General features: G+C 59.2%; 59 protein-coding genes and 1 pseudogene (1 of these 60 running past the window's edge). 35 read left to right on the top strand and 25 right to left on the bottom strand.

Translation table 11 applies throughout. The features are described 5' to 3' along the window. A protein-coding gene (locus tag JJB74_RS24870; RefSeq protein WP_200596506.1) for a hypothetical protein crosses the window boundary here: on the bottom strand, positions 1–33 show its start. 438 nt of this gene lie to the left of the window's left edge; the window shows 33 of its 471 coding nt (coding positions 1–33); the start codon lies at positions 31–33; the stop codon falls past the left edge of the window. A 62-nt stretch (positions 34–95) separates the two neighbouring features. Further along, positions 96–575 (bottom strand): hypothetical protein, encoded by a 480-nt coding sequence (locus tag JJB74_RS24865; RefSeq protein WP_200596503.1) that lies wholly within the window; start codon positions 573–575, stop codon positions 96–98. A 742-nt stretch (positions 576–1,317) separates the two neighbouring features. On the opposite strand from JJB74_RS24865, the gene JJB74_RS24860 reads away from it, so the two are divergent. Together JJB74_RS24860 and JJB74_RS24855 are read left to right on the top strand one after the other, a co-directional pair. Beyond that, positions 1,318–2,358: a tyrosine-type recombinase/integrase gene (locus tag JJB74_RS24860; RefSeq protein ID WP_234484845.1), complete on the top strand. Its 1,041-nt coding sequence runs from the start codon at positions 1,318–1,320 to the stop codon at positions 2,356–2,358. Between the two features lie 65 nt (positions 2,359–2,423). Then, positions 2,424–2,675: a hypothetical protein gene (locus JJB74_RS24855; protein WP_200596497.1), complete on the top strand. Its 252-nt coding sequence runs from the start codon at positions 2,424–2,426 to the stop codon at positions 2,673–2,675. Between the two features lie 24 nt (positions 2,676–2,699). On the opposite strand, the gene JJB74_RS33730 is transcribed toward JJB74_RS24855, so the two are convergent. The 3 genes from JJB74_RS33730 to JJB74_RS24845 form a co-directional block, all read right to left on the bottom strand. Then, a complete protein-coding gene (locus JJB74_RS33730) occupies positions 2,700–2,825 on the bottom strand; it encodes a hypothetical protein (RefSeq protein WP_267913190.1) in 126 nt (41 codons plus the stop codon). A gap of 88 nt (positions 2,826–2,913) precedes the next feature. Further along, positions 2,914–3,201, bottom strand: a complete 288-nt coding sequence (locus JJB74_RS24850; protein ID WP_200596494.1) for a hypothetical protein — start codon at positions 3,199–3,201, stop codon at positions 2,914–2,916. Between the two features lie 131 nt (positions 3,202–3,332). Then, positions 3,333–4,385 carry a DNA-binding protein gene (locus tag JJB74_RS24845; protein WP_200596492.1) on the bottom strand — a complete coding sequence of 351 codons (1,053 nt, stop codon included), beginning with the start codon at positions 4,383–4,385 and terminating at the stop codon, positions 3,333–3,335. 173 nt (positions 4,386–4,558) lie between these two features. Here JJB74_RS24845 and JJB74_RS24840 point away from each other — a divergent pair, with 173 nt between their 5' ends. Beyond that, positions 4,559–5,599, top strand: coding sequence for a site-specific integrase (locus tag JJB74_RS24840; protein WP_234484836.1), 1,041 nt, complete (start codon positions 4,559–4,561; stop codon positions 5,597–5,599). 104 nt (positions 5,600–5,703) lie between these two features. On the opposite strand, the gene JJB74_RS24835 is transcribed toward JJB74_RS24840, so the two are convergent. From JJB74_RS24835 to JJB74_RS24815, 5 genes are all read right to left on the bottom strand, one after another. Continuing rightward, on the bottom strand, positions 5,704–6,657 hold the full coding sequence (locus JJB74_RS24835; RefSeq protein ID WP_200596489.1) for a cation diffusion facilitator family transporter: 954 nt from the start codon (positions 6,655–6,657) through the stop codon (positions 5,704–5,706). Positions 6,658–6,704: 47 nt separating this feature from the next. Next, positions 6,705–9,467 carry a magnesium-translocating P-type ATPase gene (mgtA, locus tag JJB74_RS24830; protein WP_200596486.1) on the bottom strand — a complete coding sequence of 921 codons (2,763 nt, stop codon included), beginning with the start codon at positions 9,465–9,467 and terminating at the stop codon, positions 6,705–6,707. Between the two features lie 12 nt (positions 9,468–9,479). After that, entirely contained in the window at positions 9,480–10,808 is a 1,329-nt protein-coding gene (locus JJB74_RS24825) for a carbohydrate porin (RefSeq protein ID WP_407672420.1), read from the bottom strand. Positions 10,809–11,012: 204 nt separating this feature from the next. Next, the gene (locus JJB74_RS24820) at positions 11,013–11,372 is read right to left on the bottom strand and encodes a hypothetical protein (protein WP_200596483.1); all 360 of its coding nucleotides are present in this window, start codon (positions 11,370–11,372) and stop codon (positions 11,013–11,015) included. Position 11,373: 1 nt separating this feature from the next. Next, positions 11,374–12,093 (bottom strand): MgtC/SapB family protein, encoded by a 720-nt coding sequence (locus tag JJB74_RS24815; protein ID WP_200596481.1) that lies wholly within the window; start codon positions 12,091–12,093, stop codon positions 11,374–11,376. Between the two features lie 395 nt (positions 12,094–12,488). On the opposite strand from JJB74_RS24815, the gene JJB74_RS24810 reads away from it, so the two are divergent. The 3 genes from JJB74_RS24810 (at position 12,489) to JJB74_RS24800 (ending at position 16,243) form a co-directional block, all read left to right on the top strand. Then, positions 12,489–12,758, top strand: a complete 270-nt coding sequence (locus JJB74_RS24810) for a metal-sensing transcriptional repressor (protein ID WP_200596479.1) — start codon at positions 12,489–12,491, stop codon at positions 12,756–12,758. Positions 12,759–12,842: 84 nt separating this feature from the next. Beyond that, entirely contained in the window at positions 12,843–13,103 is a 261-nt protein-coding gene (locus JJB74_RS24805) for a hypothetical protein (RefSeq protein WP_200596471.1), read from the top strand. Positions 13,104–13,270: 167 nt separating this feature from the next. Next, positions 13,271–16,243, top strand: a complete 2,973-nt coding sequence (locus JJB74_RS24800) for a Tn3 family transposase (protein WP_200596469.1) — start codon at positions 13,271–13,273, stop codon at positions 16,241–16,243. Between the two features lie 14 nt (positions 16,244–16,257). Here JJB74_RS24800 and JJB74_RS24795 read toward each other — a convergent pair whose 3' ends face one another. After that, the gene (locus JJB74_RS24795) at positions 16,258–16,395 is read right to left on the bottom strand and encodes a hypothetical protein (RefSeq protein WP_200596467.1); all 138 of its coding nucleotides are present in this window, start codon (positions 16,393–16,395) and stop codon (positions 16,258–16,260) included. 104 nt (positions 16,396–16,499) lie between these two features. Then, positions 16,500–16,850 (bottom strand): hypothetical protein, encoded by a 351-nt coding sequence (locus JJB74_RS24790; RefSeq protein WP_200596465.1) that lies wholly within the window; start codon positions 16,848–16,850, stop codon positions 16,500–16,502. Positions 16,851–17,066: 216 nt separating this feature from the next. On the opposite strand from JJB74_RS24790, the gene ligA reads away from it, so the two are divergent. Further along, positions 17,067–19,061 (top strand): NAD-dependent DNA ligase LigA, encoded by a 1,995-nt coding sequence (gene ligA / locus JJB74_RS24785; protein ID WP_407672419.1) that lies wholly within the window; start codon positions 17,067–17,069, stop codon positions 19,059–19,061. A gap of 38 nt (positions 19,062–19,099) precedes the next feature. Here the strand turns inward: ligA and JJB74_RS24780 are convergent, their stop codons facing one another. Further along, positions 19,100–19,546 (bottom strand): hypothetical protein, encoded by a 447-nt coding sequence (locus tag JJB74_RS24780; protein WP_200596463.1) that lies wholly within the window; start codon positions 19,544–19,546, stop codon positions 19,100–19,102. Between the two features lie 379 nt (positions 19,547–19,925). On the opposite strand from JJB74_RS24780, the gene JJB74_RS24775 reads away from it, so the two are divergent. Further along, positions 19,926–20,951, top strand: coding sequence for a toprim domain-containing protein (locus JJB74_RS24775; protein ID WP_234484834.1), 1,026 nt, complete (start codon positions 19,926–19,928; stop codon positions 20,949–20,951). A 204-nt stretch (positions 20,952–21,155) separates the two neighbouring features. Beyond that, on the top strand, positions 21,156–21,308 hold the full coding sequence (locus JJB74_RS24770) for a hypothetical protein (RefSeq protein WP_200596461.1): 153 nt from the start codon (positions 21,156–21,158) through the stop codon (positions 21,306–21,308). 203 nt (positions 21,309–21,511) lie between these two features. On the opposite strand, the gene JJB74_RS24765 is transcribed toward JJB74_RS24770, so the two are convergent. The 4 genes from JJB74_RS24765 to JJB74_RS24750 all read right to left on the bottom strand — a co-directional run bounded on the left by JJB74_RS24765 (position 21,512) and on the right by JJB74_RS24750 (position 25,626). Next, complete coding sequence (locus tag JJB74_RS24765; protein WP_200596459.1) at positions 21,512–21,799, bottom strand: hypothetical protein; 288 nt, start codon at positions 21,797–21,799, stop codon at positions 21,512–21,514. Between the two features lie 233 nt (positions 21,800–22,032). Further along, positions 22,033–22,929 (bottom strand): hypothetical protein, encoded by an 897-nt coding sequence (locus JJB74_RS33445; protein WP_234484833.1) that lies wholly within the window; start codon positions 22,927–22,929, stop codon positions 22,033–22,035. Next, positions 22,922–24,685, bottom strand: coding sequence for a type IV secretory system conjugative DNA transfer family protein (locus JJB74_RS24755; protein ID WP_200596457.1), 1,764 nt, complete (start codon positions 24,683–24,685; stop codon positions 22,922–22,924). Before JJB74_RS24755 ends, JJB74_RS33445 begins: the two co-directional genes overlap by 8 nt. A 65-nt stretch (positions 24,686–24,750) precedes the next feature. Beyond that, a complete protein-coding gene (locus tag JJB74_RS24750; RefSeq protein WP_200596455.1) occupies positions 24,751–25,626 on the bottom strand; it encodes a hypothetical protein in 876 nt (291 codons plus the stop codon). 259 nt (positions 25,627–25,885) lie between these two features. Here JJB74_RS24750 and JJB74_RS24745 point away from each other — a divergent pair, with 259 nt between their 5' ends. The 17 genes from JJB74_RS24745 to JJB74_RS24665 all read left to right on the top strand — a co-directional run bounded on the left by JJB74_RS24745 (position 25,886) and on the right by JJB74_RS24665 (position 41,561). After that, positions 25,886–26,551 carry an OmpA family protein gene (locus JJB74_RS24745; RefSeq protein WP_200596453.1) on the top strand — a complete coding sequence of 222 codons (666 nt, stop codon included), beginning with the start codon at positions 25,886–25,888 and terminating at the stop codon, positions 26,549–26,551. Then, positions 26,548–26,832 (top strand): type IV conjugative transfer system protein TraL, encoded by a 285-nt coding sequence (traL, locus tag JJB74_RS24740; protein WP_200596451.1) that lies wholly within the window; start codon positions 26,548–26,550, stop codon positions 26,830–26,832. Before JJB74_RS24745 ends, traL begins: the two co-directional genes overlap by 4 nt. Before the next feature lie 11 nt (positions 26,833–26,843). Further along, the gene (locus tag JJB74_RS24735; protein ID WP_234484832.1) at positions 26,844–27,476 is read left to right on the top strand and encodes a type IV conjugative transfer system protein TraE; all 633 of its coding nucleotides are present in this window, start codon (positions 26,844–26,846) and stop codon (positions 27,474–27,476) included. After that, complete coding sequence (locus tag JJB74_RS24730; RefSeq protein ID WP_200596447.1) at positions 27,473–28,324, top strand: TraK domain-containing protein; 852 nt, start codon at positions 27,473–27,475, stop codon at positions 28,322–28,324. Before JJB74_RS24735 ends, JJB74_RS24730 begins: the two co-directional genes overlap by 4 nt. Beyond that, positions 28,324–29,544 (top strand): TraB/VirB10 family protein, encoded by a 1,221-nt coding sequence (locus JJB74_RS24725; protein ID WP_200596445.1) that lies wholly within the window; start codon positions 28,324–28,326, stop codon positions 29,542–29,544. The genes JJB74_RS24730 and JJB74_RS24725 overlap by 1 nt, the downstream gene beginning before the upstream one ends. Then, a complete protein-coding gene (gene traV, locus JJB74_RS24720) occupies positions 29,541–30,203 on the top strand; it encodes a type IV conjugative transfer system lipoprotein TraV (protein WP_234484831.1) in 663 nt (220 codons plus the stop codon). Before JJB74_RS24725 ends, traV begins: the two co-directional genes overlap by 4 nt. 45 nt (positions 30,204–30,248) lie before the next feature. Further along, positions 30,249–30,587 (top strand): TraA family conjugative transfer protein, encoded by a 339-nt coding sequence (gene traA, locus JJB74_RS24715; protein ID WP_234484830.1) that lies wholly within the window; start codon positions 30,249–30,251, stop codon positions 30,585–30,587. Positions 30,588–30,662: 75 nt separating this feature from the next. Next, a complete protein-coding gene (traC, locus tag JJB74_RS24710) occupies positions 30,663–33,107 on the top strand; it encodes a type IV secretion system protein TraC (protein WP_200596443.1) in 2,445 nt (814 codons plus the stop codon). 35 nt (positions 33,108–33,142) lie between these two features. Then, on the top strand, positions 33,143–33,556 hold the full coding sequence (locus JJB74_RS24705; protein ID WP_200596441.1) for a hypothetical protein: 414 nt from the start codon (positions 33,143–33,145) through the stop codon (positions 33,554–33,556). After that, positions 33,553–34,119 carry a S26 family signal peptidase gene (locus JJB74_RS24700; RefSeq protein WP_200596440.1) on the top strand — a complete coding sequence of 189 codons (567 nt, stop codon included), beginning with the start codon at positions 33,553–33,555 and terminating at the stop codon, positions 34,117–34,119. The genes JJB74_RS24705 and JJB74_RS24700 overlap by 4 nt, the downstream gene beginning before the upstream one ends. Before the next feature lie 102 nt (positions 34,120–34,221). Continuing rightward, complete coding sequence (traF, locus tag JJB74_RS24695; protein ID WP_200596438.1) at positions 34,222–35,157, top strand: conjugal transfer protein TraF; 936 nt, start codon at positions 34,222–34,224, stop codon at positions 35,155–35,157. A gap of 21 nt (positions 35,158–35,178) precedes the next feature. Beyond that, positions 35,179–36,624, top strand: coding sequence for a conjugal transfer protein TraH (locus JJB74_RS24690; RefSeq protein ID WP_200596436.1), 1,446 nt, complete (start codon positions 35,179–35,181; stop codon positions 36,622–36,624). Between the two features lie 9 nt (positions 36,625–36,633). Beyond that, entirely contained in the window at positions 36,634–40,008 is a 3,375-nt protein-coding gene (locus JJB74_RS24685) for a conjugal transfer protein TraG N-terminal domain-containing protein (RefSeq protein ID WP_200596434.1), read from the top strand. A 162-nt stretch (positions 40,009–40,170) separates the two neighbouring features. Further along, on the top strand, positions 40,171–40,563 hold the full coding sequence (locus tag JJB74_RS24680; RefSeq protein ID WP_200596432.1) for a hypothetical protein: 393 nt from the start codon (positions 40,171–40,173) through the stop codon (positions 40,561–40,563). Positions 40,564–40,580: 17 nt separating this feature from the next. After that, positions 40,581–41,066 (top strand): hypothetical protein, encoded by a 486-nt coding sequence (locus JJB74_RS24675; RefSeq protein ID WP_200596431.1) that lies wholly within the window; start codon positions 40,581–40,583, stop codon positions 41,064–41,066. 49 nt (positions 41,067–41,115) lie between these two features. Further along, the gene (locus tag JJB74_RS24670) at positions 41,116–41,349 is read left to right on the top strand and encodes a hypothetical protein (RefSeq protein WP_200596429.1); all 234 of its coding nucleotides are present in this window, start codon (positions 41,116–41,118) and stop codon (positions 41,347–41,349) included. Then, positions 41,346–41,561 (top strand): hypothetical protein, encoded by a 216-nt coding sequence (locus JJB74_RS24665; protein ID WP_200596428.1) that lies wholly within the window; start codon positions 41,346–41,348, stop codon positions 41,559–41,561. Before JJB74_RS24670 ends, JJB74_RS24665 begins: the two co-directional genes overlap by 4 nt. Positions 41,562–41,599: 38 nt before the next feature. On the opposite strand, the gene JJB74_RS24660 is transcribed toward JJB74_RS24665, so the two are convergent. From JJB74_RS24660 to JJB74_RS24650, 4 genes are read right to left on the bottom strand one after another with little or no spacing between them, the layout of a single operon-like run. Further along, complete coding sequence (locus JJB74_RS24660; protein WP_325170170.1) at positions 41,600–42,082, bottom strand: thioredoxin domain-containing protein; 483 nt, start codon at positions 42,080–42,082, stop codon at positions 41,600–41,602. 10 nt (positions 42,083–42,092) lie between these two features. Then, positions 42,093–43,760, bottom strand: coding sequence for a GspE/PulE family protein (locus JJB74_RS33440; RefSeq protein ID WP_234484828.1), 1,668 nt, complete (start codon positions 43,758–43,760; stop codon positions 42,093–42,095). A 3-nt stretch (positions 43,761–43,763) separates the two neighbouring features. Next, positions 43,764–44,033 (bottom strand): hypothetical protein, encoded by a 270-nt coding sequence (locus tag JJB74_RS24655; RefSeq protein WP_200596424.1) that lies wholly within the window; start codon positions 44,031–44,033, stop codon positions 43,764–43,766. Continuing rightward, complete coding sequence (locus JJB74_RS24650; RefSeq protein WP_200596422.1) at positions 44,030–44,410, bottom strand: lytic transglycosylase domain-containing protein; 381 nt, start codon at positions 44,408–44,410, stop codon at positions 44,030–44,032. Before JJB74_RS24650 ends, JJB74_RS24655 begins: the two co-directional genes overlap by 4 nt. Between JJB74_RS24650 and JJB74_RS24645 the strand changes: the two genes are divergently transcribed. Then, positions 44,399–45,400 carry a tetratricopeptide repeat protein gene (locus tag JJB74_RS24645; protein ID WP_200596420.1) on the top strand — a complete coding sequence of 334 codons (1,002 nt, stop codon included), beginning with the start codon at positions 44,399–44,401 and terminating at the stop codon, positions 45,398–45,400. The genes JJB74_RS24650 and JJB74_RS24645 overlap by 12 nt on opposite strands. A 64-nt stretch (positions 45,401–45,464) precedes the next feature. Here JJB74_RS24645 and JJB74_RS24640 read toward each other — a convergent pair whose 3' ends face one another. From JJB74_RS24640 to JJB74_RS24630, 3 genes are read right to left on the bottom strand one after another with little or no spacing between them, the layout of a single operon-like run. Further along, complete coding sequence (locus JJB74_RS24640; RefSeq protein ID WP_200596418.1) at positions 45,465–47,141, bottom strand: conjugal transfer protein TraN; 1,677 nt, start codon at positions 47,139–47,141, stop codon at positions 45,465–45,467. Further along, positions 47,138–48,331, bottom strand: a complete 1,194-nt coding sequence (locus JJB74_RS24635) for a hypothetical protein (protein WP_200596416.1) — start codon at positions 48,329–48,331, stop codon at positions 47,138–47,140. Before JJB74_RS24635 ends, JJB74_RS24640 begins: the two co-directional genes overlap by 4 nt. Next, positions 48,328–48,747 carry a hypothetical protein gene (locus tag JJB74_RS24630; RefSeq protein WP_200596415.1) on the bottom strand — a complete coding sequence of 140 codons (420 nt, stop codon included), beginning with the start codon at positions 48,745–48,747 and terminating at the stop codon, positions 48,328–48,330. The genes JJB74_RS24635 and JJB74_RS24630 overlap by 4 nt, the downstream gene beginning before the upstream one ends. Before the next feature lie 87 nt (positions 48,748–48,834). Here JJB74_RS24630 and JJB74_RS24625 point away from each other — a divergent pair, with 87 nt between their 5' ends. The 8 genes from JJB74_RS24625 to JJB74_RS24590 all read left to right on the top strand — a co-directional run bounded on the left by JJB74_RS24625 (position 48,835) and on the right by JJB74_RS24590 (position 54,523). Continuing rightward, positions 48,835–49,245, top strand: coding sequence for a metal-dependent hydrolase (locus JJB74_RS24625; protein ID WP_234484827.1), 411 nt, complete (start codon positions 48,835–48,837; stop codon positions 49,243–49,245). Between the two features lie 2 nt (positions 49,246–49,247). Continuing rightward, positions 49,248–49,754, top strand: coding sequence for a hypothetical protein (locus tag JJB74_RS24620; RefSeq protein ID WP_200596414.1), 507 nt, complete (start codon positions 49,248–49,250; stop codon positions 49,752–49,754). Between the two features lie 120 nt (positions 49,755–49,874). After that, positions 49,875–50,171 carry a hypothetical protein gene (locus JJB74_RS24615; protein WP_200596412.1) on the top strand — a complete coding sequence of 99 codons (297 nt, stop codon included), beginning with the start codon at positions 49,875–49,877 and terminating at the stop codon, positions 50,169–50,171. A 158-nt stretch (positions 50,172–50,329) separates the two neighbouring features. Then, entirely contained in the window at positions 50,330–50,974 is a 645-nt protein-coding gene (locus tag JJB74_RS24610) for a hypothetical protein (RefSeq protein ID WP_200596410.1), read from the top strand. A gap of 151 nt (positions 50,975–51,125) precedes the next feature. Beyond that, the gene (locus JJB74_RS24605; RefSeq protein ID WP_200596408.1) at positions 51,126–51,545 is read left to right on the top strand and encodes a hypothetical protein; all 420 of its coding nucleotides are present in this window, start codon (positions 51,126–51,128) and stop codon (positions 51,543–51,545) included. Beyond that, entirely contained in the window at positions 51,431–53,587 is a 2,157-nt protein-coding gene (locus JJB74_RS24600) for a helicase-related protein (protein WP_325170169.1), read from the top strand. Before JJB74_RS24605 ends, JJB74_RS24600 begins: the two co-directional genes overlap by 115 nt. A 59-nt stretch (positions 53,588–53,646) precedes the next feature. Further along, positions 53,647–53,997 (top strand): hypothetical protein, encoded by a 351-nt coding sequence (locus JJB74_RS24595; protein ID WP_200596406.1) that lies wholly within the window; start codon positions 53,647–53,649, stop codon positions 53,995–53,997. A gap of 7 nt (positions 53,998–54,004) precedes the next feature. Beyond that, entirely contained in the window at positions 54,005–54,523 is a 519-nt protein-coding gene (locus tag JJB74_RS24590) for a plasmid fertility inhibition factor family protein (RefSeq protein WP_200596404.1), read from the top strand. A gap of 74 nt (positions 54,524–54,597) precedes the next feature. On the opposite strand, the pseudogene JJB74_RS24585 reads toward JJB74_RS24590, so the two are convergent. After that, a pseudogene (locus JJB74_RS24585) lies at positions 54,598–54,716 on the bottom strand (IS5/IS1182 family transposase); the annotation flags it as partial.

Below are 54,716 nucleotides of genomic sequence, written 5' to 3'. Positions count from 1 at the left end.
TTTCTCTTCGGTGTCGCTATTACAGGAATGCATCAGTACTGAGGAATGATTGACAGACGTTTCTTCTATGCCTTGCTCGGGACTTCAGTGCGCGGCTACCGCCGTCTTCCGCCCTCAAAGCTGCCAGGCAGACGGGCGGGCGAGTCCAGCATATCCAGATAGGGACGCCGTTTCGATTTCTTCTTGGGCGCAGAAGGCTCTGTGGGACGTTTCGGCGTTTGAACGACTCGGGCCGTGCCACGATGGCTTTTGATGTAGTGAGCTAATGTCTGATGAGCGGGGGCGGGCGAATCGGACTTTATGAACTTCAGAGCGCCGTCTACGAATTTGGGAGTGCGTCTAATGCGATCACAGGCGTATTGAAGCACCCCGTTATAGCAGGAGGACTCTTGGATGGCGCCAAGGAGATTGGAGATAAAAGTTGTATCGCGGTGAGCATCATAATGTTCGATTGCGCCTTCAAGGGCTTCCACGAAGGCGCGCGACACAGCAATCTTATCGAAATCGAGCAGCTCGCCGATATCGGGATCTGCCTTAAATCGCTGCAATTTCTCGATGTACTTTTGCGGATTCACTTGCCTGCTCGACTGTTCTATATCTACTTTTCTCGCTGCCTCATGCGAGATGTGATTGTTTCATATAAGGAATGCGATCTGCTAGTGGCAGCAAGTAATTACCGCAAACCCAGCGCGCATAATCTTTGGAAGTAAATGCAACAATCTATCCATCCCACCCACCACCCCATATCGCCCCTCCGACCACCTCCCGAGCGATCCGACCGCCGACCGCCACCTCCTTTTCCTCCCTTTTATCCTTTCCCCCTTTCTTTTCTTTCTGGCGCAAGCGCCAGCCCCGCATGCCACGCCACCGTCCGACCGCCCGCCGCTCCGGCTAGGTCCCTGCTGAGTTCTTTTTTTCCTTTTGATCCTCGCCACCTCGATCCCTGCCAGGTTGCCTCATACCCCGGCTTCGCCGACCTGCTGGCGCTTTGTCCTCGCTGCGTACCGACCGCCTGCCTCATGGCTACGGTCCTCTGCATCCCCTTTTTTCTTTTTATGTCCATTATGGCGTGGGCGCTGCGGGGAGGATGGCCGCACAAGGGGCTTTGAATGGTCGATAAGAGATAGCAAGATTCCATGCGGAGGAGGTCGATAGGGGTATGTTTGGGGTTGGTTGGGGTGATGGATAGATTGTTGCAATCTTGTCTCTACCTCCCCTGTTACTGTATGCTTGGACAGTAACGACAGATCAGGGAAGAAGCCATAAAGACAGGGCGGCTGCGCCGCCCGGCTTGCAAAGGAGGGCCATACATTGGATATGACAACGCGCGGTTTATATGACCACCCGGACGGCTGGCGCCGCGAGCCGATCATGGCCTTCGCCGAGTTCGTCGCCTCCAGCGAATATCTGGAGCACGGCCGCCGCCCACCAGCCAAAGACGCCGACCAGAAAAAGCGGCCGCTGCGCGATTCCACCCGCAAGAACCTCGTCCACATGTTTGGCAAGTTCGTGCGCTGGATGGCCGGCGAGAGCGTGAATCTGTTTTCCGTCACGCCGGAACACATCCTGCGTTTTCTCGACGCCCAGGTCACCGGCCGCGGCAAGGGCGACAAGGATATGGTCAGCACCATCCGCGAGCGCCATGTGCGCTTGCTCGAGCGCGTCTACCGCCATCTGGAGGTCATCCCGAATCCGGCGTCGATCGCCGTCCACGGCATCTATCGCGGCGAACAGAAGGACGCCGCCGGCGTCGACAAGCCGACCGTCGCGCTGACGACTGAACAGGAAGAAGCTTTCCTGCGCGCGCTGCCAGGCGAGCCGAGCGATCCGAAGCAGAACTGGAAGCGCCGTCGCGATCGCGCCATGCTGGCGCTGGCCATCGGCGCCGGCCTGAAAGTCTCCGAGATCGCCGGCCTGTATATCGAGAATATCGGCAAGCCCATGACCGACGGCTCCATCACCATCACCGTCAATCCGGCCGCGTCCGACGGCACCAGCCTGCCGCATGACACCATCCTGCGCAAAGCATACGTCGGCTTCCTGCAGCCGTGGTTGAAGGAACGCGCCGGCCTCGATGTGCCGGGCAAATTGCTTTTCCCTGCGGCGTTACGAAAGAACGAGAAGATCGACCGTGTCACGCTGTATCGCCATATCAAGGCGACGTTCGAGCGCGCCGGCATGGTGTCCGTCGACCACCAGGGCGGCCGCACGCTGCGCAATACCTTCGCCGTGCGTGAGCTGGCGCAGGGAACCACGCTGGAGCAGCTGTACGATCTGATGGGCCACCGCGATATCAAGACCACCGAGATCTTTGTCGGCCTGGTGAATAAATACCGCCCGGTGGCGCGACAGGCCTGACTCCCCGCATAATCGGCAGGGTCATACCATCCGCAGCGGCAAGCTGCTTCACCGATAAGGGCGTCATGGGACCGTACGAAAGAAAGCTGAACGAACTGGTGGCCGTCACCAATTCACTGCAAGGAACGGGCGGCAGCCGGGCGCTGAAGGCGATCATCAAGGATCTCAACGGCCACGGTCCGATTTCGGAACTGCTCTATACCTTGGACAGGGAAAATTTCGACAGGGTGATCGACCTGCTGGTGGAATTTCGCAACCGCGGCAGAGAGGAAGCGTTCAACGACCTGCACGAAGAGGCCGTCAAGCGGCTGAAATAGATTGCGCGTGTGCCGCGGCGAAGCTTACGCGGCCCATTCCGGCATGTGCCGGCGGCGATCCCGGGCGATCCGGAAAGAGACCGTCAGCGGACGGTGCTCTGCCTTGTGCAGCCGGACAGCGAGCATGACATCTGAGAGAAAGTTCAGCATGACCTACCTCCGCAAGTGATGTGCAATTGACAACACAATCCTATAGCCACGCGACAATACCCGCAAGCACATCGCATTTGAGACAGATCTAGAATTCCAGATGATCGAGGGTGCTCGTTTCCGCAGCGTCGATAGCAGCGAAGTGCGCCCGTTGCAGGCGCTCGATCTCGGCGGCGATCAAAGCGCCAGCGATCACGAGCTGGCGCATCCGGGTATTCCTTGCCAACAGGTCCTGCGGCCATTCTGCGGGCCATTGCTGGACAGGCTGGTCGATACCAGGCAGCGTGACCTTGGCGCTTCCCAGCGCAAAGCAGGCGGCCGCCGCTGCCAGTTCTCCGGCGGCGTGCTGATCGTCATGGCTGGCGTCATAGCCCATGGCGAGTTGGAGGGGCGGCCGGGATTCGTGTTTTTTTCGCCAAAGTTAAGTTAAGTCGATGATCTAAAAGGAGAATCCGGATTTTCGATTTCCACTCGGCGATATAAATCTCCGCACCAGCAACTCCCGTGTTACGACGGTTGCGTGGTGACTGAGCCGCTGAAGTCGCTCGCTTTCTGCCCGGACGCCTGCACGCGCTGCTCGAGGGCGCCGCGTTCTTGCAGCCAGGCCGCCTTTTCCTCGGCCAGTTGACTAGCGCGTTCATCGGCACGGCGCAGCTGCTCACCCAGCATTTCGTTCTCGCGCACCTTGCCGGCCATTTCGACGCGCACGTCCGCCAGCTGCTGCCGCATGGCGTCGAGCTGCGTAATCATGTGTTCTTTCGCGGCTGTCTCGTCTTCGAGGCGGCCGGCCAGCCGATCGCGTGCCGTGCTAGCCGCCGCCAACTCTGCCTGCGCGGCGCGCAATGCCTGCGCAGAGCGCTCCTGCTCGGCGGTCAGATGGGCGATCGTCGCCTGCTGCGCGGCGACGTGGCGCTGGGCGCCGGCTAGGTCCTGTTCCAGGCGCGCGATGCGCCGCTCGTATCCTTGACGCTCCTCGGCCCGTTGCGCCGCGGTCGCTTCATGGTAGTGCTCGAATTGAGCTCTCGCCTGCGACAGCAGGCGGTCGAGCGTGTCCACTTCTGCCGCGCGATCGGCGAGACGCTGCTGCAGGCCGGCGTTTTCCGCCTCGACCGTGGCCAGCGTTACGCTCTGCGCATGGTGGCGTTCCTGCAGTTGCGCCAGTGCTTGCCGCGTGTGCGCCAGATCCTCGGTCAGCGCTGCATTCGTCGTGCGTGCCGCCCCGCATTCGGTGCGCAGCTTCTCCTCGCGCTCGGCAGCCGCGCACAGTGCGTCGTCATGCGCCTGCCGCGCCTGTTTGAGGCGCTGTGCGAACTCGTCCTCCATGTGCTGGTACAGTCCCTTGACGGCGGCCAGGAGCGACGGCGGCAGACCTGCTTCGACTTGCTCAATCTCGCTTTGGTGCTCGGTCTTCCATCTCTTCAGCAGCGGCGTGATCGTGCTCTTGCTGCCGGTGCGGCCGAGCGCCTCGCGCACGCCGTCAACGGTCGGGTTCTTGCCGTCAGCGGCTAGTTGGGCGGCGGCTTTCGCAACGTCTGAATAGAGGATGCCAGCACGAGCCATGGTTGCGTCTCCATTAGATAAGATACCGTAATACGTACAATGTAATACTACGATATATAACGGAATTTAGAAATAAGTCTTCCATTACACATAACTGTCGATAAAATAATTTATCGTGGCTTAAACCTGAATTCCGCATTACACTGAATGTAATGCACCCAAAAAACCCGAAAATGAGCGACAAAATGAGCGTGGAAGAAAACAAGACGGAAAATGCTGTTTTGCCAGAAACCTTCGCAAAACGTACCGCCGGTACGCTCATTTCCGAGTCAGAAATGGCAGCGCGACACCAGCGCTTTATCTCGGCGGCCACTTCGGAAAACACCCGCCGTACCTACCGCTCAGCAATCCGGCATTTTCATACTTGGGGCGGCGTTTTACCATGCGATTCGGGAGCAGTACTGCGGTACTTGCTGACGTATTCCGATTCCCTGAATCCGCGCACGCTGGCGCTGCGCCTGACAGCACTGGCGCAATGGCATGCATTCCAGGGTTTTCCCGATCCGACCACCGATCCGAATGTCCGCAAGACGCTCAAAGGCATCACACGCACGCATGGCAAGCCGAAAAAGAAGGCCAAGGCGTTGCCGATCGAGGATATGGAGTTAATCGTAGCGAAGCTGGGACCGGACACTAGTCTGATTGCCATTCGAAATAACGCGCTGATACAGATCGGCTTCTTCGGCGCGCTGCGGCGCAGCGAGCTGGCCGCACTGACGGTGGACGAACTGACATGGGCCCCGGACGGCTTGGTGATCACGCTGTCGCGCTCGAAGACCGATCAGGAAGGGAGAGGTGTCACCAAGGCGATTCCCTACGGAAGCCCGGATGGAATCTGTTGTCCAGTGAAGGCTTTGAAGCGTTGGCTGGAAGCAGCGAATATCACTTCGGGGGCAGTGTTTCGTCGAATTACCCGCTGGGGTGTCCTTGGTACCGATCCATTGTACGGCGGCACCATCAACGCTATCTTGGAGGCGTGCGCCGAGGCGGCGGCATTGCCTTACGTCCCGGAACTTAGTAGCCACAGTTTGCGGCGCGGCTTGGCTACCAGCGCGCACCGGTCCGGAGCCGATTTCAAGGACATCAAACGGCAAGGCGGCTGGCGGCACGATGGCACGGTGCAGGGATATATTGACGAAGCCGACCGGTTCGAGGCCAATGCCGCATTGACGCTGCTTAGGCGAAAGGAGAAAAATGACACATCAAAGCCGTAGCGTACGATTTTTCCATTTTGTGAGCAGTCTCCACGATACGCACGCCGCAGTGCCTTGAATTCATCGATGCCGAAGAAAATTACGCGAGTTCGTCGTCCTCCGAATCAAATGCCGGCAATGATGGGTGAATGATTGCGCTCTGTCTTAAGTGCTGGATCGACATGCGTCATGAGATTCAATACCCGATGACGTTGCATAACCCGCTGCCGCGCCGCCACGGCGATGTTGTGGCCGGCCTCAACCGTCATCGATGCATCCACCTCAAGATGCGCATCGACAACAATCATGTCCCCCATCTTTCGCGTACGTAGGTCATGAACCCCGATTATCCCGGGTGTTTCCAGCAATGTCTGCCGGATGGATTGCACCTCTCGTTCGTCTGCCGAGCGATCCATCAAATCCTGCAATGCATCCCAGCCAAAGCCCCAACCCATCTTGCTGATCATTAATCCAACGATCAATGCTGCCACTGGGTCGAGAATGGGGTACCCCAGCAAATTACCTGCAATACCGAGTCCCACCACCAACGACGAAGCCGCATCCGACCGCGCGTGCCACGCATTCACTACGAGCATGCTCGACTTGACCCGTTTGGCGACACCCAGCATGTATCGGAAAAGAAGCTCCTTGGCGGCAAGAGCGCCGATCGCCACCCAAAGTGCAGCCGTATGAACCCGCGGAATGCCATTCGGATCTTCCAGCTTGCGTAGCGCGGACCATAGCATTCCCACTCCCACAATCAACAGGAGCACCCCAAGGAAAAGCGACGCCGCAGTTTCGAAGCGCTGGTGCCCGTACGGATGGTCTTCGTCCGCATCCTTTTTGCTGTGATGGCTTGCCAGAAGCACGACGAAATCCGCCACCAGATCGGATAGCGAATGCAGGCCATCCGCGATCAGGCCTTGGGAACGGGCGACTACACCGACCACGATCTGGGCGGCGCTCAGGGTCAGATTCACTGCGACGCTCACCCAGGTGCTGCGGTTGGCGGCACGGGCACGCGCAGCGACGAGCACTTCGCTGTCCTCGGCCGCGTCGTCGAACTCTTGAAATTCCATGGGACTTGCCTCCTTTCTTGTCGGAGCCGGTACTGTTGGTTGTTTTCCTACTGCCAGCCGTAGCGCCGCGAATACCACCCCTTCATCGCCTGGGTCAACCCGACATAGGACAGCAGGATCAGTGCAAGCCACGGGAAATAGGCCAGCGGTAGCGCCTGGAATTTGAAGTAGTCGGCTGTCGCCGACATCGGCAACAGAATGCCGACCGCCATGATGATCGCTGTCATGCCCAGCAGCGGCCACGCTGCGCGACTCTGGATGAACGGAATCTTGCGGGTGCGGATCATGTGCACGATCAGGGTTTGCGACAGCAGCCCTTCGACAAACCAGCCGGACTGGAACAGCGTTTGATGTTCCGGTGAGTTCGCGCCGAACACGAACCACATCAAGGCGAACGTCAGAATATCGAACACCGAGCTGATCGGCCCGAAAAATACCATGAAGCGTCCCAGGTCGTCCGGGTTCCAGCGTTGAGGCTTTTGCAGGAATTCCTGGTCCACGTGATCGAACGGGATCGCAATCTGCGAAATGTCGTACATCAGGTTCTGCACCAGCAATTGCATCGGCAACATCGGCAGGAATGGCAGGAAGGCGCTCGCCACCAATACCGAAAACACATTGCCGAAGTTCGAACTGGCCGTCATCTTGATGTACTTGAGCATGTTGGCAAAGGTTTTGCGGCCTTCCACCACGCCCTCTTCGAGCACCATTAGGCTCTTTTCCAGCAGGATGATGTCGGCGGCTTCCTTCGCGATATCGACCGCCGAATCGACGGAAATGCCGATGTCGGCCGCACGCAGTGCCGCGGCATCGTTGATGCCATCGCCCATGAATCCGACCACATGGCCGTTATCGTGCAGCACCCGCACGATGCGTTCCTTGTGCGCGGGGCTCAATTTGGCAAATACGTTGGCGGCCTCGACCTTGCCAGCCAATTCCTCATCGCTCATCCGCTCGATCTGCGAGCCGAGCAGCATGTCCGCCACCGGCAGTCCGACCTCGCGGCAGATCTTGGCGGTGACCAGTTCGTTATCGCCGGTCAATATTTTGACGGCCACGCCATGCTCCTTGAGCGCCTTCAACGCTGGTGCCGTGGATTCCTTTGGCGGGTCGAGGAAGGCGATATAACCGACCAGCGTCAGGTCCGATTCGTCGGCCAGCCCGTAGGTTTCCTTCGCCGGCGGCAATTCCTTGGCCGCCACCGCAACCACCCGCAAGCCTTCTTCGTTCAGATCGGCGGTCACGGTCCGGATTCGAGACAAAAGGTCGGACGTCAGTGGCTCGACCGCATCGCCGTGCTGCACACGCGTGCACACTGCCAGGATTTCCTCGACCGCGCCCTTGCAAATCAGCAGATGATGCTCATCGTGCTCGGCCACCACGACCGACATGCGCCGCCGCGTGAAATCGAACGGAATCTCGTCGACCTTGCGAAAGGCGGTCGCGACCTCCAGCTCGCGGTGCACCTCAGCATGCTCCAGCACCGCCACGTCCAGCAAGTTCTTCAAGCCGGTCTGGTAATAGCTGTTCAGGTATGCATATTCCAGTACCGAGTCGGATTCTTCTCCAAATACATCGGTATGGCGCGTCAGGAAGATCTTGTCCTGCGTCAGTGTTCCGGTCTTGTCGGTGCACAGTACATCCATCGCGCCAAAGTTCTGGATCGCATCGAGGCGCTTCACGATAACCTTTTGACGTGACAGGATGACGGCGCCCTTGGCCAGAGTCGACGTGACGATCACCGGCAGCATTTCAGGCGTCAGGCCGACGGCGATCGACAACGCGAACAGAAACGCCTCCAGCCAGTCCCCTTTGGTCACCCCATTAAGCAGCAAGACGATCGGCGTCATCACCAGCATGAAGCGGATCAGCACCCAGCTCACCTTGTTGACCCCGGCCTGGAAAGCGGTCGCTTCGCGGCTGGTCGCCGTCACCCGCGCGGCCAGAGCGCCGAAATAAGTGTGATTGCCGGTGCTGACCACCACTGCGGTGGCAGAGCCGCTCACCACGTTGGTCCCCATGAAGCAGAGATTGTCGACTTCCAGCGGGTTGGATGTTTTCTCTTTCTGGTCCGTGGCGAATTTCTCGACCGGCATCGATTCGCCGGTCATCGCCGCCTGGCTGACGAACAAGTCTTTCGCCGCCAGGATCCGTACATCCGCCGGGATCATGTCGCCGGCGGAAAGCAAGACGATATCGCCGGGCACCAGCTGTTTGATCGGAAGTTCGATGCGCCGACCGCCATTGGTCAGCCCCATGTCGGGATACCTGCGCGCCTCCCCATGCATCTCTGCCGGAACATCCCGCCGCAATACAGTCGCGGTATTGCTTACCATTTCCTTGAGCTTGTCCGCCGCCTTGTTGGAGCGCGATTCCTGCACAAAACGCAGGATGGTGGACAGCATGACCATCGATCCAATCACGGTCGTGGCCTTCATGTCTTCGGTCAGGTACGAAATGATGGCCAGTACCGTCAACAGCAAGTTGAAAGGATTCCGGTAGCAATTCCACAGATGGATCCACCACGGCAGCGGCTTCTCGTGCTCGACTTCATTGAGCCCGACCTTGTCGCGGATCGCCTCCGCCTCCGCCTCGGTCAACCCCTCCGGGCGGCTGCCCAGCCGGGCCAACAATGTGCCGGGTGGTGTGTCCGATGCGTCGATCAACGCCTGCGCCAGCGATGGCGGAAGCTCTTTCGCCGCCGGCGTGGCGCGGAACATGTCCAGGATCGCCAGGCGGCGAAAGTGGTGCTCCATGCCATGCGCGCGCACGAAGTTGGCGAAGGTTTCCTTAAGAAGGCTGAGATTCATGTTGAATCCTCCTTAAAATTCGGAATGCAGACGGATCCCGACAATCGACACCGGCCCGCGATCCCGGTTGTAGGCGGGGTTGACCACATGCTGATAGTTCAACGCCAGCGACAGATGCGGGTTGACCTGCAGCGAATAGTAGGTCTCCACGATCTTTTCGGGACCATAGTTCAGCCGCCCGTCGCCGATCAGGATTCCCATGCCTCCCGCAGCGAAATACTCGCGCGCGGCGTCCGACAACCCGTTGACGACGGCTGCGACCCCGACCGTATCGTCATGCCGCCCCCAGCGGTCGCCTTTCAGGGACAGCCCGGCAGACAGGGATTTGTTAATCTCCGTGAATTCATAGGCTTCCTTGCTGCCATCGTTGGCGCTGGCGCGCGCAAAGACGCCCAGATCGGAAGACAGCTCCTGTTCCAGGTTTATGACCAGGCCGGGGCGCGACTGGTAGCGACGCACGAGCGACACGTCCGGAACACCCGCCGTTTGGTTCGCCACTTGCAGCGCGTCGCGGTAATTCGCCATGTCCGCACGATTGACGAACGCCAGCAGCTTCACTTTTCCCGGATGCCCCTGCCATTCATGCCGTGTTTCCAGTTCCGTCACCAGCATATGCTGATGGAAATGAATGCCCGCGACCTTGGCATTGGGGACATCCGACATCTGGAAGACGCCGCCACGCAGCGTCCACCAGCCTTGCGTCCACTCGGCAGCCGCCCCGTAGGTCAATCCCCAGGAATCTGCGGCATAGTCGAATGCGCCGGCATCGATGACCGACCAGTTCAGGAAATCCGCACGCGGGTCGTGCGCATAACTGTTGGCGTCGAAGATATCGACCGCTGAAAACTTGCCGACGGTCAGAGTGAGATTGTCGGACGCCCGTGATCCCGCCAGCTGGTTGGCGCCCGGCTCGATCTTTTCTTCCGTTCCGCCAAGGGGGATCACATGCCGGATGAACGCCCGCGGCAGACGCAGGTACGGGGCATTGGAACCGACCTTGTACGCCTCGCCGCTCGGAAAGCCTGCCACGCCGAGTGTATTGTTCATTCCAAAACCTTGGTCGATTTCGGGGTTTGCCCAGAATTCGGTATTCCTTCCAAGCCGTAACCCCGCAAATAGCGTCAGGTCGGTCGTTTCTTCGTTGCGGCCGTTGGCGTCCAGGCTGTTGTCGCCGCTATAGGGAGACCGAAAGCGCGGATGCCCTTGCGTGACATTCGTGAACTGGCCATGGATAGCCCACGCTTCAGACGACGGCGCCTTGTCCGCCAGTGATTGCGTTGGCGCAGATGGCACTGTCACCGCGGTCGTCGGCTCCGGCTCGGAAACGGCAGCATGGGCCATCTGCGACATTCCATTCCCGAGCCCCCAGAGCACGAGTGGCGCTTTGAATCCTGGGCTAATCAAATTGCGCGCGCGGCAGGCTCGCTTGTTAGCAACGGTGGTTTTCATTCTATTTCTCCCTAATAATCGACAACATGGCTTCCCAAGGCCGGCTCACCCTATGTGCAATGCGAACATGTGGTTGCCGATCTCTTATAAACTGGCTCAATGCAATACGATTGACTCGGTCGGCGGCACGCTTTCCCATTTCACGCCGCGGACGCCAGGCAGTATTCCCGCTTGATGAACGAATCGCACCAGCGCCGCGCGTTGCGCGGGCGTGCAGGCGACCGTCGCGACAATCTTGATCCTGTGTGTCCTCTCGTTTTCCTCGTGCCGAATATCCCGCGGCACGACGGCAGCCGTCGCCAGCTCGGTCACAAATAAATCCACCAGATTATTCAGCTCGGATGACTGGGCAATGACCGTCAGACGATAGATTTGGCTGTCCGCCGAGGAGTCCCTTGGTTGCGCTGCATGTGGCGCGAAGCGAGTTTTCAGATTCTTCAGGTTCAATAGCCGCATCTCACACCTCCGCTCCTTCCATGGTCCGGCCGCTCAGCATTGCCCAGCGCACGACGGATACGCTGCGCTCCATGCTGACCCGGCTCACGAGTTGTTCAAGCAGCGCCTGATTGCCAGGCGCCGCCAGCACATCGGCCCGCACCTCGATCTTGCCGGCACTCGGCGCATCCTCGCTATGGAGCGATTGCAGGACCAGGGCCGGCATGCCATTGAGCATATGCAGCATCAGGCTGCGCACATGCACCTCTTCATCCGCGCTGCAGATGGCGGCGATGCGATAGGCCTGTTCGGCCTCGGTGGCGGCCGTCGCGCCTTGCACATTGATGCGTTGAGCCACGCCGCGCAGAATCACATTCGCGGCCAGTACGAATGCCGTGCCGATTGCCGCCTCGGGGACATGGCCCAGGCCGGACAACACGCCGACCGCGGCGGAACACCACAAGGTCGCCGCGGTATTGAGGCCGCGCACGTTCAGCCCCTCGCGCATGATGACACCGGCACCGAGAAAGCCGATCCCGGACACTACCTGCGCTGCGATACGCGCATGGCCCTGCGGGTCATCCGTGAATGCCGAGATCGTGACGAACAGTGCCGCGCCGGTTGCCACCAGCGCGTTGGTGCGCAGGCCCGCCATGCGCTGGCGCAGCTGACGCTCGGCGCCGATCAAGGCGCCAAAGGATAAGGCTGCGAGCACGCGCAGCGCGAAGTCGTACCAGACCATCTGATCCTCCTGTTTGGTAACAGGGAGTGCAGGTGGGACTTGAATACATGGCGCTAGCCAAGCCAGCGGCCATGCATGCGGTCAGTTGCCGCAAACGAAAAGGAAGTTATCGGGGAGGAAGTGCCGCAGACAGAACCGCAGCGGATATCCACACCTTACCGTTGGCAAGATGTGGCAGAGAGGATGGTCTCGCGTGATCTTGCCAAGTTATTCGACGTTTCGTTGCCGACAACTGTCACCAGAACAAGTACTCACGAGTTACTCCAAAGATTGAAAACAGGCGAATTCTAGTTGGGCAATCTGCCACCGTCAAGTAAAAAAGTCATAAAAATCCGAGGCCATGCTCCAGCAGGCCATTTGTTGCAATATCCCCTCCCGGGGGATACGATACGACGATGACTACACACACCTCTCATCCTGACATTATCAAGCGCCTCAAGCGCGCCGAAGGCCATCTCAAGAGCATCATCGACATGCTGGAAAGCGGCCGCGGCTGCCTGGAAATCGCCCAACAGCTGCACGCGGTAGAAAAGGCCATCACCAACGCAAAAAAAGCACTGGTGCATGACCATATAGACCATTGCCTTGAGCATGCGGTGAGAAAAGGTTCTCGCAACGCGGAAGACGCTGTTCACGAGTTCAAAGAAATCACCAAGTATCTATAAAGCTACAGTCATGCTCGAATTTTCCGCTCTGCTGCAAAAAGGGGGAGCCAACGCCTGGCAGAGCCAATCCACTGCAATATGCGCATGAATTTCAGTCGTTGGTTGCATCAGATGCTGGCGCTATTGATCGCTTGGACGATTTTGCTCGGGGTGACCGGCTTACTCGACGAATTTTACGGCACGGTCAGCCAGTATTTAGTGATGGTCTGGCTGTGTCTGGGCATCGGGGTCATGCTGCTCAAGAAAATCGACTTCCCGGTGCCGCAGGCAGACCGGATCGATGTTCCAGGCGCATTCCGGATGCTGTGGTGGGCGGCGTTCTGGCCGCGTTACCTGAGAAGATAGGTTTTTGTTTCAGACAAGACTGACTGTACCCGGCAGTTCCCGAGAACGCTCCAATTTCATGGAGCTGGATTGCGCCTGCTTGACCTGTTTTTGTTGACAAGGAACAACCCTGCAGTCAAGCTCTTGCCTTGTCCAATTGACCACAAGGCGCTAGGCGAGCACGGGCAATGAGCAGCGTTTATGAAACTGCGTATCCTCGACTCAAGGAAGAGTTCACCGAGCAGGAACTCGTCGCCATTTACACGCCAACGCCCGCAGAACTGAAGTTCGTCGCAGCACGCTATCGCCAAGTCACGCTCCAAACCTTCCTCTTGGTCCAGCTCAAGCTGCTGCAGCGCCTGGGCTATTTCGTCGCACTGGCCACGGTGCCAGCCGAGATCGTCAAGCACATCTGCAGCCGCGCTCAGGTCAGGGTTCCGACCAATTCGGCGCTGGGGCGATACGATAAATCGGGCACCAAGCATCGACATCGCGCGCACCTGCGCGAGTTCGTCGGCATTCGCGAGATGGTAGCGGCCGACAAGACCTGGCTGCAAGGCCAGGCGCAGCAGGCAGCCCAGACCAAGCAGGAATTACCCGACATCATCAATGTGCTGATCGAGGAACTGGTGCAGCGCCGCTTCGAGCTGCCCAGCTACACAGACTTGTATCGCATGTCGATCAATGCGCGGGCGACCGTCAACGAACGCATCTACAAGTCAGTGGCGGGGGAACTGCCGGAAGCTGTCGTAGGCCGGCTCGATGGCTTGTTCAAATCCGTGACCGGCCGCAGCCTGTGGGATAGCCTTAAGCGGGAACCAAAGCAGCCCAACGTGCGCGAGGTGACTGACTTCCTGTCCCATATCGACAGCATGATGGCCTTATCGAAAGATTTGCCGGATACGGGCCATATCTCCGCGACCAAGCGCGAGCAGCTGGTCTTGGAGGCGCGAGCACTCGATTTGGCAGAGATGCGGGCGGTGAAGCCGCTCAAGCGCTATACGCTCGCGGTGCTCTTGATCCAGACCCAATTGCAGAAGGCAATGGACGATATCGCCGAAATCTTCATCAAAACTGTGCGGAACATGCATAGCCTTGCCGAAGAACGCTTGCGTCAATATCATCTGCAGCAAGCCGAACAGGTGGAACGCTTAATCGGCCAGTTCCGTGACGTGCTGACGGTGTTTAGCGAAGAGGGGACCAACGACCAGCGTGTCGCCCGCGTCGAGTCTACGCTTGACGGTGATGTGGAAGGATGGATCGGCGCCTGCGACGAACACATGGCCTACGCGGGGAACAATTATTTCCCGTTCATGTTAAACAGCTACCCCGGCAAACGCAGCCTCCTGTTCAAGTGCCTGGAGGCGCTGGAGTTGCGCTCGAGTTCACAGGACGCGAGCCTGTTACGCGCGATCGCGCAGGTGCAGAAATTCCGCCCCAGCCACCGCGAGCATATTTCGGTTACCGAGAGCGGCATCGACGTCGTCGACCACGATTGGATGGCCGACAAATGGCGCGACCTGGTGTTCGGGCGTCGGCAGAACGTCGAGCCGTCGACTTACCATCGCAAGTATTACGAGCTAGCGGTGTTCTCCGAGGTGATGATTGCGCTCAAGTCGGGCGATCTGTACGTCGAGTATAGCGGCGACTATGATGACTACCGCAATCACTTGGTTAGTTGGGAAGAATATGAGCGCGAGGTGCACGCTTATAGCGAAATGGTCGATTTGCCCGTGGAGCCGCAAGAGTTTGTCGTCAAGCTTCGAGGTGAGATGAAGGAATTGGCGCGCGAGGTTGACCGCGACTTCCCGGAAAACTCTGGCGTCGATATCGACGAATCGGGCTTGATCATTCGGCGCCCTGAACGGCAAAAACCGCCTGCCGAACTGGAATTGGTCGACGAGGCAATCCGAACCCAATTGCCCGAGGCGAGCATCCTGGACGTGCTGACCGAGGTAGAGAATTGGCTGGATCTTCACCGCCTGTTCGGCCCATTGTCAGGTTTCGAGTCCAAGGTCGACGATCCGCACAAGCGCTTCATCACGACCTTGTTTTGTTATGGCTGCAATCTTGGCCCGACGCAAACCGCGAGATCGGTCAAGGGACTGAGCCGCAAACAGGTAGCTTGGCTCAATTTGAAGCATGTAACGGAACAGCGCCTCGACAAGGCGATCTTCAAAGTGATCAATGCCTACAATCGCTTTGCGCTGCCGCGTTACTGGGGCTCGGGAAAAAGCGCATCGGCCGACGGCACAAAGTGGAACATGTATGAACAAAATCTGCTGTCGGAATACCACATCCGGTATGGCGGCTACGGTGGCATCGGCTACTATCATGTTTCGGACAAGTACATCGCGCTATTCAGCCATTTCATCCCGTGCGGCGTCTACGAGGCGGTCTACATCCTGGATGGCTTGATCAACAACCAATCCGACATCCAGCCCGATACCCTGCATGGCGACACCCAGGCGCAGAGCACACCCGTATTCGGCCTGGCGTACCTGCTTGGCATTAACCTGATGCCGCGTATCCGCAACATCAAGGATCTGAAGTTTTACCGTGCCGGCCGCGACAACGATCTGGAACACATCGGCAGCCTGTTTCGCGGCACCATCGATTGGGATTTGATCGCCTTGCACCTGAAGGACATGTTGCGCGTCGTGATTTCAATCAAGGCTGGGAAAATCGCGCCGTCGACGATCTTGCGCAGGCTCGGCACGGCCAGTCGCAAGAATAAGCTTTACTACGCCTTCCGCGAACTGGGAAGGGCAGTACGTACGCAATTCCTGCTGAAATACGTCAGCGACGCCGAATTGCGCCGGACGATCAATGCAGCAACGAACAAGAGCGAGGAGTTCAACGATTTTGTTAAGTGGTTGTTCTTCGGTGGCGACGGTGTCATCGCGGAAAACATCCGGCATGAGCAGCGCAAGGTAGTGAAATACAACCAGCTGGTGGCCAACATGGTGATCCTGCACAACGTTCAAGGCATGACGCGTGTGCTGAAGAGCCTGCAGGCCAAGGGATTCCCGCTTACCGAGGAAATCTTGCGCGGCACGGCTCCGTACAGAAGAGAGCACATCAATCGATTCGGTGAATATCCACTCGACTTGGACCGGCTTGTTGAGCCGATCAACTACAAACTCGATTTCAACATATAAATCATCGAGTTAACCTAACTTTGGCGAAAAAAACACGAATCCCGGCCGACCCTCAGTTGCACCTCGCGCTCCTGCGCGATCATCTCCAGCGGGGATTTTCCCGTTGTGCGCGTGGTGGCGCTGATGCGCCTTTGTTCTTCTGCTTTCAACATTCTCGTTGCCATCCTCTTTTTTGACCGAAGCAACGGAAATCGTCTTCCAATGCGCCAGCCAGCTTATACAGCGATCCGTAACTGGGAATGGCGTCGGCTAAACCTTAGAGAAAGCGGACATTCGGATTGGCGGCAAGGGCCGCCTCGATCGCTTCCTGTTTGCGCTTCTCGAAGAACTCCCTGCGCGCATCCCGATTCTCGACAACGGTCAGCACCGGATTCGGTTGGCCGAGTTCCTGCACCATCGCTGTCGCCAAGTCACGGTAAGCGTCGCGCTCGCCGATCAATTCCAGGATGCGTTGGTTCGCAATCCGTAACGAATCTTCACGTTGCTGCAGCCAACTGCTATACCGGTATATGGCGGCATTGGCGCCTCGAAGCTTACCCTTCAGCTTGCTGGAGCCACCTGCATCTGCAAAATACAGCGCACTGTAATCAAACCCGTCACTCATCATTCACCTCTGCTTTTTCAATAAGCCTGTAACGACTTTCCCGGTGCTTGGCATGCCCGCATTCAAGGCAAACCAAACATCTACAAGCCCAACCTTGTTATATAGTAACATTGCTTTATAATACTCACAAGTTTAAATCGTGCAGACTGTAGCGCCCCGCACACATGCCGCCATCGACAGAGGAACCGTTGTGAACTTGCCAATAGAGCAGCCCATCTCATCCAGATATCGAACCTTCGTGCCGAGATCGAGCGCCATCAACGGCTCTATCATGAGCATGATGCACCGGAAATACCCGATGCTCAATACGACGCGTTGTTTCGGAAGCTGATCGCGCTGGAAGAAGCGCACCCCGAATTCGCTGCCCCGGATTCGCCGTCGCAGCGGGTGGGCGGCAAGCCGCTGAAGGCATTCCGCGAAGTCGCCCATGCCTTCCCGATGTTGTCTCTGCGCGACGTCATGGATGCCGGGGAAGCCAGCGCCGCGGTTGCATCGGCCGCCGGCGAGCTCGGCGTGGATCCGAATGAGATCGAATACGGCATGGAACTGAAGTTCGACGGCCTGGCGCTTTCGCTTCGCTATGCCGACGGCTTGCTTGTGGAAGCACTCACGCGCGGCGATGGCGCTTCCGGCGAGGAAGTCACCGCCCAGGTCAGAACGATTCGCAACGTGCCATTGCGGCTGCCGCTGCCGCTGACCTTGCATGTACGCGGCGAAGTGGTGATGGAAAAAGGCGTCTTCGCTTCCCTGAATGCGCAGCGCACCGCCGAAGGCAAGAAGCCCTTTGTCAATCTGCGCAATGCCGCTGCCGGTAGCGTGCGCCAGCTCGATCCGAAGGAAACCGCAGCGCGCCGACTGAAATTCTTCGCCTACGGCGCAGCCCCCGCGGCGCCGGGCCAGTCGCTCCCGTTCGCGGCCAGCCGGCAAAGCCATATCCTCGCCGAGTTGCAACGCCTTGGCTTCACCGTCGATACGTCAGCCGCCGTGGTGAAGGGATTCGCCGGCATTCAGGAGTGGTTCGAGCGCGTCGCGGCGATCCGGGAATCGATTCCTTTCGAGATCGACGGCTGCGTGGCAAAGCTCGACGATCTGCGCCAGCAGGAACAACTCGGCTGGAATATCCGCACCCCGCGCTTTGCGATGGCATACAAATTCCCGCCGCAGGAAGCGCTGTCGGTGGTCCGATCCTTTGTCTGCCAGGTTGGCCGTACCGGCAGGCTCACGCCTGTCGCGAAAATCGACCCGGTATTCGTGGGTGGCGTCACCGTATCCAGCGTCACGCTCCATAACGAGGATCAGGTACGCCTCAAGGATGTGCGGCTTGGCGACACCATCGTCGTGCGCCGCGCCGGCGACGTGATCCCGGAAATCGTTCGCTCGCTGCCGGAACTGCGCGCCGCGCAATCTGATGTGTTCGCCATGCCGAGCCAATGCCCGGTTTGCAGCGCGCCCGTCGTCAAGGAAGAAGACGGCGCGGACCACCGCTGCACCGGCGGCATAGCGTGCGACGCGCAGCGCCTGTTCCGCATGACGCACTTCACGTCGCGGCTGGCGATGAACATCGAAGGGCTCGCCGAGCAGACCATCGCGGCGCTGATCGATGCCGGCCTGGTGAAGAAGCCGCTCGACTTCTACCACCTCAATGTGGCGAAGATCGCGGTGCTCGAGCGATTCGGCCAGCAATCGGCCACGAAGCTGACCGAGGCAATCGAAGGCTCGAAGAAACCGACGCTGGCGCGCTTCATCTATGCACTAGGGATTTTCGGCGTCGGCGAGGCGACCGCAAAGGATCTCGCCAAGGCGTTCGGCACCTGGACCGATTTTGCCGCGGCAACCGAAGACCGCTTGCTCGCCATCCGGGACATCGGGCCGGCCACCGCCGCCAACATCGTCCGGTTCCTTGCCGATCCGGCCGAGGGCGGCGAGGCCCGGCTGCTGGCGGAATACCTGCAGCCGCAGGATGTCGTCACCGGCGCGGCTGGCGCGCTGCACGGCAAAACCATCGTGTTGACCGGCACGTTTCCCGCGCTCACGCGTGAGCAGGCAACCGCGATGGCGGAAGCTGCGGGCGGCAAGGTCGCCGGATCGGTGTCGCGCCGCACATTCGCCGTGGTGGCTGGCGCCGAAGCCGGCTCAAAGCTGGCGAAGGCGCAGGAACTCGGCATCCCGGTCTGGGACGAAGCGCAATTCGTCGCGGCGTGCGCGGCCGCGTAAGCCTTTCTTCAGCGCCCGACACCATCGGGCGTACCCTCCTAGTCGGCGCAACGTGTGGCGCGATGCATCACCTGCGCCGCGCGCACCATCTCCGCTGAATTCCGGTATTTGCGATACACCCGCGCCTGGACCGCTTCGATCAGCTCCTTGTCGAAGCGATGCTCCAACTGCGTATTCAGCGCGTCATGGAAGACCTTGGACACATGGTCTGAATACATCACCGTGCGCTTTCCGAGCACGATTCCGGTGTCCGCATCCACCAGCGCCAGCGCCAGCGATGTCGGCATGCCGCGCCAGTCGCCGAGCTGCCACTGGCCCGGTTCGAGCAGGCTGACCGAGGAGGGCAGGTCAGACCATTCGTAGAAGCCCTCGATGCGAATCAGCACGAACGGGACCAATTGGTCGATGAACATTCCCACGTGGACCGCGCCAGCGCAGAAGGCCTGCAGGTCAGCGACGGAGACGCCACGTCGATTGATTTGCAAGATATGCAATCAATCCATTCCCGAGTCAACCCGATAGAACAGCGATCCCGGCACCCATTCGGTCCTGGAAAGGCAAAACGGCTTGCCCAGTTCAAGCTGCCACATGCGCAAGGCCTCCTGCACGCCACATTTTTCGGTCACTTGCGCCGCTGGCACAACGAAGCGACTTGCTTTCTTTTTTCTCCACGACAATAATCCCCCCTGCGTTATACATACATTACATGTCGGCATAATACCGTGCAGGCATGTTGTCGCACAAACAAAGTTGCCGCCGCCTCAGATTTATAAATCGCCTTATCAATCGGCGAGATGCATTTCCCTCTACCACGGTTATCCACTTTTAGAGGGAGGTCACATGACTCATTACGCAGGACCACGTATGGAAGAAGTGAAGTTTTCAGAAGTCCGGCAGATGGTCCAACTGACATGGTTCTTCGAATACGTGTTGGGAGCGCCGCCAAAGCAGATGAACGGCACGATCCGGTACCACATGTGTCCGAATCCGCGATGCGGGGAGTCCTCCAAGCATTCGGTGAAGGTCTCGGTCGAAGACAACCGCTGGCGCTGCTTTGCCTGCGGCGAGCGCGGCGACGTCATCGATGCGGCCGCGGCGTACTGGGGAGTAGCTCCCCGCGATGCCGCACTGAAGCTCATGGGCACCGACCCGGATGTCATGCGCTCGTACGTGCCACCGAAACCGAAACCGGTCGTTCCCAGGGACGATACCGCGCTTGGCATGGTGGTGGACGCGTTGCTGGCGGCCGGGCGCAAGCCCGACGATGGCATGCTGACCTATCTGAACGCACGCGGCATTTCAACGGCACTGGCAATGGAGGCGATCCGTCGCCGCATCATGGTGACGCTGCCGACCAACCCCAATACCGCCAAGGAGCTGCTGTACGACCTGGTGGGGGAGGCGACGTTGATCAAGGCGGGCATGCTGCGCGCGGACGCGAAAGCGCCGGCGATCGCATTCCGGCCGCTGGTCTTCATTGCCAAGGGCGGTAAAGCTGCGGAATTTCGCCTCTCCCGGCCCGCCAAGGCCGATGAAGTGAAATCGCTGCGTTACGGAGACGTGACGCCGTGGGCGTGGCAGGGCGCGGACAGCAAACGGGTCATGATCACGGAAGGCTGTGTGGATCTGTTATCGGCGGTCCAGATGGGCACCAGGAGAAGCATTATTGGCTTGCCGGGATGCGTCAACTGGCAACCGGAATGGTTCCACAAGCTCAAGGGGCGCAATGTCCTGGTCGCGCTCGATAACGATGAATCCGGCAAGGTCGCCACGGCCAAACTGGTTCCGGTTCTGGAGGCGGTCGGCGCCGAAGTGGGCGTCTATGCGCTCCCACCTGGCATCAATGACTTGAACGAGCAGCTGCAAGCTCGGTCAAGGCGTCCATCCTAAGTACTTCACCTGCCCCGTAGTCTCACCGACTTACGGGGCATTTTCATTATTGCAATTGCTGCAATGGCCTATTGCCTCATTTCGCCTTGGTTGCGGTTGTTGTTTCGACTATCGTTGCTGCGCACGTTGGCATGCATGCCAGCCATAGCGCATTCACTCTGGGAAGTCCGTTCCTTCAATGGGCTTCCCGCATCAAGGAAAACAATGAAAACTGCTCTGCTCCTCCTCGCCACTTTGGCGCTGGCCGCCTGCTCCACTTTCGGAAATCCCCAAGGCTCGGCATCGGCACAAAGCCAGGCGGACAAACCGCACAGCCTGCGCACGTTCGACGCGAACGATCCTTATCACGGTGGCTGAACAGAGATAGTCAACGCGCCACATCGCGCCTGACAGACGATACTGCAGAACCTGTAAGCAGTTTCCCGGGCCCCGTACTCTCACCGAGTCACGGGGCCTTTTTATGTCTGCTCGCTTCGTGCAGCAATGAAAAAGCCCTCTTTCCTGTTCAGTCAGGAGAGAGGGCTTGGTTTTGGTTGATATGGATGGCTGCCGGGACTTGGTCACTCGTTCGGGAAGTAGCCTTTGATTACCTGCATGTCGGCATCGTACAAACCGACCCATGCCTCGCCCATGACCTTCGGCAGGGTATGGCCGCTGCGGTCGGTCACGTAGATGCAAGTGTCATCCGGATTAAAGAGCGCATAGCAGATACAGCCGCCACCGGTGTTGTAGCGAGTGAAACCGAAGTCAGCGAGGACCGACTCCGGCGCCAGCAATGGCTTGTTCTGTACCGCGTCGACAACACAGTCGAACACATGTTGCAGATCGATGGTTTTCTTTTCGTTCATGGTGAGGCTCTCCTGATAGGGATGTCGGGCAGCGGGAAGTCCGCGGCGCCGGCGTTGCGATGGAAAATTTCTTGTGATCAGACTGCTTGCACAGACGGGCACTGGTTGAGGTACAAGGGGAGATGACTCACAAGGAATGGGAAAACCCAACAATCCGTATCGCCATTAAAAAATCCCGGTACACCGACGGTATACCGGGATTAGCCAAGCAGTAGCGGGGCTGAGATCTGGCGTCAGAACATCTTCGACCACGACACGTTGTGGATAGAGCGGCGGTATGCCGAGTTCTCCAGGTCGTGGCTACGGACAATCGGATTCCTTCCTGTCAGGTACCAGTAATCGCCCTGCTGCGACAGGAAATACTTGTTGCCCAGGACTTCAAGGGCGCGGATATAGCTGTCCGGCGCTTTTTCCTGGCCTGATGCCACCTGCAGCAGCTCCACGGCGCGAATGCCCGGCTTCATCCATGCCGCACGGGCCAGATCGATCCCTTCGTCGCCGGCGAGCATGTAGATTTCATCGGCGACAATGGCCGGCAGCGGCTCGATCAGGAACGGGAACTCGATCGGCAGCACATACCAGGTGCGCCAGAATTCGTAGTGGATGCGCAGCCGCAGCACGTCCTTGCGCGCGCCGAGCGCCTGGCAGCACCGCTCAAAGGTGAAGGCGGTTTCCGGCAAGCCGAATACCCACTCGGCCGCCTTCAGCACTTCCGCCGGCTTTCGCTTCTTGTCGAACAGCGCCATGATGTTGGCTCGGACCATCATGAAGGAGATCCGCTCCGGCCCCTCCTCGAAATCCTCCTCGGTGAAGGTTCTCAGGCTGTCTTCTTTTTTTCTTCTTTTGGATCCTCCAAGGTTTGATAGATCACGGAGTGCGGCGATAGCCAGTTCCTGATCCATAGGCGATGCGCCGACGATATTCTCTTCACCGTCCACAGACCCCAGGTCCCCGTCACCTTCCCCATCCCCGAGATCAGCGGCATTAAGATGCTGCCAAAGATCGTCGTTATTAAGCCCCGTAAGAAAGGCACGCACAGCATCAGGAGCAGTATCACCGTTCCGATAACCAGTATCACCTTCAAATCCGAATTCATTCTGCGTTTCCTCCACGCTCATTGCGTCATTCATTTGCCAACTCCCTTGCCATTTCCCGGTTCGTTTCCTGCTTGCCGCCACCGAGGTACTTGTTACTGTTCTTGAAGTAGTCCGCGCCGACTACCACCTTTTTCCGTTTGTGCGCGAGCTGCAGCTTGCCCAGACCCGCCGCGGTCTTCTTGTCGATCGTGAGCATCGGCACCCGGATGTTGAACACGGTGTCGCCGCCGTAGAGCACAATGCACTCGCCCTTGTCGAGCGACTTCAGATCGTCCGGGGAAACGCGATACTTTTCTTCCAGCCGCGCAGTGGTGGTCATGCCGGCGCCGTCGCCGACATTGCCGTTGGGTGCGAGCGTGATCGCGGCCTGGCTTTCCGAGGAACTTTGCGAGGTTGCCATCTGCATCGTCTCGGCCATCGTCATGCCGATCAGGTCCGCAGCCTCTTCCGCCGACTTCTGTGTGCCGAGCTTGAAGAAGATCTTGGTCCAGGTATTACCCATGACCATTTCCTTGAAGTCCGGCGACACCACTTCGAGGTTGGCCAGCGTCTGGGCTGCCGGAAAGAGCGAAATTGCCGCGGAGCGGGCCTGCTCGAAGGGCCTGGCCAGCGATTGGACTGCGTACGAGCCCACCTCGTCCATGAAGGTCAGGAACGGCGGGTTCGGACGCTCTGCCTCCGGCAAGGCCTGCGTCCACGAAATTGCGGTACGCAAGTCACCGAGCAGCATCTTGCCGAAGTTTGACGCCGCCTCGTTCTTGCCCATGGTTGGCAGTGCCGCATAGATGATCTTCTTGCTGCGGATCGCCTCGAACAGGTCGATTTCGGGCGTATAGGTATTGAGCACCGTGCCGAACTTGCCGGTGCCGAACATGTACATCCTGCCGCCCACGCCGCCGAAGGTTTCCTTCATCCGCTTGATGTCGACCATGTTCTCGGCGGCGCTGCCGGGCTTGCCGCCGCCCTTGTACTGTTCCAGGAACAGGGACAGGTTCTTCGTCGCCGGATGGTTCGGCACTGTCTTCTTCAGCTTCGTCTCCAGCTCCTCGATCGCCTTGTGATTCATCAGCAGGATCGTGAAGTCGATGAAGTTGTAAGCCAGCCCCGCCGCCTGCAGCGCCGCCACCAGCGTCGTGATGCCCTGATTGGCCGACTGCTTGTAGTGGTCCGCGCCGGGATTGTTCTCGGTTGACGGGATCAGCGACAGGATGCGCGCGGCGATCTCGTCGCTGTCACCGCGCAGGATCGGGTTATAGGTATGGCTGATTTCCGGGTTGCCTGGATTCAGGACCAGGAAGTCATCCTCGCGACCGGCCCAGCGGCAATACTGGTAGATCGTCTGGATATCGTCGGCATTCAATTTGCCGTCGATGAACATCAGGCCGCCGCCGCGCTGGATCTGCTGGAACATCAGCAGTTTGCCTAGCTGAGTCTTGCCTACGCCGGACTGGCCGAGGATGAAACCGTGGCGCATCAAGTCCTCGTCCGGAAGGTACACCGGCTGACCGCTATCGGTGGAAAAGCCAATGAGCAGCCCGTCCGGGCGTATCAAGCTGGTGGCGGACTGGATCGAAACCGACGTATTCAGCAGGTTCTTCTTCTTCCACGACTCGAGCATGCGGTGGCCGACCGAAGTGCCGCCCATGATGGCCAACGCTAATGAAGCACCGGGAAACTGACCCGCGAGGGCCGATGTGGAAGACACCATCGCGCTGGCGCCAATTGCTGACAACGATGCCGTGTCCGACGTTCCGCCGAAACGCACCTTGTATAGATCCTTCAAGCTCATAAAGGACTTCCTAGCCGAGACAAAAAAATGCCCCGCGCGCCAAAGAGGCGAGCGGGGCGGTTACGTTACAAAAAGGTGCCCATGAGGCTATCCGAAGCCGGACTGTTATCGCTGGCTGGTGCTGAAGCCTTGGCCTGCAGTTCCGGCATGGACAACAGGGTGGCGCGTTCCATGTCCGACAGTTCCCTGTCGTTCTGGATAAAGAAACGCTTGCGCTCCACATCGGCCACGCCCTTCGGGATTTCTTCCTTGTAGTACTTGTAGCGTTCTGACAACTGCGGCGCGGCAGGGGTGGCTAGCGCCGGGCCCGTCGCATTAGCGCTGCCTGCTGCATCGGCGACCGTTGCGGCGCCAGCGGCGACCGCCGCGGTGGAACCCGCCACCGGCTGCGAGCGGCCGGCGACCGGGTCGTTTTCGGCGAACAGATCCCGCACTGCGCTGACGTACTTCGAATCGTCATACAGGCCCATATAGACATCCGCACCGAACCCGAGCAGGGAAAGGCACTTGGACGTTGCCTCCGTCACGCTTTTCTTCGGCGCTTCCTCGTCGGTGAACACGCCTCTGGCGGTACAGCCGATGAACTTGGTCTGACCGAAATGCTCGATCGCGCCGCGCTCGTTGTTCCACTTGTACCAAAGCTCGATACGCACAACGTGGATCTTTTCCCGACCGAGATCGGAGCCTTGCGCGTTCCATCCCATGTGAGCGCCTTCCACATAGCGCTCTTCCAGGATCTTCACGCCCCAGCCCAAGCCCATCGGCCCGAAGGCTTCCGTGGCTTTCTTTGCCTGGTAAGTGGCATTGATGGCCGTGCCGCTGAAACCATCCGCCCGCGTGAAATCCCGGGTGTACCGGGGATCGGTAGCCTGAACGGTTTCCCACAGCGCGATGTTGGACGCGCCCGCCTGAACAGTGCTGTCTGCTGCTTGATGACTCATGTTTGCTCTCCTGAAGTGCTGCGAAGCGGAATTGCCTTGCCTGCTGAAATGACTTACAGCGCTGCATAAGCAAACGAAGCCACCCGGAAACAGAAAAAAATTATTCATCCCTAACAGGTGGCTGTAATTATAGAGAAGTATTTTAGTTGCTCCAAGCCAATAATTCACTTGGTATTGGTTAGCTTTACCTGTTATATTTCGTCCGCAGTATTTTTTTCAAACCGATTCCGACACCGGCCCGAAGCGAAGGCTCCTCGTAATGAAGAACAAATTCCTCCCACTGAACGCCATGAGCGCAGCGACCTGTCTGGCGCTGGTGGCGGCAAGTTCGGCCAGTGCCGGCGAACTCGGCCACATGCGCTTGCCCACGAACCAGACCATCGCCATCGAGCCGACGCATGAAGCCCATGTGATCGTCGACCAGGGCGCGCAGATGAATGGCGGCGCGTCGTTTTCTAGCCACGGTGCAGGCGAAATCGAAAAGGTGCGCGGCGGTGTGCGCTCCTGGTTCGTGGCCGAACAGCCGCGCGAAGCAGCCGTCCTCTATCCGAAGTCGGACGAGCAGCAGGGCGTGGCCAAGGCGTTTAATCCCGCCACCGACGGCATCGTCTTCTTCGCCTTCAACAAATCGGCCCCGCTCGATGCCGCCCAGCTCAAGCGTGTCGCCACCGCTGCAGTCGCCCGCAGCGCCGACATCAAGGTGGTCGGCCATGCCGATGAAGTCGGTTCCGACCGCTACAACATGCGCCTGTCCACCCGTCGCGCCAAGGCGGTTGCCGACTACCTGATCGATGCCGGCGTTTCTCCTGACCAGATCAGCTATGTCGGCCGCGGGAAGCGGGAACCGGTCGACCTCGATAACCCCGCGAAGAACCGGCGTGCCGTCATTACCTTCGCCGCCGCCAAAGGAGTGAAACCCCAATGAATGAGATTGATATCCCACGCTACGTCGACAGCCAGCCACAGTTGTTTTTCTGGGAAATCGACGAAGCCGTGATCTTCATCGGCCTGCTCGGCTGCGGCATCGCGATCGGCGGTTGGTTCACGCTGCTGTCCATCGTCGCCGGCTATTACGCCGTGAAAGCGTTCAAGCGCTTCAAGAATGGCGCGCTCGACGGCATCCTGCTGCACCTGTGCTACTGGCTCGGCGTCATGGGCCTGAACAAGCACTACGAAGATTCCACCAAGAGGGACTTCTTCCAATGAAGCTCTCATTCATGAAATCGACCTGGGAAGCGGCCAACAAGGGCGCATCCATGATGCTGATGTCGAACGTGGTGCTGGCGTTGGCAGTCGGCGCTCTGGTGGTCGACAAGATGTCGGCCCATGAGCGCCTGGTGCTGGTGCCGCCTTATATCGACAAGGCGGTCAAAGTCGGCTGGAAGGCGGCGGATGCCGAATACATGAAGTCGTTCGGCCTGTATTTCGCCACCCTGGCGGCCAACGTCAGCCCGAAGAACGTCACCTTTGTCGCTGATTCGCTGTCCGGCATGGTGACTTCCCGCATCTATCCGCAGGTGCGCAAGCAGCTGCTCGTACTGGCCGAAGATCCGGTCTTCAAGACCACGGGCGGCTCGGTACGCTTCGAGCCGGACCGCGTGATGTTCGAGAGCGATTCCTCGAAGGTCTTCGTCATGGGCAACCTGACGACGCAGAACGCTGGCGGCAGGCAGGAATCCGAGGCAGTCACCTATGAAATGCGCGTCGAAATGCATGCCGGCCGCCCGGTCGTCGACGCACTTACCCACTATTCCGGCAACCAGCCGCACACCCTGAAATGGCTGGAAAGCAATCCGAAAGCCGCCGAAGGCACGAAGGCTGCTGCACAAGTGAAGGACACCGAACAATGAAACGCCTGTTAGTCGCACTGTCTGTTCTCAGTGCATTTGCTGCACACGCCGACGATCTGCCGCCGGCCCCCGGCGTCCCGCCGGTCGGCACGCCGGTGGCGATGCATGCGAAGGCGCCAGTCGCCAAGCGCAGCATCCTCGAGCAGAAGCTTCCCGGTCTGGGCCTGATGCCGGGCGATAAGCAGGCGACCAAGGCCAACGTGGTGCGGGTGTCGTCCGATCGCAACGAAATCATCTATGTGTCGGCGCAGTTCCCGAACCGGATCGCCACCCCGTATGCGGACCCGAAAGTCGTGGACGATGAAACCGCCGTGGTCAAGGCGGTCGGCCAGTCCATCTACGTCACGCCGAAGAGCGAGAACCCGATCACGCTGTTTGTCTCCGGTTCGTCGCCGAATGATCCAGTGGTGTCACTGACGCTGGTGCCGAAAAACCTGCCGTCGCAAACCATCGTGCTGCAACTGGACGAGCCGCTCGCGGCGGTCGGCGCCAAGCCCGAGGAAGAAGCGCCGTCAGGGAATGTCTATACGGACCGCATCCGCTACGTGATGCGCCAGATCGCGCTCGGCAAGGTGCCGGAAGGCTTCGCGGAAGGCGCATTGCCCAAAGCCGTGGCGCGCATGGATCAGCTGATGGTGGTTCCGCAGGCGCGCTACTCGGGCTCCTCCTATGACGTGTACCGCTACCGGGTGGAAAACGTCTCGGACGCGACCATCGAGATGGATGAGCAGGCGTTCGCCACCGAGGGCGTGCGGGCGGTGGCGATCTTCCCGAACGCGATTCTGGAGAAGGGCCAGAGCACGGAAGTGTTCGTCATGGCCGATAAAGCAGCCACGGGAGGCAAGTGATGGCTGCCTTTGCTGAACAGCTCAAGAAGAAATGGGACAACACGCCCCCGAAAGTCAGGGCGGTTTCCGCAGTTGTCGTGATCCTCGGCGGCCTGATGCTGGTGGCGTCCGTCGTGATTGGTGGCCCGAAGACGGCGCCACACAAGCAACTGGTCGCGCCCAGCGAGACGAACCTGCTGCTGCCGAAGGGTAAAGACAAGACCGTCGAGAAGGTGGCTGCGGAGTCGGCCTCCAACGGCCTGGAAATCGACCGGGTGAAGGCGGAACTGGAAAAGGAGCGCGCCGACAACCGGGAAATGTTGAAGCGACTGGAAGACAGCGAGAAGGACCGTAGCCGCAACTCGGTCAATGCTGAAGTGGTGCAGGAAATGATGGCGCTGAAGAAGCGCCTGGACGAAGTCGAGAAGGGCAACGCATCGGGCGCTGGCCCGAAACTGAACGACCCGGTCCCCGGCGCGACCGGCGCGCTGGCCACCCCGGTCCTCGATGGCGCTGCGGGCGCGGAAGCGCCGAAGGGCGATGAAGGCCCGAAGCTGCGCGTGATCGGCGGCGACAAGCCGCTCGCCAGCAAGGAAGCGAAGAAGGAGGCAAAGGTGTTCGCCTACATGCCGCCCGGCTCGATGGTCGAAGCCGTGCTGATGAATGGTATGGATGCGCCCACCAGCGCCGTGGCACAGAAGAACCCGGTCCCGGCCGTCATGCGCGTGAAGTCCGACGCGATCCTGCCGAATCACTTCACCCACGACATCAAGGAATGCTTCGTGCTGGTGTCCGGGTTTGGCGTGATGAGTTCCGAGCGGGCGCAACTGCGCACCGAGACTTACTCCTGCATCCGGGAGAACGGGCAGGTCCTGGAAGGAAAGATGGACGGTTATGTCGTCGGCGAAGACGGACGCGTCGGCGCGCGCGGCCGCCTGGTCAGCAAGCAGGGCAGCCTGATCGCCAAGTCGCTCGCTGCTGGCGTGTTGTCCGGCATCGGCCAGGCGGTGACGCCGACCAATGTGCCGCAGTTGAACATCAACCCGGGCAGCATCGTGCAAACCCAGCGCATCGACGCCGGCACCATCGCCGAGACCGGCGTGGCGCGCGGCCTGTCGGACGCATCGAAAGCCGCTGCCCATTTTTACCTCGAAATGGCGCGGGAAATGACCCCCGTCGTGGAAATCGATGCCGGCCGCAAGCTGACCGTCGTGCTGATCAAAGGTGTGGAATTCAAATGAAAAAGCTCAACCTCGTACTGAATAAACGACTGCTGGCGCTGGCGATCGCCGTGCCTGCCGTGCTGACCGGATGCGCATCAGCCCTGAATCCGGCGGGTGAATCGACCTTTTCTTGCCCCGGTATGCCGCAGGGCATCATCTGCAAGACCCCGATGGCGGTCTACAAGTCGACCGAGCAGATGCCGGCCGAAACCGAATACGACATGCCGATCGGGAAGCACCTGGACGACAAGGAAGGCGGCGCGTCCATGTCCTATGCGCTGCCCAAGGCAACGCCGGCCAACCACTCCGCGGGCGCGGCTTCTCGCAACGTCTCGATGACGGGCACCGCCATCGTCAAGAGCAGCAAGTCCAAGCCGATCCGCGAGCCCGCGCAAGTCATGCGCATCTGGATCGCCGAATGGACCGACAAGAACGACGACCTGCATTACCCCGGCTACCTGTTTACCGAGATCCAGCCGCGCCGCTGGTCGGTCGGCAAGCCGGAGAGCGCCGGGCGCAATTCCATAACTCCTTTCCGCGCGCCGGCAGCGCCAGTCGCCGCACGGGACAGCAAAGAGCAACCTGTCGCCGCCAAGCCGTCCGAGGGCGAGGCGCGTCAGTCGGCCGCGATCAGCGTGCCGGGTTTACCGTCGCCCTCGGACATCAACCTCAACTAAATTTTTTCACCTTTACTTTTACACACCCACCCTTAGGAGCATTCCATGAAACTGAAGCAAATCGCCCGTTCCGCCACCCTATCCGCTACCTCGTTCGCGAAGGAGCATCACGCCTTCCTGCTGGCCTTCGTCGTCGTCGCGGCGATGGTTTCCGGCAGCGCGATCGCCGGTTCGGATTCGACCTTCGCCACCGTCTCGACCAACCTGGACGGCTGGATGACCGGCTCGCTCGGCAAGGTGTTCTCGCTGGCGGCGCTGGCCGTGGGCCTGGGTATCGGCGTGATCAAGCAGTCGATCCTGTCGGTTGCCACCGGCGTGGGCGTGGCGCTGGCGTCGTCCATCGGCCCTGGCGTGCTGACCAACATGTTCTCGGCCGCGATGTAACGCCAGTTATGCCGAATTCAGGAGAGGCTGCGGCCTCTCCATTTTCCAGCCCCCAGACAAAATTCCATTTCCGCCATGTTTTCGCTCTTCAAATCTTCTAAAACGGCCAAACAACCCATTCTCATCGATGGCGACCGCAAATCGGTACCGTTCGAGAAGCTGACCGTGCGCGCCTGCGATACCGACAGCAAAATTTTCTATATGTCGGATGGAAAGGAATTCTATCTGGGCGCCTGCTACACCGGCCTGCCGATCACCGGCGCGGATGCCGCCACGGTGGACAAATTCAAGTCGGCATTGAGCATGCAGCTTCCCGCCGGCAGCTTCGTCCAGTTTGCGCTGTTGTCCAGCCCCGATGTCGAGGACTATCTGGGCCAATACCTGTCAAATAAGGAGCAGGCAACGCCGATCCTCACCGAGCTTGCCGCGTCCCATGCCGCGCACTACCGCGCCGGCACCGAGAAGCCGCTGGTGAGCACCTCCGGCATCTTGCTGAACCGCCAGCGCATCCTGCTGACGATCAAGATCCCCTGCCAGAATCCGATGCCGACGGATGTCGATCTGTACGCCGCGCGGGAAGTCACCGACCGGATGTTCGAGGCGATCAAGGCGACCGGGATCGCGTTGAGCATGATGGACGCGGAACAGTACCTGCACGTCATGCGCCTGATTACGCATCTCTGGGACAGGCCGACGGACCACTATGACGATGCCGTGCCACTGCGCGAACAGATATTTCAGCCGGCCGACTCGGTCAACTTCTCGGACAAGAGCTGCATCAGCTTCCACGACGGCGACTTCCATGCGAAGGCGATGAGCGTGAAATTCTTTCCGAAGCGCGCCCGTCTGAGCGTCATGAACAGCATCATCGGCGACCCGCAGGGACTGAGCAACCAGATCACCGATCCGTATTACATGGTGATGACGCTGCATTACCCGGACCAGGTCGCCAAGGCCGAATGGGTCAAGAGCCGATCCGCGATGATCAACCACCAGGTGTTCGGCCCGACGGCGCACATGATCCCGATCCTCGGCTACAAGAAGGCCGGCATCGATACGCTCGTGCACGAAATGGAAGGCCGCGGCGGGATCCTGTGCGAAGTCAACTTCACCGTCTTCCTTTTCTCGAAGACGAAAGAGCGCCTGAACAAGCTGGCGGCGGGCCTGCAGGCCTACTACTCCTCGATCGGTTTCGAAATGCGCGAGGACAAGCGGATTCTGGAACCGCTCTGGTACAACCTGTTGCCGATGAACACGACCCGCGAAGGGATCAAGAACCTGTTCCGCTTCCATACGATGGCGATCAGCCACGCGGTGCAGTTCCTGCCCGTGTTTGGCGAATGGACCGGTACCGGCATCTCCGGCGCGATGCTGATGATGTCTCGCCGCGGTCAGCCGGTGCTGTTCGACCTGTTCGACTCGCAGACCAACTTCAATGCGGTCGTGATTGCCGAATCCGGCGCCGGTAAATCGTTCTTCATTCAGCAGTTGATCACGGACTACCTCGCGGAAGGCGCGAAGATCTGGGCCATCGACACCGGCCGCAGCCTGCAAAAGACCGCAGACGCCAACAATGGCACCTTCATCGAGTTCGGCACCGAATCGAATATCTGCCTGAATCCGTTCACCCACATCGACGGTAACCTCGACGAGGAGATGGACATCCTGAAGGCGATGATCGCCAAGATGGCCGCGCCGGAGGAAGTGCTGGATGACTACCGGATGGCGCTGCTGGAGCAAGCCATCACCACGACCTACAAGAAGTATGGCAACGCCTCGACCGTGACGGCGGTTGCCGAGTGCTGCATCCAGTCGCCCGACCCGGAAGCGCAACGCCTCGGCAAGCAGCTGTTCCCGTTCGCCGGCGGCGCGTACACCCGCTGGTTCGATGGCGAGAACAACCTGAACATGGACAACGCCTTTGTCGTTCTGGAACTTCAGGAACTGAAGTCAAAGAAGGCGCTGCAGCAAGTGATCCTGCTTCAGCTGATGGCGCGCATCAACCATGAAATCTTCCTCACGCATGGCCGTCGCAAGATCCTGATCCTGGAAGAAGCATGGGAGTCGCTCAATGACCCCGTCATGGGCAAGGCGATGGAAGCGGTGTACCGCAAGGCGCGCAAACACGACGCGGCGGTGATCGTGGTGACGCAGTCGGTTGCCGATCTGTACGGCTCCCCGAATACACGCGCGATCTATCAGAACTCGGCGTGGCAGTTGATCCTGAAGCAAAAGAGTGAATCGATCGATTCGGCCATCGAAGGCAAGCAATTCAAGATCGATACGTACGGCGCATACATGCTGAAGTCGATCCACACGAACTCGGGCAAGTACAGCGAAGTGATGATCAAGCAGTCCGAGAGCGACTGGGGCATCGCCCGCATGGTGGTCAGCCCGTTCAGCCAGGTCCTGTTCTCCACCAAGGGCGCGGAGCGCGACGTCATCCTCGACGCGATGAAGCGCGGCGAGAGTGCGGTCGACGCCGTCAATGCCTACCTGCAGCAGCGCGAAGCTGCCTAACAATCCATTCAACCAAAATCTAACGAGGCCACACCATGTCCGAAAATAACAACGTCTCCGCCGCATCCGCGCCGTCGGCTCCCGCTGCTTCGCGCACCACCGGCGTCTCCCTGCTGACCACCTGCATCATTGCCGCCGCGTTTTCCGCGTTCAGCGGCATGGTGACATGGCACTTTGCTTCGCAATCCGCCACCGGGACGCCAGTTGCCGTCATCGATTCCGCCAAGATCGCCCGCGAAGCGATGAACACGACCCTGGTCCAGCCGGGCATGAATCCGGACAAGGCCACTGCTGCCGCCAACGCCTTTGTCGACAAGCTGAATAACACGCTCGAAGAATATGCCCGCGCCGGCGTGGTTGTCGTCAACTCCTCGGTCGCGCTGACCCATCCGGCAGGAAACGACATCACCCAGGACATCGCCGCCAAGCTGGGCGTGAAGCTGAAATGACCGGCGCAGCGCATTTCTCGAAGTTCAGTGGGCTGCGCTGGCACGCATTCTGGGAGGACGCCGGCAACCGCCGGTTCGCGCGCAGGGCGATTCTTTGGGCCGCGCTCGCTTTCGCGTTTCTGTATCCGCTGCTGAGCATGGCCACGCACGATATCCGTGTCGGCATCGACATGCAGGAAGTGCGCTGCCTTCCCTGGCGGGTGTATCTGATGAAACTCGGCCGCCCGCAATCCTTCGACAAGGGGGCGTTTGTCGCATTCAAGCCGCGCAACGGCCTGATGGGGCCCGCTTTCGAAGGACGCCTGGTGGGCAAGATGATCGCCGGCGTGCCGGGCGATGTGCTCGAAGTGAAACAGGATGTCGCCTACGTCAATGGCAAGCGGGTAGGGGATCTGATCCTGCTGCCGAAGCTCCATGCCAAGCCGGGTGCCTTCGACCGGCGCGAAGTTGTCCCGGCTGGAAAACTGCTGGTCCTCGGCACCGAGCCGCGCAGCTATGACGGCCGCTACTGGGGCTTCCTCGACCAATCTGCCGTCATCGGCACCGTCAAACCCCTTTTCTAAGTTCTTCCAAGCAGACGCGGCCGCATAGGCCGCTTTTTTATTACTTGTCGGCAACTGTGCATACTGATACAGTATGGAGAATTGTTATGTTTGGAAATACATATGCTCTCTAAAACCGTCCTGCTTGCCGCGCTGGTGCTGAGTCTGCCGGCAATGGCACAGGAGGAACCATCTGGCGGCCAGTTCTTCACGCGCAAATCCGAGGGCTGGTTCTGGTATCACGATCCGAAGGACGATCCGAAGCCGCCGCCACCGCCGCAGCCCGAACCTGCCAAGCCAAGCGCAAAGGAGGCGGAGAAAGCGGCGCCAGCCAAGGCAGCCCCGTTTTCGGTGGAGTGGCTGCGCGTGAATATGCCAAAGCTGCTGGATGCGGCAGTCAACAACCCGACGAAGGAGAATGTCGAGGCATACCTGTATGCGCAGCGCGTCACGATGGACAAGTCGCAGCGCTATGCGGAACAGGCGCAACGTGTAGTCGCCAGCGATCCGTTCCTAGACGAAAACAACCGGGTTCCGATTGCCTCCTATACCAAGCCGTTCTTCCTGCGCCAGGCACAGGAAGGCAAGATCGAGGCGCTCAAACACATTTCGTCAGTCGGCGGCCTGTGGGTGTTTTTCGATTCGAAGTGCCACTACTGCGCACCGCAGGTTAATACCGCGAATGAACTGGCGAAGAAATACGGGCTGATCACCAAGTTCATCTCCATGGACGGGAAAGGACTGCCGAGCGTGAAGCAGTTCGTGCGCGATCGCGGCCAGGCCAAGCGCCTCAATCTCAAGATCACGCCCACCACGGTGCTTGTCGTGCCGCCCAACAACTACTTCGTCGTCTCGCAGGGAATGATGGCGCAGGACCAGTTGATCGACCGGATTCTCCTCGCGGCTGACAGCAACTCTCTGCTGCCCAAGGAAATGTCGGCAAAGCTGAACTCGTACGACCGCGGCGTGCTGACCAATGAGGATACCCAGCAGGGCCGCGCAGACGATCCGAAGGAATGGGTCAAGTATCTGAAAGACCGACTGGAGAACCGCTACTAATTTCGCTCAAGGGCAAAAACTATGAAGAAAAAATTCAAAAAAGTACTCCCCGCGTTGATCGGTCTGGCAATGCTGACCACCTCGTTGACGAGCCGCGCCGGGCTGCAGGATGCGCTGGACGGCATGTTCATGTCCAATGCCACCTCGCCGGCGGCATTCGAGAGCCAGACGCGCGGCGGCTTCGTCGGCGGCGGACTTGGGGTGCGCGCACCGATCCGCAGCATCAACCTGGTGGCATTCGATCCGCCAAGGTTCAATGCCGGATGCGGCGGCATCGACATGTTCGGCGGCTCCTTCAGCTTTATCAATGCCGATCAGATCGTCGCGCTGTTTCGCCAGATTGCGGCCAACTCGATCGGTTTGGCGTTCAAGGCAGCTATCGATGCGATCAACCCGCAGCTTGGCAACCTGATGCAGAACTTCCAGTCGGCCATGCAGTCGCTGAATGAAAACATGAAGAACACCTGCGCGGTGGCCAATCAGATCGTGAAATCCTTCAGCGATCCGAATGCGCGCGCCGAGATGGCGCAGGCCGGCGCGGCGGCTGGTGAAGCGGCCGTGGGCGCGTTCAGCGACCTGATGGGCGGCATTACGCAACTGTTCACCTCGCCCAAGACCGTGGTCGCTTCTGCCAATGAGGACAATACCTGTCCCGACTGCGGCAATCCGGTCTGGAAGGCGCTGACCGACTCCAATCCCGGCCAGTTGCTTGGCAATCCGTCCACCTCGCAAACGGACCCGGCCAGCGACAATGAAGTCATCATGAGCCTGATCGGCTCGGTGGTGATTTCTCCCGCGGACAAGAACGAAACTGATGGCCAGGGCAAGCCAAGTGCCGATCCGGGTTCGGAAAGGGCGCCGACCTTGACCATTACGCAGCTGCGCGATGGCAACACGAACGGCAGGCCGCTGAAGGTGCTGCACTGTGCCGATAGCCAGGAGCGCAACAAGTGCCTCAATGTGGAAGAACGGGACTTCAATTTCCCGGGAACTCTGGGATACACGAACCTGATGCTGTTCGGGGATAAGGAAGGCGCAGGCGTCAGCATCGCAGATTCCATCGTCGGCAAAATCACCGCCTGCACCACGCAGAAGTGCGGCTTTACGACGGCGCAGGCGTCCTTTATCAACTCTATCCGGCCGCAGCTGATTGCACTGATGAAGCAAGTGCAGGCGAGCCAAGGCGCGGTCGAACAGGTCGCACGCGACTTGGCGCCAGTAATTGCCGACGAGCTGGCCGAGAAATACGGCATGGCCGCAGTGACAGCCGCCCGCAAGTCATGGGATGGCGTCAAGGTGACGCGGCCCTCCTTTGTTCCTGACGCTTTGAAGTTGCGCTCGGAGGAGCTGGCTGCCGTTCGACTATCAGCCGAAGGCAACAATAAGCGGGTGCTCGACGCTGCCGCCATGACGAACCAAATCGTCTCCAAGAACCCTGCGGTTTTTGTGAAGACGTCGCTCTACTAAGGAAAACCCGTGCTCACGTTCCCGATTTATGTGCTGGGGGATGCATCCTCGTTCTACTCGGTGCTCAATAGCGTCGCGATGATCTTCGGCCAGAAGAGCTTTATCCTCGCCGCCGAACTCACTGCCGCGCTCATTGCGCTGCTCGCGTGCCTGGCCGGAGCGATCGGCCGCCTTGCCGGCGACAACCACCTTGGACAGCACCCGATCACGACGCCGCTCATGTTCGCCGGCATGGTGGCGTTCATGTCGATTCCGACCTCCGTCATGGTCGAAGACATCTATTCCGGCAACACGGTGAAGGTCGATAACGTCCCGCTGATTATCACCGCGCCGGCGAGCCTGTTCACCACGGGCGCCTACAAGATCTTCGACTTTGCCAATACCTCGTACCAGAGCGTGAATGGCAGCTACATGGGCGTATCGACGTCTGGCTTCGTTGTGCCGTTGAAGCTGCTTCTGTCGATGCGGCATGGCGTCAGCGGGGCGGACCCATTCCTGACGGCGAATGTTTCGCAGTTCATGATCGACTGCGTCAACGGCTCCACGACATTCAACAAGGCAGACGCGGCCGGCGCGTACGGACAAGCCCCGGATGCACTGGCCTATATCGTTGCCAATGCGCGGCCGTCCGGCCTGACGAACTACTACGATCAGGCCAGTATCCCAAACGGCACCTCGATGGCTTGCCCCGATGCGGGACAGAAGCTGCTCACCGATGCGACGAACTTCTACAACAGCAAAAAGTTCACCACGCTAGTCAATCGCAATGCCAACGAGAAGAACCCCAACGATCCGCAAGGCATGTTCAAGCTTGGCGACATCGAGGCGGCAATCCAGAACATCGGCCAAGTCGGCAGCGCCGTCTCCGGCAGCCAGCAGGATGCGCGCGCCTATGCACTCAACGCGCTCTTTCACAATCTGACGCGGGATACTTTCCGCTGCATGGACAGCACCAGCAGCCAGCAGGACTTCAATACCTGCACCATCGCGCTGAATCAGGCGTTCGAGAAGTGGAAGGCCGAGTCGACCGCGAACGGCACGTTCTTTACCCGGATGATGACCCCGGCCATCGTGTTCCTGCAGCTGATGTTCTTCGGGTTTTCGCCCATCGTGATCATCTACAGCCTGTTCAAGGGCGCAGGTGCCTTGCCCCTGTATGTCAAATACCTCGGTTTCGGTATCTGGACGAGCTCGTGGCTGCCGTTCGCTGCGGTCATCCAGATGTACATCCAGTCCAATGTTTCCGACAAGCTGGCGGCGATCCAGGCCGGGACTGGCATGCTCGTGCCGGCGAACATTGAAGCGCAGTTCGACATCATCAGCACGCGCCTGGCGCTGGCGTCGGATCTCTTGGCGGCTACGCCAATGGTGTCGCTTGCCCTTCTGTCCGGTTCGATCTACTCGCTCAGCAATCTTGCCAGCAAATGGAATGGGCAAGGGCATACCGATCCAAGCCTTGTTACGCCGCCCGTATCGAGTGCAGCGCCAGTCATGGCCAGCCATGCCTCGGAGGTGAACCGGCAAGGCAATATGGTCAAAGCCGAGAACGCAGCCAACAGCAGCCTTACCTTCAACGTGGCAAACCAGGCCGGCATTGCCAGCGCAGACACGGCGAGAAACTCGGCGATGGAGTCGATCAGCCAACAGTTGCAGGCGTCGTTGCAGGATACGAATTCTTCAATGCGTGATATCAAAGCCGCTTACGGTACGAGCCAGGTTGATTCCATAGCGCACGGATATCAGACATCCAATGGCATTCGCTTGTCCACCGAACGCGGGAAAGGTATTAGCGTCACGAAGGAGCAAGCGCAATCTCTCGCACAGGATACAACGTCGACGGCGGCGCTTACTTCGAGCATCAGCTCTGCACTTGCGGGGCAGTTGACGAACACGCTTGGCTCGAAACTGAAGCCGGCGCAAGCTCAAAAAGCGGTTAGCGACAGCATTGCGGCGCTATCAGCGAAAGATGCGTCTTTCGCCGGCAAACTGTTCGGCGACAATGCTGCGGCACGTGAGGCTGCTTGGGGCACTGTGGCGGACGGCGCTTACATGGCCGCTACCGTGGCGGCGGGCATCCTGACAGCGCCGGAAGGAGGAGCTGGAGGAATTGCGATGGCGACCGCTCGTGGTGCCGTTGGAGGAGCCTTCGCAAAGCAGGCCGGACGAGCTATATCGTCTGTCGTCGCGGGCACGAAAAACGTCGCTGGAAAGTTGAAAGGCATAGATGCGCGCGAGCTGGCAAGCCTGTACTCGAACGATGCAGACACAAAGGCGACCGCCGCTGCGCAGATCTCCTTGAAGAACTCGGATGCATACCGTTCGGCCTCGAGCGAAAATCAGTCTGAGGCAGTTAAGGTGATGAAGGATTGGGGCATGACCGAGACTACCAGCGCTCAGCGCCAGAACGCCACGACACGTTCCACCACGCTGACCGACGGCAGGTCGCATAGCGACGTCGACACGGCAAGCCAGATCTTCGGCAATGCGCTGCAAAAGGCCTTTGCGGTAGAACAGTCCTACACGTCCACCGTGTCTGCCGCGTCAGGCCAGACCGTGGCCAGGACAATGACGCCCGAAGCAGTGATGCAGGAATTGAAAGCCAATCCGGAAACCCGGGCAGCGAATGACGCGCTCGTGGCGCAACATTATCAACAGGACCTCCAGGGATGGAACAAGGCGCTCAAGCAAGCGGACAGTTTCATGCGCGGCACGCGCTTTTCGAACAAGGAGGATCAAGAAGCCGTACGCGAGACATTCGCGCTGGCCCTGATGGACCGCAGCTATGTGATGGGCGCCACAGATAGCCCGAACGCGAACCGCAATGCCGGCCTGCGCAAACCTGCGGAGCTGGATGAAGCGGGTGTGGCAAACCGCGTCGCCGGCGTTGCCCAACGTACTGCGGACGCTGTTCCGACTGCAGGTGTTCCGCGGCCGGGTGAAGTCGGCGCCAAGGTCGGGCATTTGCAGGAAGTCGGGGCACCGACGCCTCCACCGGCTGGCGCGGTTGCCGCGTCATTCGACAAGCCCAATGCGACGAACAACCGCGTCGATGCAGCGCTGCAAGCCAATGGGCAAGACAAGATGGAAATGGACAAACTGCAGCGTCAGGCCCCCACTCCAGTATCGGAAATTGCCCCTGGCGCGAAGGATATGGAGAATAAACGCGAGATGCTACAGGGAGCCGCCATTGCTGTAGCTGCCGGCAATACGGCGATCTCAGCCGTAAGTGGCAAGATGAATCGAGAAGCTGGCCTTGATCCGGAAGGGAAACCCTTAGGTGGATTCAAAGGTGCTCGGCCCGACGATTCTCAACACCCGCAGCCTCATGCACCTCAAGGCGGATCGCCAGGACGGCCGCCGGTTCTTCCTAAGCATAAACGATAGCCCCAACCCGATGTTCTGAAATGGCATGCCAGTCACCACGATGGCATGCCATTTTTTATGCCAATGCGACGGAAACGCCGGTCCGCATGAGAGGCCGGAGATTAAGTGTGTATATAATTATTGAACATGTTCTCCAGACAAACCTGAAGCAATTTCTTTGGCATGAGCTACCGCATCTACTTGCGCACCACCGATGGCAACATCTTCGAGCGGACCGAAACGGGGGCGCGCTCGATCGCCGAAACTGTCTTCGATACTTTTCTTGGCCGCGAAGAGCTTGAAGGCGAGGCGATCAGCGTCCACCTGGAATATCTGCGCTCGGCCTTGGCAACCCACCGGTTCGACTCGGCGCCCGGTACGCCGGACAACTGGCAGGGAAAATTGAGAGAGATCCCGTGGCCGGCCAGCCAAGGGCAGGTTGGACGGCCTGCGGAGCTGGAAGGCGGCGCACGGCACAACGTCTACCTCGACGCGGTCAGCATCGCACGGGCGAAGAAGCTCGGCAAAGGCAATCTCAGCGAAGGCATTCGAATTGCGCTGAGCTGGATTTCCTGAATAGCAGAGAGGCCCCCATGATCACGAAAAAGCTCCTGCCTGGAGGGCGTCCGCGGATCACAGAACTAGGCAATGGCACCCTGTATCGCGCCTTCGTCGCGCTCCCGGAGTCCATGACCGAGCCGGATCGGCCGCTACAGGAAAGAGTGGTCTTCTTCGAGGCACCGCATAACGCAGACTACGCTGGCCACGTGGAAGCCCTGCTCGCGAAGGTATGGGGCGTCAATACGCTCGACTGGTGTGCTCGCGGCTATATATACAACATCACTTCGGCGACCGAGCTGATGAGTTGGGCATTCGACGTCGGACAAGACAGCGATCTCACCCTGTTTGAAACCGGTTCGGGCGGCAATGGCATCGAGGCGGTGGGCCCGAACCGGATCCATTACGCCCGCACTGGCGATGTCGATTTGTTTGTCACGCCGCGGGTCGCGCGCCGTCTGCAGGACGCGCTTGATGCTATTGAACTGCTGTATCAATTGGATGTCAGAGGGAAAGGCTAGGCCCAGCGCCCCGCACGCATCAAAAGACGACAGGCAGGAAAGCAGATTGATGAAGTCGGATGAACAAAACCGAATGTGGAAGCAGCTCGAGTTAGAACTCGTTCGCAGTGATGGTGAAGTCGCCAGAGCGGACATGGCGCCCGGCGATCCAGTCTATTATTGCGAGGATGCGTATCCCGACGAGATGGTCCGCGAATGGGCCGATGGGCGCAAGGAACTGGTGAGAGTCAGCTTTGAGGGTAAGGTCGTGCGCGCAAGGCCCTATCCCAAGGACACGGCATGAACAGCAAACTCATTCTGAGCGATCGGTTCAAAGACCTGTGCGATATCGCCGTACGCAAGGCCGTTGCTCAGGCAGACGCCAAGAGCCTTCCTCGCGCCTACGCGCCCCTCTCTGACGGCGCTACGGCGCGCGGCCAAAGCGGTACCCCATGCCGTGCGCAAGTTGCGGCGACCGAGCGCCAGCCGAGCGGCAATACCGATACCGCACAATAGCTGTAACCCTCTGCCGCAGCGCGCCCACGGCACTTCAATCACATGCTTTTCGAGACCATCGCGCCTGCGAGCTTGAAGAAGAGTTCGCGGTCGCCGTTCGTATCGTCCGGCGTAATGACATAGCGGCCGCCGATCGCGAGCGTCGGCGTGGCCGACACCTGGTAGGCCACCAAGTCGTCATAGGACTTCTTGACCGCCTCGGTGGTGACTTTTTGCCAGCTCTCGGCAAATCCCGGCATCTTGGCTACCTTTGCCGCCGTTTCCCAGGTACGCGGATCATCCTGCTTCATGCCGCGATCCTGAATCTCGGTATAGGCCGACCCGACGAAGTCATAGATCTTGGCGCGATCCGCCTTCAGTGCGGCGAAGTAAGCCCGTGCCGCGATCACGGTATCCCGCTGCGGCAGCGTCACCGGCACGAACTCCAGCTGCCATCCTTGCGGCAGCGATTCGCCCCACTGCGCGATCGAAGCATGGTATGCCGCGCATACCGGGCAGGTGAACGCGAAAAAGCAGAGCACCTTGCGGGAATCAGCTAACCGGAAGCCCACTTCCCGAAAAGGCATCTTCAGGGGCTGCGATTCCGCCTTCTGTGCGCTGGCAATGGCTGGCGCCGCAAGAAGTGCACCGGCCTGCGCAAGAAACAAACGACGATTCATAGAGTTCTTCCTTATTTAAAAATTCCTTGTTGACCAGCATGTCGAACAGCGACTCCCGCTGGGTTTGCGACTTCCATTCCTGCACGGTTGCTTTCAGCTCCTTCTCCGTCAGCATTCCGCGCATGACGAAAAAGAAGGCGCACTCCGGAGCGCTCTCGGTCAGGCCGATCGCATCCACGACCTGTTCGACGGTGCAGATTCCTTGTTCGATCAGGATTTCCCCCAATCTGGTGAGCCGTCCCTGCTTGTAGCGGCTTACCTGAATTTCCAGCGCCTTCGTGATCTGGGTGAGCTCGGCTGATCGATTCGCCACCAGTACCTCGCCCAGACGCCGCACTTCCGGAAGGATCGCATCCTGGCCGACGATCTTGCGCACCTGATCCATGGAGGTGACGCCGTCATTGGCAAGCCGAACGCCCGCCTGCGCAAGGGTCTCGAATTGCATCTGCCTCGCGGCGGCATTGAAGATCGGCAGTTCCCCCTGACCCGAGACAATCGCCGCCCTGACTGCCCTGTCGGCTTTCACCATCTCGATGATGGGGGTCTTGTTGGTGAACTTCTGTTCCTTGTCGAGCCGAGGAAAGTAAAGTCCCTGCGCATCGATGCCGTGGAGCGCCAACCATGCCGAATCGAATTCGGAGGGAGGTTGCCACTCGAAGCCATCGTCCGGGTCGATCGTCGGTACCAACCGCTGCGCCAGCACGCCGCGCAAGGCCGCGGCCAGTGTCTGCGGATCGACACCCAGTTCGATGAGGCGCGTAATCGCCAGCGCGGAATTGTTCGCGTGCAGGGTCGAGAGCACCAGGTGGCCGGTATTGGCGGCGCTGACGGCAATCTTGGCGGTTTCCGCGTCGCGGATTTCGCCCACCAGGATCACATCCGGGTCCTGCCGCAGGATCGCCCGCAGCGCATCGGGGAAGGACACATGCTGGTCGATGTTGACCTGCCCGATGCCCGGAATCACATACTCCACCGGGTTTTCGATGGTCATCAGATTGCGCTTGCCGTCATTCAGCGCGCCGAGCAGGCCGTAAAGCGTCGTGGTCTTGCCGGAGCCGGTCGGGCCGCAGACCAGCAGAAGTCCCTGTGGCTCCTCGATCAGCTCGTCAAGGTAGTACCGAGTCATCGGCGTCATGCGGATCGAATCCATCGACATGGCGGCATTCGCCTGGTCAAGCAGGCGGCAGACGATTTTCTGGCCACCGACCACCGGGATGACCGAGACGCGCACGTCGACACTGCGGTCGGCATAGCGCAGGCGCATGCGCCCGTCCAGCGAGCGATGGCGATCCGCTTGCGACATTTGCGCACGCGCCCGAATCTTCTCGTCGAAATGCTTGGCCATTTGCGCATCAATGACGATCACTTCCTCGAGCACGCCGCCGGCGCGGAAACAGATCTGGCAGCGGCCCTCCTGAAACAGCAGATGCACGTCCGAGACGCGACGCGTCGCCGCATCGTGGAACAGGTCATTGAGCCGCTGGGTCGCTTCCCGATCGGTGTGGCCAATCGCAATAAACAGGTCTGGTTCGCGGATCATCGCCTATTCCGCCTTGCACACGTCAGCACGGCCGTAGAACTGCTGCGACAGGAACCGCTGGGTTCCCGCGTCCGCGTGGATGCTGTATTTCAGCATCTCCAGACGGGCGTCAGTGCTGAGCCAGTTGTGGCCAGCCCAACGCACACCGTCCATCGCGATCCTGACCGGCGCCGCGCCGCGGTCGACACGGGTACAGGAGTCGGGCGATGCCATGACATACAGGGCGAACCCGATGGTAAGGGCGGAGGCTGCGCCTCCAATGATGGTTTTCAAGGACGCATTCCTATGTTGAGGTTTTTCCAGACCCGCATGGCATACGCCTCCTGTTTGTCGGTCGAGCGGGCGTTGTACGCGCCCACCGCCTTCCAGGTGCGGCCATGCTGGACAAAGTTATTTGCCAGAACCCAGGCACCGACATTCACGTTCGTGCAGGGATCAAAAAGGCGTGTCCGGTCGATCCCCCATTTCCTGAGCGTCGGCAGCCAGCTGTCATTGATCTGCATGAGGCCGATATCGGCCGAGCCATTGGCATTGATGTTGTAGGCGTTCGGACGGAAGCCGGATTCAGTCTTCGCAATCGCCATCAGCAGCTGCTTGTCGACGTGATAGCGATGCGCCGCTTCATCGAAGCAGAACGCATGGGCGCTCATCGACATCACGGAGAGCGCGGCAAAAGCGGATACAGTGCGGGTATTCATCCGTGTTATTATAGCAGTACAACACATGTAGCTATATCACACGGGTATATTTTTATGCAGATACTGCGACACCCCGGCCGCGCGCTCATCGCGCTCGCTCTCTTTACGGCTCCTTTCGCGATGGCAGAAGAAGCTCCGGGCATGGCCGACAAGATGATGGCCGTCCTCGGGGAGGCCAAGGACAGCGCGGAAGTGCTGCGCGCATGGAGCGCCTATCGCTCCGGCAGCAAAGCGGCCATCGGCGAAATGTTCGCGCTGGCGAAGAACGGCAATGCCACCGCGCAGAATTTCGCCGGCTGGATGCTCGACAATGGGAAAGGGGTCAAACAGGACAGCGCGGCGGCGTTCAACTATTTCGCCGCCTCCGCCCGGACTTATCCGCTGGCCAAATACAATCTCGGCGTGCTGTACTTCTTCGGCCGCGGCGTTCCGAAAAACGAGGATCGCGCCATGGCAATGTTCAAGGAAGCGGCGACTGGCGCTGGCGTCCAGCAGGCGCAGGTCCGGCTGGCGCTGCATGCGCTGTCCAAGGGGGATCGGAACGAGGCGTGGAAGTGGGCGAACGAGGCGTCGAACCGGGGGAATGTCCTCGGCTTCTATCTGATCGGTCGGATCCTGTTCGAGAAGAAAAGCTACAAGGAAGCCTATGCATGGCTCATGAAGGCGTCGCAGGCCTCGGAGGCGAATTCCCCTGCGCTGATGTCGAAGATCTATGAGCAGGGCCTTGGCGCCGACAAGAATCCGGTGATGGCGGCGGCCTGGTGGATGATCTATACCGGGAAAAACAAGGACAAGGTCGGCGCGGGCAGTCTCCCTTCTTTCAATCTGGATGACGCCGAGATGCGCGAGGCGACGTCTTTCGCCAACAACTGGCTGGCGACCCATGGAAGCAGCCAGAAAGTGGATTACAAGAACACGATTTACGAGGTTTTCGCCCGTTGATGCGCGCATAGGACGAAAAAAAACCGGGCTTCGCGCCCGGTTTTCTTTTTCTGCAGTGCCTTTCTCACTTCGCAGGCGACGTGGTCAGCGTCGGGTTGTTCGTCAGCGGGTTGTTGTTCACGCGCGTGCTCATGTTGTTGCTGATGCGCTGGCTGATTGCGTTAGCGTCCGGCACCTGGACCGAGGACATGATATCGGTCACAAACTCGCTCATATCCACCTTGGAGAAGTCGAGATGCTGGAACTCGTCGGCCGTGAAGCCACGGCAATCCGGGTTCTCCGCGGTACCGAAATTCCTGCCGAGCTGCGGCCGGCCCTGTTCGTTGATGATGCGCGACAGCTTACTATTGAAGCAGCAGTAGTTTTGCGTGGTTTCCACACATCCCCCCAGGAATTTGCTCGAGCAGTAGGAACCAACATAGGTACACAGGTTCGATCCACGCGCCATGCCTAGCTTTTGTTCTTCAGGCGTACAGGAGATCATATCCATGACAATTTGGAGTGCCACCGCAAATGCAAGCGCGTAAGGATTAAAGTAGAGGGCCGGCATCCCAGCCTCACCTCCCAAAATAGCTACCGATTCAGTGCCGAGGAAGGATGGTGCGGCGCCGCCTGCTCCTACGCTAAAGCCGTACGCGCCGAATGACGCCGAGAAGTTCGTCGGTTCAAAAAGTGTCGAGACGCACGAACTACCAGAGCCGAGCCAGCCGGTATCGCTGTAGAGGAAGTCGTACGCGTACTTGCTTCCCAGATTCGCCACCTCTTTTGCTCCTGCGGTACCCGCGCTTGCAAGCATCTGCGTCATGACGCTGTTGTTGTCTTGCCCAGCGGCCGTATCGGTCTTGCAGCAGTTCTTCAAGCCGATATACCCCTTGGTACAGCCTTCGGCAACACCACGGAAAAGGTTGGACGCGTCCGGATCATACTTGCCCGCTTCACGCGCTGCCTCCTGCATTGCCACCACCTGCGCAAAGTCCGTATCGTTCGGCGACGAGGCATCCCAGCATTCCCCGTTCTGGCACACCTGACGCACGCTGCAATCCTCTTCCGTCTTGGTTTCACCCTTGCGAACCACGCAGCTATAGGAAATTTGCTTCATCGTGCAACCGAGACCGTTCGGATCTTGCGTCAGACAGGTGGAATCCACCTGAGAGCACCCCTTATCCTTCAGCGCCTGACAATCGTCTGTCTTGGTCGGCAGGAGGCAGGCGTACTCATCCTGGTACTGCCAGCAGTCATGGTAGACGGGAAGACCGTTGATGTTCCGCGTCTCCGGACCCTGCGTGCAGGTATGCGACGCCAGCTGGCAGTGACTGTTCTGCTCATCGGGCAAGCACTGCGTATGGTCGAACTCGTCTTTCACAACCGTGTAGGTGTTGTCCAGCCGGACCGTATTGGGCGGCGTCGGCTGGTTCACGTCGTTGCAGCGATAGGTCAGGGTCTGGTCGAGCACTGCGCCGTTGAACGCATAATCCTTGACCGTTACCGAGGACTGATAGCAGCCCGGCGTGTTGGCGATTCCCGAACAATAGTCAACGCTGTCCGGCTTGATGCACTCATAGGTATCTTCTAAATTCCAGCAGCCGCCCGCCTGGTCGATCGTCACGTAGACGCCATCGATGTACTTCCCGGGGGTCGTATCCACGCAAACTTCACCGACTTTGCGGCAGTCGCCGGCGTGCACAGACGATCCGAAGGCAGTGAGGATGAGCGGGAAGAGAAGCGCGACAAATTTCCTCACTGCGCCCTCGCTTCCAGCGTCTGGCAGGTGTTGGTGGTGCCAGCGTACTGTACTGACTTCGAGTACGTCTGGTAGCTGGCCTGAACCGTCAGCGTGCCGCTATAGGTTCCGCGCTGGTCACCATAGCTGATGTTCGGGCTATACCTACTGCCGTCGGGGCTCTGACAGTAATAAATGTTGCTATCGGAATCGTAATACGCTCCGCTGCCATCGGCGCAAGTGTAGTAGGTTGGCGGTGGGCCATAGAAAATGTCCGCGTAATAATTGCCGGTGCAGTTCCCGTTGTTGCAAGTCGTATTGCCCCGCAACGTCGCGTGGCAGTTCGAGAAAGAGACGTCCTGGTAATAATTGGCCGGCTGGTAACCGTCATAGTTGCCGCCGTCGTACCTCTCGGCTTCGGCGATCTGAACGTGCAACGTAGGCGCATCAGTCGGCGAACATACATATTTCACCGTTAAGCTGTCGCCGCCGATACAAGGGTCCGAGTTCAGGGTGGCGCTATGCTGGCTCACGCTGATTTCCGAGCCGACCGTGCAACTCGGCGTCATCACCGTGTTGAAGTAGGGCGACTTGTTGCACTTCGGGTATTCGTAGGCATTCAGCGTCTGATCGCACTGGTAGTTGGAATAATCGTCCACTACCACTTGCCGTCCCATGATGCAGTCATTGTTAGCGACGGGGTTATATTCGTTGCAGGATTCGATGCGGTGCTCGTCCGGTGTGGTCGTGGTTTTCATCACGCACCCGTTGTCGGACAGGGTATCCAGCTTCGCCTTGTTGATCGCGTCGCGCCCGGCCAGGATCGCCGGATCGTTCGACGGCAGCTGGAAGCGCTTGCGATTGTCCGGGTTCTTCGCCAGGAAATTGACTGCCTCGCATTCCTGATTGGCCATCTGGTCCGTCCCCTTGGCTTCGGTCTTGCAGCCGTTGATGCGCGACACGCCGATCCCGAAGATGTCGGTGGACGAAAATCCCGCCCCCTGTTTCGGGTTCGGGTTGTAGTAAGGGGTATCCTGCGCCTTCGCAGGACTGGCGTTTGCCGCGGAACTGTTGACCGTGCTCTTGCCAAAGTTAATGCCCTGATCATGGCTGGACGTGAGCTTGGCCGGATCGAATACGGGCTTGCCGGCATGGGAGCCTGCGGCCATGCAGGCTGAAAGCACCGCCACCGCAATATGGAGTTTCCTCATTTGAAGTCCTTACTCGATGGCTGGGGCGGGACTGGGAATTGCGCGATATTGACCCCGTCAGAAGGATAGGAGCCGTCCGCGCAGACGTTCATCTCGAATGTGGTTTCAAACGGCTGGTTGCCGCCGCCAATCGTCGGTACCGCTTCCTGGCCGAGCGTGAACTTGAGCCGGCCGCATCCGACATCCTTGAATCGCTTCACAAGGACGACCTTGGCCTGCACCGGGCTCGACGAGCGTGTGATGGTTTGGATCTTGCCCGCGATCCCATCCGACATCTGACCGACAAATACCCCTTCCTGCAGTGCGGTCCGGACGATGGTCTTGCTGTCGGCGGCATGCGCCGGCGATGCGAGCGCCGCCACGGTGGTCAGGGCGATCGCCAGCGGCGCCAGCCGGTTTGTTCTTCTTGAAGCCATGCTTTTCCCTTGATGATTTTTGTATACCCGCCTAGTATATCCACTTGTTATGGCTTTGTATGCAGAAACGTAGATAAGGGGTACAAATTGAGTTCAAAAGGAGCGCACTTCGCCGTCGGCGTGCTGGTTGCCGCGGCATCGGTGTATGTGGCAAGGGATGTTTTTTCGCCGTGGCAGCTGCTGCTGCTGGCCTGCGGCTGCGTATGGGGCTCCAGTTCGCCGGACTGGATGGAAATCTCTGGCTGGGCGTGGTGGGGAACGCGCTACTCGCTGATACCGCACCGGACCATCACGCATTGGATGATGGCCTGGATTGCAGCTACCATTTGGACCATGTGGCACGCGGTGTCAGATGGCACGTTTGTATGGTGTATTGCGGCCGGTTTTACGCTCAGCGGCCTGACTCATGTGCTCATGGATGCGCGTACGCCGATGGGTGTGCCCGTCTTCCATCCATACAAGCGGCGCAAACAAGTTAGACACAGTAAGAAACGATAACGATGCCGATCCCGACGCAAGCCTTGCCAGTTTTATATTATTTGTTCGTCCCGCTGCTACTGACGGCGCTCATCGCCGCGAAATTGCGCAGCGTGTTCCTCTTTTCCCTCCTGGCTTTTATCGGGACGTTCGTTCATGAATGCCTGCATCTCGGCGTTGGCGGGCTCCTCAGGGCCAAGCCGGTCGGGATGTCGATCCTGCCGAAGCCGGGCGCCGAAGGCAAAATCGAACTCGGCTCGGTCAGCTTCGCCAATATCACCTGGTACAACGCGCTTCCCTTGGCCATTGCCCCTTTGCTCGGTTTGCCGCTCGCAGCGGCGATCGCCTACTGGCGCGTCCAGGACGGGTGGGCCTTTCAGTGGCTTGACGTCCCACTATGGATCGCGTTGGCTTCCTTGCTCCTCGGCTGCTGGCCATCGCGCACCGACTGGAAAATCTCACTGAAATCCTGGCCGATCTATCTCGGCATCGCGGGTTTTTTCGCCTGGCCTCATCTTCCATTCGCTTGAGATGCATCTCTCCTTCGCAAGGCCAACGTGAGCGCCTCAACGAAGGAGAAACTGATGGAATCGACAGCGATCAAGTCGTGCGGGAACTGCGAACACAGCACCCCGAGCACCGTGGAAAACATGGAGCGCTTTGTCTGGTGCATGAAACGGCAAGAGATGGGGGGATGCATGGAAGCGGTATTCCTGTCTCCGCACCATGAACGAGAGTGCAGGGCGTTCATGATGCGCGGTTCGGATGCAGTCGCCGCTGAAGAACCGGATTTGCTTCTTGCCGAAGCGGTGCTCCCAAGCACGCGCGAAATGGTGTCGACCATGCCGATGGCGATACCAGCGCCAGAAGTGAAACGCATGGCGGTCGAACCAAGTCCGCCGACGAAACCAACGACAGCGGATCTGTTCGTCGACTTGTTCATTTAATACCAACCCAGTCCCTAACGCTTCGGCGTAGGGACTTTTTTCGTATCAAAACCGCATATACGGCACTGCGCAGCGACGTTGAATGCAAGATTTTGTTTCTTATCAGAAATACGTTAGGTATTATATCTTTCTGTGGAGCATTACCGGGTGTTAGGAGAATGGTCTTCTACACCTTCAAGGAAAATGAAATGAAATCTCTTAAGCTTCTTGTCGCAACCGCCGCGCTGGTCGTTTCTACCCATGCCTCAGCCTGTCTGCTCTGTGACTTTTTCCCGTCGCAGGTCGCCGCGGATTCCAAGCTGTCGTATGGCACCGTGGTTTCTGCGGAGCCTGTGGACATGAATGAAGTGGACTACAGCACGATGCATGATCAGGCAGGCGCGCAAGTCGGAGCAGCTGTAACCGGCGGAAGCCTGACCGGTGCAATTGTCGGCGGTGTCGCTTCCATGGTGGTCGATGCCGTGGTTCATAAAGGGCCGAAGGTCATCGACGGCTATGTCGTCACCATCGAACTGGATAACGGAGAAAAAATGGTCGTGGCTCGGACGAAAAACGAAGTGAAGTCTCACTTATATGACACAGTAGGTCATCGCGTGTCGGTAGTTGAGTCTCCCAAATCCACTTATATAACCGGTTCGCGCGTGACCAACGAAGAGGCACCGGCCATGATTGCTCGCCGCGCGCCACACCAAGTCCAGAAGGCCGCAGACAGCGAGTCCAAGGCAACTCCGGCTGCGGCAGCTCCGGAGAAGCTGGAAGCAGCCCCCCAAGCAGAGGAAAACAAGCAAGTCTCTGCAAACTGAGAGCAGCCCCACGGGTATACCCACGGGGCTGTTTTTTTTCGTCCCGCCATTGGATTGCACAATCCAATTCTCCTTATCTCTCGGTGTTTGCCATCTCCAGGGTGCCAGGCTTACGCACAAGCCTGCATCCATTCACTTTCAGGAGATGCAAATGTTCAGAGTCGGAACCTGGGTCGGCGCCAAGCGCTGGCCTAACCATATGAGTCACCCGGACCACTGGGGCAAGCCGATCGGTGGTCAAGTCCTCGACTTCACCGATCCGCGCGCATGGGCCAACACGCCGCAATTCCCCAGCGATAACCCACACGCCGGCGACGTCATGGGCGTCGCGTTGAAGGCCAAGGCCGCAGGGCAGCTCGATAACGTGATCCCGGTGTACTGGGATTTCGGCACGCACCGCCGCGTCTATTGGGAACCTGTTTCGACGGTCCACACCTTCGAAGAGGATATCGCCCTGTGGAAGGCAGCCAAGGCGATGAAGTGGGATCAGTTGCTTCATCCCCGCAGGAAGAAGCCGCGCAGCATTGCGGAATTTCTACCCGAAACCCTGCAGCATCTGGCGCATGCCTGATCTGCGCCGCCCCGACATGGATTCGTCCTGTCGGGGTTTTTTATTATCTTAGAGTATTATCTTCTCTTGTTATCTACTATAATCCCTCATCCGTTTTCACCTCTCGCATCATGTCCGAAAGTCTTGGCCGCCTCACCCGATTAGGATTCAGCTCGCTTGCCGAGTGTCTCCTGTGCGCGCCCAAGGAATTCCTGGATTTTCTGGAACCGATCCATCTTCTTCCGATCCCGGATCAGCAGCAGAAGCACTACCTCGTGCTCACTCTCACAGCGCAGGAACTCCTCGACAAGCAGGGACTGGCAGTACACGACTGGAACAAAGCGCACCGCCTGAACATGCGCGCCGTCGATGGCCGCGGCGAAGGCATCACCATTACTGTTTTCGGCACGGTGCGGGACTGGACCCATCTGGTGCCGGGGGATTCTCTCCACATTTACGCCGAAGTCGTGACATGGAAAGGTCGGCGCCAGATCAATTCTCCGGAGCTCATCCCCGAGGATCAACGCGGCCGCATCTGTCCGATCTACGCCGGCAAGCCAGGGCAGGTAAAAGCGACATCCGTCTCCGAGGCGGTCGCCAAGGCGCTGCCGCAGATCGATCTGGCCGCCTGCCTGCTGCTGGAGCAACTTGGCATGCGCGAATCCGATTTCCGCGACTTTACTGGCTTGGGCGATCCAGTGGACCTGCTGCGCCATCTGCACCAGCCGCCATCGATGGCGCTGGCGGAACGGGCGCTCGTGCTGGCCAAGCGGCTGTCGATCAAGGCAATCCTGAATCGCGCCGAGCGCAATCAGGCACGCTATCCGGTGGCCGGCTCCCTGATTGCGATTAACCGCCAGACCGTCGCGGAACTGATCGATCGAGTGCCTTTCCCTCTGACCGGTGACCAGCACCAGGCGATCACTGAAATCATCTCGGATTTGCGTTCGCCGTTCCCGATGCGGCGCCTGCTGTCAGGCGACGTGGGAACCGGCAAATCGCTGACGTTCATGGTTCCGGCTGTCGCGGCATTCACCGCCGGCGCGAAGGTGGCCATCATCGCCCCGAACCAGCTTCTCGTGCCGCAGATCGCCAACGAGATGCGCGGCTACTTCCCGGAAGTGCCGGTGACGGAAGTGGTTTCCGGCTCACGCGTAGGCGACGGCATCATCGTCGGCACCACGGCCGTGCTCGCCCAGGCGGCGAAGCATGGACTGGTATTCGACCTAGTCGTCATCGATGAGCAGCAGAAGATGAGTGTTGGCCAGAAGCAGGCGCTGCTGTCGGACCACACCAACTTCCTCGAGGCGACCGCCACCGCGATCCCGCGGACCTTGGCGCTTGTGCAGTTCGGCGGCATGGCGTTGTCGATCCTGCGCGAATGCCCGGTCAAGAAGGAAATTGTCTCCCGCACGGTGCCGAAGCAGGAGCGCGCCCGTCTCTTCGACTTCCTCAACACCGTCATAGGGCGTGGCGGGCAGGTGGCGATCGTCTACCCGCTGGCCGAGGACAAGGGCGACGGCGAACGGGCTTCGGTCGAAGCCGCCTTCGAGCGCTTCCGTACCAGGATGACCGGCCGCGTCGGCATGCTGCACGGGAAAATGTCCGGTGAAGAGAAGAACGCCGTCATCGACCGCATGAAGGCTGGCGAACTGGATGTGCTGATCAGCTCTACCGTCATCGAGGTCGGAATCACCTTGCCGTCGCTGCGCGCCGTGGTCATTGTCCACCCCGAGCGCTTCGACACTTCACAGATGCACCAGCTGCGCGGCCGTCTGGCGCGCAAGGGCGGCAAAGGCTACTTCTTCATGTACACGCCGGAAGATATTGAAGACACCGCCCGTGAGCGCCTGCAGCTGATGGTGGAGTGCCAGGACGGCTTCACGCTGGCCGAGCGCGACGCCGACCTGCGCGGCTTCGGCAACGTCGACGGCGACAGTGGTGAGCAGACCGGTGCGACGCGCATCCTGTTCTGGGGAATCGATCTCAGTCGCCACGACATCGAGGCGGGAAACAAGGCGCTGATCAAAGAAGCGCAGCCGGCGCCAGAACTGGCCGCATAACAAAGCATAAAGAAACGACAATCAACTGCCGATAACAACTAGACAACTACGAAAACATCATGGAACACGACTTCTTGCCCGACTTTGATACCCCGACTTTCATCCATCCGGCCGCGATGGATGGCAAGGAGCCGCCGCGCATTCCGATCCAGTCGATGCTGTACGCTCTGGACGCCGCTTTGCGCTCGAATGACCTGAATATCTTTGCGCCGCCGAACGACGACTACTGGCATTTGTTCATGTGGCAGTTCGATATGTATGCGGCCAATATCTATGTCGACGACAGCACCAAGGAAGCCAAGGTGGATCTGTTCCCCTTCCTTGAAGGGGCCATCTCCACGGCACATCCGCTGGTCCGGGATTTTTCGGTCGCCAAGGCGCTGTATGTTTTCCCGGCAGGCAACGCCTGAAATGTCTATGCAAACAATTGACATCCCAATTCGAGAACTCGTTAGCATTCCGTTCCATACCAGGTATGCCAAATTCCATATCAAAACAGCGGCCGGTACAGTCTATATGCGTACAAGCAGCGATCGCCATGACGAAGAAAACGATGTCGTGGTAATGGTCGATGCAGAGAAATTCCTCGCGCTATGGCGAAAGCATCCGAACGAACTTTTCCGCAGTTTTGCTATGGGCGACCCTGATGTGTGGCGCAGAGATTACAAGTTTGCTGAGGCAGCGGATGGCTTTCTCAATAACCATACGAATCCAGTTCCATTGATCGACGTCGAGTGTGTCTCAAGGGCAAACGGCAGTTGGGTCGGCTTTAACAACGGGGTTACGCGTACCATCTATCTTTTAGCTAACGGTTGCAAATGCTTTCCGGTAGAGAGCCGATTTTCGAGTGGCGCACAAGACCTGTTCGACCTCGCCGGAGCATCGGGGACATCTATTGAAACAATCGCTTCTCTTGTTTCAGTACGCAGCACCTAAGAACCGAGATACGCAATCGTTATTCGTCCATCTTTCAATCACCTCACTTTATCGATCGACATTGGTCTAAGAGCCTATTCCAGTAGGCCAATTGCACGCCAGGTAATAACAGCGCACGCCAAATGAAGAAACGCAAGATAGGTTTTCGCCAGCTTTTCCCAACGAATCAGAACGCGGCGGAATCGGTTCATCC

It is taken from the genome of Noviherbaspirillum pedocola, assembly GCF_016632335.1.
GTDB classification, from domain to species: domain Bacteria; phylum Pseudomonadota; class Gammaproteobacteria; order Burkholderiales; family Burkholderiaceae_D; genus Noviherbaspirillum_A; species Noviherbaspirillum_A pedocola.
This window is presented reverse-complemented; position numbering and strand designations above follow the sequence as displayed.

Excerpts from the sequence above, each read along its gene's own strand:
- JJB74_RS24860 (WP_234484845.1), top strand. The coding sequence starts at position 1,318 with ATGACAACGCGCGGTTTATATGACCACCCGGACGGCTGGCGCCGCGAG.
- JJB74_RS24855 (WP_200596497.1), top strand. The coding sequence starts at position 2,424 with ATGGGACCGTACGAAAGAAAGCTGAACGAACTGGTGGCCGTCACCAAT.
- JJB74_RS33730 (WP_267913190.1), bottom strand. The coding sequence starts at position 2,825 with ATGCTGAACTTTCTCTCAGATGTCATGCTCGCTGTCCGGCTGCACAAG.
- JJB74_RS24850 (WP_200596494.1), bottom strand. The coding sequence starts at position 3,201 with ATGGGCTATGACGCCAGCCATGACGATCAGCACGCCGCCGGAGAACTG.
- JJB74_RS24845 (WP_200596492.1), bottom strand. The coding sequence starts at position 4,385 with ATGGCTCGTGCTGGCATCCTCTATTCAGACGTTGCGAAAGCCGCCGCC.
- JJB74_RS24840 (WP_234484836.1), top strand. The coding sequence starts at position 4,559 with ATGAGCGACAAAATGAGCGTGGAAGAAAACAAGACGGAAAATGCTGTT.
- JJB74_RS24835 (WP_200596489.1), bottom strand. The coding sequence starts at position 6,657 with ATGGAATTTCAAGAGTTCGACGACGCGGCCGAGGACAGCGAAGTGCTC.
- mgtA (WP_200596486.1), bottom strand. The coding sequence starts at position 9,467 with ATGAATCTCAGCCTTCTTAAGGAAACCTTCGCCAACTTCGTGCGCGCG.
- JJB74_RS24825 (WP_407672420.1), bottom strand. The coding sequence starts at position 10,808 with ATGGCCCATGCTGCCGTTTCCGAGCCGGAGCCGACGACCGCGGTGACA.
- JJB74_RS24820 (WP_200596483.1), bottom strand. The coding sequence starts at position 11,372 with ATGCGGCTATTGAACCTGAAGAATCTGAAAACTCGCTTCGCGCCACAT.
- JJB74_RS24815 (WP_200596481.1), bottom strand. The coding sequence starts at position 12,093 with ATGGTCTGGTACGACTTCGCGCTGCGCGTGCTCGCAGCCTTATCCTTT.
- JJB74_RS24810 (WP_200596479.1), top strand. The coding sequence starts at position 12,489 with ATGACTACACACACCTCTCATCCTGACATTATCAAGCGCCTCAAGCGC.
- JJB74_RS24805 (WP_200596471.1), top strand. The coding sequence starts at position 12,843 with ATGAATTTCAGTCGTTGGTTGCATCAGATGCTGGCGCTATTGATCGCT.
- JJB74_RS24800 (WP_200596469.1), top strand. The coding sequence starts at position 13,271 with ATGAGCAGCGTTTATGAAACTGCGTATCCTCGACTCAAGGAAGAGTTC.
- JJB74_RS24795 (WP_200596467.1), bottom strand. The coding sequence starts at position 16,395 with ATGTTGAAAGCAGAAGAACAAAGGCGCATCAGCGCCACCACGCGCACA.
- JJB74_RS24790 (WP_200596465.1), bottom strand. The coding sequence starts at position 16,850 with ATGATGAGTGACGGGTTTGATTACAGTGCGCTGTATTTTGCAGATGCA.
- JJB74_RS24775 (WP_234484834.1), top strand. The coding sequence starts at position 19,926 with ATGGAAGAAGTGAAGTTTTCAGAAGTCCGGCAGATGGTCCAACTGACA.
- JJB74_RS24770 (WP_200596461.1), top strand. The coding sequence starts at position 21,156 with ATGAAAACTGCTCTGCTCCTCCTCGCCACTTTGGCGCTGGCCGCCTGC.
- JJB74_RS24765 (WP_200596459.1), bottom strand. The coding sequence starts at position 21,799 with ATGAACGAAAAGAAAACCATCGATCTGCAACATGTGTTCGACTGTGTT.
- JJB74_RS33445 (WP_234484833.1), bottom strand. The coding sequence starts at position 22,929 with ATGAATGACGCAATGAGCGTGGAGGAAACGCAGAATGAATTCGGATTT.
- JJB74_RS24755 (WP_200596457.1), bottom strand. The coding sequence starts at position 24,685 with ATGAGCTTGAAGGATCTATACAAGGTGCGTTTCGGCGGAACGTCGGAC.
- JJB74_RS24750 (WP_200596455.1), bottom strand. The coding sequence starts at position 25,626 with ATGAGTCATCAAGCAGCAGACAGCACTGTTCAGGCGGGCGCGTCCAAC.
- JJB74_RS24745 (WP_200596453.1), top strand. The coding sequence starts at position 25,886 with ATGAAGAACAAATTCCTCCCACTGAACGCCATGAGCGCAGCGACCTGT.
- traL (WP_200596451.1), top strand. The coding sequence starts at position 26,548 with ATGAATGAGATTGATATCCCACGCTACGTCGACAGCCAGCCACAGTTG.
- JJB74_RS24735 (WP_234484832.1), top strand. The coding sequence starts at position 26,844 with ATGAAATCGACCTGGGAAGCGGCCAACAAGGGCGCATCCATGATGCTG.
- JJB74_RS24730 (WP_200596447.1), top strand. The coding sequence starts at position 27,473 with ATGAAACGCCTGTTAGTCGCACTGTCTGTTCTCAGTGCATTTGCTGCA.
- JJB74_RS24725 (WP_200596445.1), top strand. The coding sequence starts at position 28,324 with ATGGCTGCCTTTGCTGAACAGCTCAAGAAGAAATGGGACAACACGCCC.
- traV (WP_234484831.1), top strand. The coding sequence starts at position 29,541 with ATGAAAAAGCTCAACCTCGTACTGAATAAACGACTGCTGGCGCTGGCG.
- traA (WP_234484830.1), top strand. The coding sequence starts at position 30,249 with ATGAAACTGAAGCAAATCGCCCGTTCCGCCACCCTATCCGCTACCTCG.
- traC (WP_200596443.1), top strand. The coding sequence starts at position 30,663 with ATGTTTTCGCTCTTCAAATCTTCTAAAACGGCCAAACAACCCATTCTC.
- JJB74_RS24705 (WP_200596441.1), top strand. The coding sequence starts at position 33,143 with ATGTCCGAAAATAACAACGTCTCCGCCGCATCCGCGCCGTCGGCTCCC.
- JJB74_RS24700 (WP_200596440.1), top strand. The coding sequence starts at position 33,553 with ATGACCGGCGCAGCGCATTTCTCGAAGTTCAGTGGGCTGCGCTGGCAC.
- traF (WP_200596438.1), top strand. The coding sequence starts at position 34,222 with ATGCTCTCTAAAACCGTCCTGCTTGCCGCGCTGGTGCTGAGTCTGCCG.
- JJB74_RS24690 (WP_200596436.1), top strand. The coding sequence starts at position 35,179 with ATGAAGAAAAAATTCAAAAAAGTACTCCCCGCGTTGATCGGTCTGGCA.
- JJB74_RS24680 (WP_200596432.1), top strand. The coding sequence starts at position 40,171 with ATGAGCTACCGCATCTACTTGCGCACCACCGATGGCAACATCTTCGAG.
- JJB74_RS24675 (WP_200596431.1), top strand. The coding sequence starts at position 40,581 with ATGATCACGAAAAAGCTCCTGCCTGGAGGGCGTCCGCGGATCACAGAA.
- JJB74_RS24670 (WP_200596429.1), top strand. The coding sequence starts at position 41,116 with ATGAAGTCGGATGAACAAAACCGAATGTGGAAGCAGCTCGAGTTAGAA.
- JJB74_RS24665 (WP_200596428.1), top strand. The coding sequence starts at position 41,346 with ATGAACAGCAAACTCATTCTGAGCGATCGGTTCAAAGACCTGTGCGAT.
- JJB74_RS33440 (WP_234484828.1), bottom strand. The coding sequence starts at position 43,760 with ATGATCCGCGAACCAGACCTGTTTATTGCGATTGGCCACACCGATCGG.
- JJB74_RS24645 (WP_200596420.1), top strand. The coding sequence starts at position 44,399 with ATGGGCGCTCATCGACATCACGGAGAGCGCGGCAAAAGCGGATACAGT.
- JJB74_RS24650 (WP_200596422.1), bottom strand. The coding sequence starts at position 44,410 with ATGAGCGCCCATGCGTTCTGCTTCGATGAAGCGGCGCATCGCTATCAC.
- JJB74_RS24635 (WP_200596416.1), bottom strand. The coding sequence starts at position 48,331 with ATGAGGAAACTCCATATTGCGGTGGCGGTGCTTTCAGCCTGCATGGCC.
- JJB74_RS24630 (WP_200596415.1), bottom strand. The coding sequence starts at position 48,747 with ATGGCTTCAAGAAGAACAAACCGGCTGGCGCCGCTGGCGATCGCCCTG.
- JJB74_RS24620 (WP_200596414.1), top strand. The coding sequence starts at position 49,248 with ATGCCGATCCCGACGCAAGCCTTGCCAGTTTTATATTATTTGTTCGTC.
- JJB74_RS24615 (WP_200596412.1), top strand. The coding sequence starts at position 49,875 with ATGGAGCGCTTTGTCTGGTGCATGAAACGGCAAGAGATGGGGGGATGC.
- JJB74_RS24610 (WP_200596410.1), top strand. The coding sequence starts at position 50,330 with ATGGTCTTCTACACCTTCAAGGAAAATGAAATGAAATCTCTTAAGCTT.
- JJB74_RS24605 (WP_200596408.1), top strand. The coding sequence starts at position 51,126 with ATGTTCAGAGTCGGAACCTGGGTCGGCGCCAAGCGCTGGCCTAACCAT.
- JJB74_RS24595 (WP_200596406.1), top strand. The coding sequence starts at position 53,647 with ATGGAACACGACTTCTTGCCCGACTTTGATACCCCGACTTTCATCCAT.
- JJB74_RS24590 (WP_200596404.1), top strand. The coding sequence starts at position 54,005 with ATGCAAACAATTGACATCCCAATTCGAGAACTCGTTAGCATTCCGTTC.